Origin of the sequence: Ohtaekwangia sp. (assembly GCF_036786105.1) — a bacterium.
Classification (GTDB): domain Bacteria; phylum Bacteroidota; class Bacteroidia; order Cytophagales; family Cyclobacteriaceae; genus Ohtaekwangia.
In genome coordinates, this window is sequence record NZ_DAIQRQ010000036.1 from 3029 (window position 1) to 51587 (window position 48559).

General features: G+C 44.8%; 27 protein-coding genes. 17 read left to right on the forward strand and 10 right to left on the reverse strand.

Annotated features, from left to right (window positions below; genetic code table 11):
- Positions 1-305 precede the first annotated feature (305 nt).
- Both V7Q33_RS14875 and V7Q33_RS14880 read left to right on the forward strand, forming a co-directional pair.
- Positions 306-1919, forward strand: coding sequence for an alpha-L-fucosidase (locus V7Q33_RS14875; protein WP_333820332.1), 1614 nt, complete (start codon positions 306-308; stop codon positions 1917-1919).
- Between the two features lie 448 nt (positions 1920-2367).
- The gene (locus V7Q33_RS14880) at positions 2368-3939 is read left to right on the forward strand and encodes a GAF domain-containing protein (RefSeq protein WP_333820333.1); all 1572 of its coding nucleotides are present in this window, start codon (positions 2368-2370) and stop codon (positions 3937-3939) included.
- A gap of 71 nt (positions 3940-4010) precedes the next feature.
- On the opposite strand, the gene V7Q33_RS14885 is transcribed toward V7Q33_RS14880, so the two are convergent.
- Entirely contained in the window at positions 4011-7370 is a 3360-nt protein-coding gene (locus V7Q33_RS14885) for a two-component regulator propeller domain-containing protein (RefSeq protein ID WP_333820334.1), read from the reverse strand.
- A 993-nt stretch (positions 7371-8363) separates the two neighbouring features.
- On the opposite strand from V7Q33_RS14885, the gene V7Q33_RS14890 reads away from it, so the two are divergent.
- From V7Q33_RS14890 to V7Q33_RS14910, 5 genes are all read left to right on the forward strand, one after another.
- Positions 8364-9929: a GAF domain-containing protein gene (locus V7Q33_RS14890; protein WP_333820335.1), complete on the forward strand. Its 1566-nt coding sequence runs from the start codon at positions 8364-8366 to the stop codon at positions 9927-9929.
- Positions 9930-10113: 184 nt separating this feature from the next.
- Positions 10114-10338 (forward strand): hypothetical protein, encoded by a 225-nt coding sequence (locus V7Q33_RS14895; RefSeq protein WP_331980455.1) that lies wholly within the window; start codon positions 10114-10116, stop codon positions 10336-10338.
- 171 nt (positions 10339-10509) lie between these two features.
- Positions 10510-13728, forward strand: a complete 3219-nt coding sequence (locus V7Q33_RS14900; protein WP_333820336.1) for a two-component regulator propeller domain-containing protein — start codon at positions 10510-10512, stop codon at positions 13726-13728.
- A gap of 746 nt (positions 13729-14474) precedes the next feature.
- The gene (locus V7Q33_RS14905; RefSeq protein ID WP_333820337.1) at positions 14475-16790 is read left to right on the forward strand and encodes a glycoside hydrolase family 44 protein; all 2316 of its coding nucleotides are present in this window, start codon (positions 14475-14477) and stop codon (positions 16788-16790) included.
- 291 nt (positions 16791-17081) lie between these two features.
- A complete protein-coding gene (locus tag V7Q33_RS14910; RefSeq protein WP_333820338.1) occupies positions 17082-18929 on the forward strand; it encodes a sialate O-acetylesterase in 1848 nt (615 codons plus the stop codon).
- Between the two features lie 177 nt (positions 18930-19106).
- On the opposite strand, the gene ligD is transcribed toward V7Q33_RS14910, so the two are convergent.
- The 3 genes from ligD to V7Q33_RS14925 all read right to left on the reverse strand — a co-directional run bounded on the left by ligD (position 19107) and on the right by V7Q33_RS14925 (position 21990).
- Complete coding sequence (ligD, locus tag V7Q33_RS14915) at positions 19107-20513, reverse strand: non-homologous end-joining DNA ligase LigD (RefSeq protein ID WP_333820340.1); 1407 nt, start codon at positions 20511-20513, stop codon at positions 19107-19109.
- 173 nt (positions 20514-20686) lie between these two features.
- Entirely contained in the window at positions 20687-20857 is a 171-nt protein-coding gene (locus V7Q33_RS14920; RefSeq protein WP_331980465.1) for a hypothetical protein, read from the reverse strand.
- A 551-nt stretch (positions 20858-21408) separates the two neighbouring features.
- Complete coding sequence (locus V7Q33_RS14925) at positions 21409-21990, reverse strand: hypothetical protein (RefSeq protein WP_331980469.1); 582 nt, start codon at positions 21988-21990, stop codon at positions 21409-21411.
- Between the two features lie 312 nt (positions 21991-22302).
- On the opposite strand from V7Q33_RS14925, the gene V7Q33_RS14930 reads away from it, so the two are divergent.
- The 3 genes from V7Q33_RS14930 (at position 22303) to V7Q33_RS14940 (ending at position 24075) form a co-directional block, all read left to right on the forward strand.
- Positions 22303-22749: an Hsp20/alpha crystallin family protein gene (locus V7Q33_RS14930; RefSeq protein WP_331980471.1), complete on the forward strand. Its 447-nt coding sequence runs from the start codon at positions 22303-22305 to the stop codon at positions 22747-22749.
- 140 nt (positions 22750-22889) lie between these two features.
- On the forward strand, positions 22890-23093 hold the full coding sequence (locus tag V7Q33_RS14935) for a hypothetical protein (RefSeq protein ID WP_331980473.1): 204 nt from the start codon (positions 22890-22892) through the stop codon (positions 23091-23093).
- Positions 23094-23640: 547 nt separating this feature from the next.
- Positions 23641-24075, forward strand: coding sequence for a hypothetical protein (locus V7Q33_RS14940; protein WP_331980475.1), 435 nt, complete (start codon positions 23641-23643; stop codon positions 24073-24075).
- 35 nt (positions 24076-24110) lie between these two features.
- On the opposite strand, the gene V7Q33_RS14945 is transcribed toward V7Q33_RS14940, so the two are convergent.
- Positions 24111-27176: a glycosyltransferase family 117 protein gene (locus V7Q33_RS14945; RefSeq protein WP_333820341.1), complete on the reverse strand. Its 3066-nt coding sequence runs from the start codon at positions 27174-27176 to the stop codon at positions 24111-24113.
- Between the two features lie 132 nt (positions 27177-27308).
- On the opposite strand from V7Q33_RS14945, the gene V7Q33_RS14950 reads away from it, so the two are divergent.
- The 7 genes from V7Q33_RS14950 to V7Q33_RS14980 all read left to right on the forward strand — a co-directional run bounded on the left by V7Q33_RS14950 (position 27309) and on the right by V7Q33_RS14980 (position 34544).
- Positions 27309-28532 (forward strand): sensor histidine kinase, encoded by a 1224-nt coding sequence (locus V7Q33_RS14950; RefSeq protein WP_333820342.1) that lies wholly within the window; start codon positions 27309-27311, stop codon positions 28530-28532.
- The gene (locus V7Q33_RS14955; RefSeq protein ID WP_333820343.1) at positions 28529-29230 is read left to right on the forward strand and encodes a response regulator transcription factor; all 702 of its coding nucleotides are present in this window, start codon (positions 28529-28531) and stop codon (positions 29228-29230) included. The genes V7Q33_RS14950 and V7Q33_RS14955 overlap by 4 nt, the downstream gene beginning before the upstream one ends.
- 225 nt (positions 29231-29455) lie before the next feature.
- On the forward strand, positions 29456-30217 hold the full coding sequence (locus tag V7Q33_RS14960) for a cyclase family protein (protein WP_333820344.1): 762 nt from the start codon (positions 29456-29458) through the stop codon (positions 30215-30217).
- A 394-nt stretch (positions 30218-30611) separates the two neighbouring features.
- Complete coding sequence (locus V7Q33_RS14965) at positions 30612-31907, forward strand: erythromycin esterase family protein (protein WP_333820345.1); 1296 nt, start codon at positions 30612-30614, stop codon at positions 31905-31907.
- 140 nt (positions 31908-32047) lie between these two features.
- Positions 32048-32986: an NADP-dependent oxidoreductase gene (locus V7Q33_RS14970; RefSeq protein WP_331980486.1), complete on the forward strand. Its 939-nt coding sequence runs from the start codon at positions 32048-32050 to the stop codon at positions 32984-32986.
- Positions 32987-33357: 371 nt separating this feature from the next.
- Positions 33358-33942 carry a BON domain-containing protein gene (locus V7Q33_RS14975; RefSeq protein ID WP_331980488.1) on the forward strand — a complete coding sequence of 195 codons (585 nt, stop codon included), beginning with the start codon at positions 33358-33360 and terminating at the stop codon, positions 33940-33942.
- 122 nt (positions 33943-34064) lie between these two features.
- Positions 34065-34544, forward strand: a complete 480-nt coding sequence (locus V7Q33_RS14980; RefSeq protein ID WP_333820346.1) for a YHS domain-containing (seleno)protein — start codon at positions 34065-34067, stop codon at positions 34542-34544.
- 248 nt (positions 34545-34792) lie between these two features.
- Here V7Q33_RS14980 and V7Q33_RS14985 read toward each other — a convergent pair whose 3' ends face one another.
- The 5 genes from V7Q33_RS14985 to V7Q33_RS15005 form a co-directional block, all read right to left on the reverse strand.
- Positions 34793-39229: a hypothetical protein gene (locus tag V7Q33_RS14985; RefSeq protein WP_333820347.1), complete on the reverse strand. Its 4437-nt coding sequence runs from the start codon at positions 39227-39229 to the stop codon at positions 34793-34795.
- Between the two features lie 19 nt (positions 39230-39248).
- The gene (locus V7Q33_RS14990) at positions 39249-41303 is read right to left on the reverse strand and encodes a fibronectin type III domain-containing protein (protein ID WP_333820348.1); all 2055 of its coding nucleotides are present in this window, start codon (positions 41301-41303) and stop codon (positions 39249-39251) included.
- Between the two features lie 19 nt (positions 41304-41322).
- Positions 41323-45909, reverse strand: a complete 4587-nt coding sequence (locus V7Q33_RS14995) for a hypothetical protein (protein ID WP_333820349.1) — start codon at positions 45907-45909, stop codon at positions 41323-41325.
- A 40-nt stretch (positions 45910-45949) separates the two neighbouring features.
- Complete coding sequence (locus V7Q33_RS15000; RefSeq protein WP_333820350.1) at positions 45950-46888, reverse strand: hypothetical protein; 939 nt, start codon at positions 46886-46888, stop codon at positions 45950-45952.
- A 20-nt stretch (positions 46889-46908) separates the two neighbouring features.
- The coding region (locus V7Q33_RS15005) for a tetratricopeptide repeat protein (RefSeq protein WP_333820351.1) at positions 46909-48559 on the reverse strand (1651 nt) is incomplete at its 5' end.

A 48559-nucleotide genomic window follows, 5' to 3' on the forward strand; every position in this document is an offset into this window, starting at 1 on the left:
TATATATGCGCTGCAGGTGTATAAAGTAGGCTATCAGCAACGATGCGTATTCCACCTACCTTTCTATGGGAAAGCCAACGCAACTTACCAGGGTACAGGCAGAGCAGATCAAAAAACAAAATGATGGTTCTCCATTTCTGAAGTAAATCGTGCAGGTAAATCCGGAAACATTTTCTCGCACGAATTTGAGATCAGGGAATGATGTATTCTTTATTAACCTTGTGAAACTTTGATTTAACTGAAATATCTTAAATATAGGTGAAGAACAGGTTGGTTATATATACTATATTTTTTTATCACGCATTATGAGAAGAGGACAAATAATTTCTATTGCATTTGTGGTGCTTGCCCTTCAGCAAGTAACCCTTGTTCAGGCCCAGCAGGGCACAGGTACCGCCGGTAAATTCGAGCCAACGTGGCAATCGCTGAAAGAATATCAGGTTCCGGAATGGTTCCGCAACGCGAAGTTTGGAATATGGGCACATTGGGGACCACAGTGTCAGCCCGAGCAAGGCGATTGGTACGGACGATATATGTATCATGAGGGCAGTGAACAGTATAAATGGCACGTTGCTAATTATGGACATCCTTCAAAGGCAGGTTTCAAAGAAGTTATCAATGATTGGAAAGCACAAAACTGGGATCCTGAAAAACTGGTGGCATTGTATAAGCGCGCAGGTGCACAGTATTTTTTCGCTATGGCCAATCATCATGATAACCTGGACTTGTGGGATAGTAAGTATCAACCGTGGAATTCAGTGCGGGTCGGACCAAAGAAAGACATTGTTGCAGGTTGGGCGCGTGCAGCAAAAAATAATAATCTGCCGTTCGGCTTAAGCGTACACGCTTCGCATGCCTGGACGTGGTTTGAAACATCGCAGGGATCTGATAAAAACGGACCACTTGCCGGTGTTCCTTATGATGGCAATATCACGAAAAATGAAGGAACCGGAACATGGTGGGAAGGCCTTGATCCGCAGGACCTCTATGCGCAACGTCATACCTTGAGTAAAGGTAGCGAGGACGTTTATTCCCTATGGGGTCAATGGAATTGGGATAATGGCGCGTCAACCCCTTCGGCTGAGTATTGCGATAAATTTTATAACCGGGTTATTGATCTCGTAGATCGGTTTCATCCTGATCTGCTTTACTTTGATGACAGCGTTCTTCCGCTCTATCCGGCAAGTGATGTAGGATTAAAGATTGCCGCACATTATTACAACCAGAATCAGGCAACACACCAGGGAAAACTGGAGGCTGTGTTATTCGGAAAAGTACTCAATGAAGAGCAAAAGAAATGTATGGTGTGGGATGTTGAGCGAGGTGCTCCTGAACAGATTCAGCCGCTTGCGTGGCAAACCTGTACGTGTATAGGCGACTGGCATTATAAGCGATCAATTTACGAGCAAGGACAGTATAAATCAGCAAAAGATGTTATCCTGATGCTGGTAGATATAGTAAGCAAGAACGGAAACCTGCTTTTGAATATACCTGTGCGCGGCGATGGATCAATAGATGATAAGGAAGTAGCCATATTGGAAGATATTGCGGCCTGGATGAAAGTGAATGGCGAAAGTATATTTGATACTCGCCCCTGGAAAACCTTTGGCGAGGGTCCATCGGTGAATGTTTCCAACCCTGTAAACGTACAAGGCTTTAACGAGGGAAAGATCCGGTTAACTTCCGATGATATACGCTTTAATAGCAAGGGCAATGTTCTTTATGCTACGGTAATGGGTACTCCAGCCGAAAGTATATCTATAAAGTCATTGGGCAAAGGCAAAGCCGTAGTCAAACGAATTGAAGTGCTGGGCAGTAAAGAGAAAGTTTTATGGAAGCAAAGTTCAAACGGGCTGGTGATTGAAAAGCTCAAGTCTGTTCCTAACAATATTGCGGTAGTGTTTAAAATACAGATGTAATGAGAATAGAACTGTAATGCTTCCAGGTATTTAGTAGGAAGATAGGATATCAGATTATTCCGGAAAGAAAAAGGTTGATCTTGACGAGGCGATGCTTCGTCAAGATTCAATGTGTTGCAAATCACTGGTGCCGGATTATGGCGCAATTCGAGCATAATATTAATCACTTACGATACAATCAAGATGCCTGTCAGGTTGTGATGTTTGTTGGTTTGTGGTTATATTTATTTTGATAGAGTCGGGCGCTGGTTGAAACTTTTTTATGTCTGTTAACGAAGTTATTCAATACCGTTTCATAAGCTGCTACCGTAGATTTGGGAATGCGGGATAGAAGACGCTCTTCATTATTCTTATTATGTGTAAACCTATACCCATTTGTGTAGTGGTTTGCATGCGAGAATCCTGGCAGGTGCAAAAAATACCGATTGGCTTTAATTAATTATACATCATGCAATTATTATCATTTATAAAGAAAAGGAGCATTTCAGCTGTAGTCTCCATTGTGTCGCTGCTGCTCATTACCAATGCAGTGCTTATCTATCACAACAAAAACATTATGGTAAGGAACGCTGCGATCATACGTAAATCAGACGAAATCACAGGGAACGTTAACGGACTGGTAGTAGAGTTGTTACATAACCTCGAAATGGGTATACGCGGGTACGGTGTTACCAAAGATGTAAACCTGCTTGGCCCGACCCTGGATGCTATAAAGGTAGTAGACAATAGATTTGATAATATAAAAACCGCACTGGATAGTCAGCAATACGATGTGGTTCCGCTGGAAAATTTACGCAAAGCGTATCATGACTATATGGATTTTGTTTTGGAAATGAAAAAGGCCGCTGATCTGGATAGCATGCAGAGATTTAAGGCAATGATGAAGGAGGACCGGGGCCTACAGGTATTTCTTAAATGGGTTGACACAGGTATAAAGATTATGGATTATGAGAAGGGGATAAAAGCTGAGGCCAACATTGAGTATCAATCTGCTGTAAATAATAACTTATACCTGCAGGCATTTATCCTGCTGATCGGGTTGCCTACATTGGGTTTCGTAATCTACAAGATACAAAACGATGATCGACAGCGACAGTTGCTGCTCATGAAACTGGAAGAGAATAACCGAAAGTATATTTTTGATCCCGGCACCGCCATTGAAGCTACTAACCCCGAAAAAGTTATTGGAAATTCTATTGTGAATCTCCAGCAAGCCAATGAGTTTATTGAAAACATAGCAGAAGGTAAGTATACTGCGGAATGGACAGGACTGAATGATGCCAACGAGGCGCTTAATAAAACCAGTCTTGCCGGGCGACTTACCAACATGCGAGCGCAGCTAAAGCAGATGAAGCGTGAGGAAGAACGCAGGTTATGGACGAATGAAGGTCTCAATGGATTTTCTGAAATCGTTCGTAATAATCAGAGCAATTTGATGGAATTGTCAAATTCGGCAATTCGCTTTCTTACACAATATTTGGGGGCACAACAAGGAGGTTTATTTGTATTGCGCGAAGAAGGCGAAGATTCATACCTGGAACTGGCAGCATGCTATGCTTTTGATCGAAAGAAATTCATGGAGCGCAGAATAGATATAGGAGTAGGCCTTATTGGCCAGGCATATTTGGAAGGAGAAACAACATTGCTCACAAAATTACCGCAGGGATATACCTATATAACATCAGGCATGGGCGAGGCAACACCGGGTTGCCTGGTAATTGTACCCATGAAATATAATGATAAAATAGAAGCTATCATTGAAATAGCAAGCCTTGAAAAATTGGAAGACCACCAGATATCATTTCTTGAAAAGGCCGGTGAATTTATAGCATCTGCTTTGCAAAGTGTGCGTACCACAGAAAAGATGCAACAATTGCTTTCAGTATCGCAAAGACAAACTGAAGAAATGCGCGCCACCGAGGAAGAGTTGCGACAGAATCTGGAAGAGTTGCAGGCAACACAGGAAGCAATGATTCGTAAACAGGAAGAGCTGAACAACATGCGTGGTGAAGATCGATAGACGCGGAAGGCGTGTTGGAAAAAAGCTGAAGACCTGTTGTGCTCGCCAGTGACACAACAGGTCTTCAGCGTTTAAACGGCATGTGCTAGTTTGAAGGCAAGGCGGAAGCAGGTGCCTTCGTTCAGATTACTGGTTACATCAATTTTGCCACCCATAGCCGATACCTGTGTTTTTACCAGGAACAGCCCCATACCTTTTCCTTCTACATGCAAATGGAAACGACTATAGAGCATAAAGAGTTTTTCTTTATATAGATTCAAATCTATACCCAGGCCGTTGTCTTGTATGTTGATGTATAGTTGGTCGTCATGTACCTCCGAGCGTATGGTGATTACCGGATTCCGCCTTGGGTGGCGATACTTGATTGCATTGCTGATAAGATTCATGAATATACTGTCTATATAAGGTTTAACCCCCCATAGCGTATCACCCTTCGAAAAGTCTTCGATAAATATTGTATGTGTATCCTGTATTTCTTTCTCCAGATTTATTTTGATGAGGCGCAGTTCCTCTTCGAGGTTAACCGGGGCAATTACAGAAGTGGAATTTCTGCGTAAATCGAGTACCGTGTTCAGATCTTTTACTACGCGATCAAGTTCCTGTGTAGTGAACACAATTTTATCAATGATGGATCGGGCTTCATTCAGATCGCTGTTAGCGATTTCCAATATGTGACCAAGGCCAAGTATGCGGGCTACAGGAGCACGAAGGTTATGAGCGGAGATGAATGCAAACTGCTCCAGTTGCTGATTGTATTCTACCAGATCACGTGTTCTTTCTTTCACTTCAGTTTCCAGCGTTTCATTTCGCATCACGATCACGTTGTTTTGATCTTCAATGATCTGCCGTGCTTTTTGCAATTCCAGGTTCTGTGCCGAAACAACATCGCGTTGTGCTGATATTTCTTCCTGGCTCTGGATCAGCTCTTCATTTTGTTGAGCCAGTTCCTCGGTTCGCTTCTGTACTTGCATTTCCAACATCTTGTTTCGTCTTTGAATGTTGCGTACCCGTAATGTATATATACAGATAGCGGCACCTGCCAGCAGCAGTATCCCTGCCAGTTTGGCCCACCAGGTGCGCCACCACGGAGGCAGTACATAAATGACCAGTTGCGCCCCTTGCTCATTCCATAAACCATCGTTGTTGCAGGCCTTTACCTTGAAAGTGTACATACCCGGATCAAGGTTCGTAAACATAACCGACCGCTGGTCGCCTACATAATTCCAGTCTTTATGAAAGCCCTCCAGTTTATAAGCATACCGGTTTTTATCGGTAGCCGTAAAGTTGATTGCCACATACTTCAAAGCAAAGAAATTATATTGGGGAGGAAGGGTTATCACCTTCGTCTCACTGATCTGGTTCTTGAGCAGGCCGCCATGATCTCCTGGTTTGACGGGCTCATTAAGAATACGAAGCTCAGTAATGAAGACACCTGGAACAAACGGATTGTCGCGCACACTGTCAGGATTGAAAACACAGATTCCCTTACCTCCAAACAAGAATTGCCCGTTCTTGTTTCGCGCGTATGCATTCGATTTAAAATCGTTCCCCGGGAGGCCATCGGCTATGTCATAGTTCCGGAACACTCCCTTGTCAGGATTGAATCGTGATATTCCTTTGGCGGTACTTAGCCACAGGTTACCAGCGTCATCTTCAAGTATACCTTGTACTATATTGTTGGGTAACCCATCCTGAGTGGTATATCTTTTTTTGAACTTGCCGTCAATGAGAAGATGCAGTCCCTTCCGTGTGCCAACCCAAAGTCGTCCGCGACTGTCTTCCAATATACTATTACACAATCCACCTACTTGTATAGAGTCAGGGTGTGTTGCTGTTTCAAATCGGGTTAATTTTTTTTGAATGGGATCGTAACGCAACAGTTCTTCGAGTGAGCCGGCCCAGAGATTCCCTTTTTTATCTTCATAGATAGTATGAATGTAGTTATTGACTTCAAATTGAGATTCCCGAACATGTTCAAAAGTACCCGCGCGTTCATCGGTAAGCACATTCAGGCCGTTATAAGTTGCTACCAGCAGTTGTTGTGTTGTTGTTGACTGCCTTATTGCAAATACATTGGGATTGGAGAGGCTTCCTTTACGCTTTTCATCCGGCATATAGTGAATGAATCGGTCATGTGCCTCATCATAACGGTTCAGGCCGCCTCCCCAGGTACCTACCCAGATGCGTTGCTGCTTGTCTTCATAAATAGCCAGTACAGGATTGGCCTGCAGGCTTTCTTTGGCAGCCGTGTGTTTGTAGTGTTTTATGCCATGCGCAGATTTCATGATAAGGCCGTCTTCCGTGCCAACCCACAGACGGTTTTTGGAATCCAGTACAATAGCATTTACAACGTCATTCTCCAGTGGTATATCTACTTCTTTGAACTTTTCACCCAACCGGTCTGTAAAAGCTATGCCGTTGGAATAGGTACCAATCCATATTCTCCCCTGGCGGTCTTTGCAAATTGCGTGTATAGAATTGTCAGGCAATGATTTCGGATCATTTTTGATGGATTGAAAGGTTAGCAGTTCGTTGGTAATTGTATTTAATCTGCAAAGCCCGCCATTTTCTGTACCTACCCAAAGATACTTTCCCTCCAATGAAACGTTCAATACATTGTCAACAGGCAGGGCAGGGGTGGTATGTGTATTGTAGACTATAATTTCATTCGTTAGCGTATTATATTTTTGCAAGCCTTCATGCGAAGCAATCCATAGCGTATGGTCCCCGCCTTTTATAGCACGGTTAAGTTTCGATGAGAAGATTTGACGAATATCTTTTTTTCTCGGATCCCAACGGAAAAATCCCGTGTCGCGAATACCAACCCAAAACTCATGATCGGAGGCAGGAACAAGGGTATGTACCGGATGACGTGAATCAAAAAGTATATAGTTTCGACTACGACCTGTTTTCTTGTTGATTTGATCCGCAAAAGCGTTGTGATGATATATACCCGCGACCCACACACTGCTATCGTCCTGGTGGAATTCAGTTACCTCACAATCGAACGAATACCGCGGCAGGCGTCTGAAATTGTCTTGCTCACGATTATACATGTGAAGCCCGCCACTGCTGGTACTTACCCAGAGTACACCGCGACTGTCTTCAAACATTTTCAGAATAACATTTTTTAAAAGGCTGGTGGTATCGTTTGGATCATTACGATATACAGTAACCTCATAGCCATCGAACTTGTTGAGCCCATCTTCTGTGCCCACCCATAGAAAACCTTGCGAGTCCTGTAAAATGCATGAAACACGAGGATTGGATAGTGCTGCCGCTATTCTTGTAAATTTGATTTTTTCTAACGGTGATTGAGCAAAGACCTCACACGCCAGGCAAAATAAAAGCATCACTATATATAGCGAGCGAATCTTGAATATACGGAGGTTTCGGCGTAAGATCGAGTCAATGAATATACGCGTTTTCATAAAGAGTTGAGGTTTTTTTATTTATAAGGGATATTCTTACAGCAGGCAGTGGCTTATTGATAGAAATTTATAATGACAGAGTATGATACTCGGGGCTTGATCGCACAGCCAGAAGCGGATAGCCGGCCAGTTTCCAATGCAATGCCATAGTTGCGGCAGCTCCATCTCGGGTAGTGGAGGCATGTTCCTGTTCATAGACGTTGGCATTTAAATCGGTTTATTGTTGATAGTTGGTATTGACAATGATGTGCCTTATCAGACTTTGCTTCCACTTCGGCACCAAACTTATATCGAAGATAGATACAGAAAAGGGATTCCAGTATCCGTAATAATACTTAAATACTGTTTGTGTTTATACTCATACTTGCGCCCCAACGTGTTATACACACATAAAGGCTTAGCGTAATCTTTTTGAAGTGAGACGATATGGGCATCCTTTTGAGACGCCTGTATAACGGGAGCAGCTGTACGTACAAAGTAGTCCTCCCTGAAAATAAGACGAAAGGTAAGTGGAGAAGAATTTAGAAAAACCTATTCAACCCCGTTAGTGGAGGGACGCCACCTCCTTCAGCAGTAGCTCATATTGCAGGTGTTTCCAGGATGATGTAATAAAAGTCTGCATATTTTTTTTACAAGCACTCACTACTGACAGCTATAAATCGGCAAGCAAACCACGTATACTTTTTTGAGACGATTGTGTATCAGAGGACTTGTTTGACTACACAACATATATGGAGTGCCGGTTATAAACGGTTCGTTGTTTTGTAATGACCACTATTTTGTCGGTGTGATGTTTAGAGCTTGATGCATGGAGGCTTGGTATACTTGCCGAAATTTTCGCGCATAAAAAGAATTCATCACTTAATCATAGTACACATATTTTGATTAGTTGATTTTTTTTAATAGCGGTCGGTTGAAGTTATAGGTGCTGACAGATGTTGATAATACAACGGTTTAGATTCTAATACATTCTTTAATATATAGGCAATAGTCATGAAGTTAATACCATTTATAAAAAAACGAAGCATAGCAACACTTGTCTTTATTGTATCACTGCTGATCATTTTCAATGCGTTACTGATCTATCATTACAAAAACATCATTGTAAAGAACAATGCTATCATACTTAAATCGGACGAAATTTCGGAGAACGTTAACGGCCTGGTAGTAGAGTTGCTGCATAACCTTGAAATGGGAATACGAGGATACAGTGTTACAAAAGATGTAAACCTGCTTAGCCCTGCCATGGAAGCTACAATGAAAGTAGACAAAAGATTCGATAAGATCAAAGTGGCATTGGATAGTCAGCAATATGATGTAACCCAGCTTGAAAGTTTGCGCAAAACATATCATGACTATATCGATTTTGTTTTGGAAATGAAAAAATCTGTTGATCTGGATAGCATGCAGAGGGTTAAGGCAATGATGAAAGAAGACCGGGGCTTGCAGGTATTTCTCAAATGGATTGATGTAGGTATGAAGATCATTAACTATGAAAAGGTACTCAAAGCTGAGGCCAACATTGAGTACCAGTCTGCTGTTAATAATAACTTATACCTGCAGGCATTTATACTGCTGATCGGTTTGCCTACGCTCGGTTTTGTAATCTACAAAATGCGAAATGATGAAAGACAGCGACAATCACTGCTTATGAAGCTGGAAGAGAATAACCGGCGGTATATTTTTGATCCGGGCACGGCTATTGAAGCTTCCAATGCTGAGGAAATTATAGGGAACTCCATTGTAAATCTTCAGCAAGCCAGTGAGTTTATTGAGAATATAGCGGAAGGTAAATATACTACCGAATGGGCGGGACTGAATGATGCCAATGAATCACGTAATAAAACCAGCCTTGCCGGACGACTCACCAATATGCGCGAGCAGTTAAAGCAGTTGAAGCGTGAGGAAGAACGCAGGTTGTGGACCAACGAAGGACTCACCAGATTTTCAGAGATTGTCCGTAATCATCAAAATAATCTAACAGAATTATCAAATGAGGTAATTCGATTTCTGACGCGATATTTTGGTGCCCAACAGGGCGGCTTGTTTGTATTGCGTGAAGAGGACACTGGTTCATATCTGGAGCTCGCGGCCTGCTATGCGTATGACCGAAAGAAATTCATAGAACGCAGAGTAGATATCGGTATAGGGCTTATTGGCCAGGCATACCTGGAAGGTGAAACAACCTTGCTTACCAAGTTACCACAGGGATATACTTATATAACATCAGGCATGGGCGAGGCAACACCGGGTTGTCTGGTAATAGTTCCGATGAAATATAATGATAAGATAGAAGCCATCATTGAACTGGCAAGCCTCGAAAAGTTTGAAGACTACCAGATAATATTTCTTGAGAAGGCCGGTGAGTTTGTAGCGTCTGCATTGCAAAGTGTGCGCACTACTGAAAGAATGCAGCAATTGCTTACAATCTCCCAGCGACAGACTGAGGAGATGCGCGCCACAGAGGAAGAGTTGCGTCAGAATCTGGAAGAATTGCAGGCAACACAAGAAGCAATGTTTCGCAAACAGGAAGAACTGGATCGTATGTTGCAAGACTAAATTACCTGGTACAGTTAGGTTAATTTATAATTCTGACTAAAAAGTTAAGAGGGGATGTGAGAACAGCGAGTGTAGCACCGTTATATAATGGATGCTTAGACAATATTTTCCCTTATCAAGAGTTTATAACTCGATTTTGGGGATAAATTGGTAAAAGTTATTCCCTAATTTGAGGTAATCTCAAATGAAAGATGCCATTGTTTTTATTAGCCTTGAACAGCCTGTGCTGGCAAGGCTGGCTGCAGATGAATTGAGTAAGCAGTATATATTTAGTACGAAATTGTTTAAAAATGACAGGAATCACCCTCAAGAAAATAGCACACTATGGTGGCAGGTTTGCTGGCAGCCCCAAAGCATTTATGCCATTATGGGCCAGGATTTCGAAAGAACGCCCTCGAAGGGTATGTGAGCATAGGGATTTTTTTTAAATTGGTAAGTGCCTTCTCGTATACTTTCATTCCAACTGTTTGTACTGTTTCTGCAAATCGTTGTATCTGTATCCCCGCATTACGGATATGGCCAGAAGCAAATAATCGCACCTATTATTGCTTATAATCATACTTTAACCACCGAAGATGGATTGTCAGAAAACAATGTTTCGTGTGTAGTTAAGGATGGTAACGGCTTTATGTGGATGGGTACCGGCAATGGTCTTAACAGATTTGACGGGTATTCCTTTGTACAATTCCACCATTCTGATAAGGATTCTTCCAGCCTGAGTAACAATTCCATTCGAAATATGTTGCTTGACAGTAAAGGAAGGCTATGGGTAGGAACATACCATGGATTGAATCTCTACGATAGCAAAACCGAAACATTTCGAAAATTTCTGATGGAGCCACCGTGGCGTAACGGCCGTCATAGTACGACACTTGACCTGTTAGAAGACAGCCACCATCAACTTTGGGTTGCCACGTACGGCTTTATTTATAAGATTGATATTGAGACCTTTAAAGTTACAAAATACGATCACAAAAACGACAATACCGGGCTGGGCGCGGTGGACGCATTCATGGAAGACAGAAACGGAGACATCTGGGCTTCTACCAATAAAGGTATTTGTATTATGGGTTCAACTGGCATAAAACGCACCATAAACCATAATGAAGCTCCGGGCGGTTTACCTTCAGATCTTATTATCAGTATGGTTCAGGACGGGACAGGCGCGCTATATTTTGGTACGAATGGTAATGGCGTGCTTCGATTGGATAACGAGAATGACCAAACATTTGAACGCTTTACATCAATACCCGATAAACCATTTTTTAACAGTGAAATCATGGGCTCACTTGCCGTTGACAGAGACGGAAAACTTCTGGTGGGCACGGATGGCGCAGGTATATATAAACAGGATGATACAGGAAATTTCAGGCAGATTCTGGGTAGCCAAAGCAGGCATCTTCACAACGGAAATATAGTAAACATATTTGTGGATGAGCGGAATACATATTGGCTAAGTATGTTTGGCGGAGGTGTACAGGTTGTATATGCAGGCAGCAAACGCTTTGAACATTACCGGTATTTCGACCTCGATATGGAACGCATCGGAAAGAATTCGGTTTTGGCAATTGCTGAGGATAAGAATCATAAAATCTGGATTGGAACGGATGGAGCCGGGCTATATAAATTCGATCCTGAAACAAAATCCTTCACATCTTACCGGCACGCTTCTGCCAGTAAGAACAGTATAAACACCAACGTTATAAAATCACTGGTGGTTGATGAAAAGAATAATATATATGCAGGTACATACGGTGGTGGACTTAATTACCTGGATACAAAAACAGGGAGCTTTTCACACTATATGCATGTGCCCGGAAATAAAGCAACCATAACCACCAACCATGTATGGTCACTTCTCCAAGATCGCAAGCATAGAGTTTATGCAGGCCAGCTGGCAGGATTAGATGAGTTCTTTCCGGATCGAAAAGTATTTCAACAGCTTCATGTAACAGGGCCGAAATATACCCCGGCAGTGTATAGCCTGGCGGAAGATCGTGCAGGAAATGTTTGGATAGGAACGAGACTGGATGGGCTTCATCGCTACGAGCCTGCAACAAAAACATTCAAGTCGTTTCTAAATATACCCGGAGACTCTGCAAGCCTGCCCACCAATGAAATAGTAGTAATCAGGTTGAGCTCGCAAGGAAAACTTTGGATATGTACCGGGAATAAAGGGTTGATTTTGTTCGATCCTGAAACATTTAACTTTAAAACAGTTGTCGCTGCCTTTAAAGAAAAATTCATTACAAACGTACTCGAAGATGATTCGCACAATGTATGGTTTACATCGGTTGATGGCGTACACAAGTGGAATTCTTCCACCTCAAAACTATATGATTACACAATAGCAGATGGTTTGCAAGGCATACAATTTAACGATGGTGCCGGATTGAAAAGCTTCGATGGTACATATTACCTGGGAGGTACCAATGGCTTAAATGTTTTTCGCACAGAGAACATAATAGACGACACAACCAAGGCAAAGGTTGTGTTTACCCAACTTAGCCTTTTTAGTAAACCCGTAAAAGTTAATGACAAGTCCGGCCTTTTAACCGGAAGTATTTCTCAAACCGAATCAATCACGCTGCAGGCAGATCAAAATGTTTTCTCACTTGAGTTTGCATGTCTTGAATTCAACTTCCCCAAGAAAAACCAGTACCGGTACTATCTGGTGGGATTCGATAAAGAATGGAATGATGCGAATACCAGCCGCACAGCCACTTACACCGATCTGCCACCGGGTGAATATACTTTGAAAATAAGCGCTTCGAACAGAAGCGGACAATGGAATGAAAATGCTGCGAGCATCAAAATTATAATTATCCCCAGGTGGTACGAAAGATTAGAGACGAAGTTTGGAGCTGCTATATTTCTGATTATACTCACGGCATTCATTATTCACTTCCGCACAAAATTGCTATTCAAACAAAAGATAAAGCTCGAACAGGTCGTTAAGGCCCGCACCAATCTGGTGGAAACACAAAAGATAGAGATTAACGAGAAGAACAGGAGGCTGGAACAGGCCTATGAAGAAGTAAACTCTACAAATGAAGAGCTGCAACGGGTTAATTCAAACCTTGAAAAACTCGTTCAGGACAGAACTGCCGAGCTAACCCATACGATTAAAAAGCTTACCGAAACGGATAAAGGCCTCGATACATTTCTATACCGGTCCAGCCACGATTTAAGAGGCCCTATTGCCACTATACTTGGCCTCGCTCGCCTGGGAAAAACCCAGCAGACTGTGAGTGAATTGAATCTATACTTCGCAAATATTGAAAAGACTTCAACACGCATGTTAAGACTTCTCAAGCGGTTAGATGAAACGAGCTCGCTGTTTCGGGCACAACGTACGTTAGAATTAATCAGCGTTGATAACCTGATTCACGCCATCAAAACTTCTATTGAAGAACTGAATGCCAATAACGTTGTAAAAATTGAATTCGAAAATAGAATAGGCCAGGTCTTTACGGGTGATGCAGCGTTGCTTAGATGCATTATTGCCAATCTCATGGAGAACAGTATCGTATTCAGAGGCAACAATGATCCTTATGCTAAATGCGTACTGAGCATGGAGCAAAATCAGCTTGTTATACGTGTGATCGACAATGGAACGGGCATCCCTTCATCGGCTATCGATCGAATATCAAATATGTTTTATCGGGGCTCAGAAAAATCGATTGGTAATGGGTTGGGACTCTTCATGGTAAAAAAAGCGTTGGAAATACTTGGAGGCACTATGGAAATTAATAGCGAGCCCAATGTAATGACAACCATTACCGTTAAAATTCCATAGCGTTCAGGATAGCGTCTAAGTAACCGTGTAAAAATGATAGGGTCGCTATATTCGGGGAGTTTACCCGGATTTAACGTTGCGATAATTGACCAGGCTGAGCTTATGGAGTTCTATATCTTACCGTAGCGCCTCATTAATATCAGTTACATTTAGTCCCCAGCTTCCCAAGAAGAGGTTGAGATCCTCTGGCAATTTTTCTCTCAACAGCAGGTATACTTGTTTGCATAATGAGCGTAACCGACAGGCGGGAATATATGTTGCGTCATCCGCTCAGTGTTCAATTTGCGTTGCCTCAGTCTTACAGAAGGATTTGTTAGTAGACAGATTCAAAATATCACACAGTCTTAGTGATGTCTCCAAAAAAGTCCTGCAAACGATTTAAATACCAATCGAAAACGTTAGCGAATTGTACTTTCGATAGACAACTCTGAGATTTTTTGATACCGCTAACGATTTCGGTATCCTTTACTTTTAGGCATACTAAATCTAAAACGTATGCAACAACAAATTAAACCCCGTTTATCGATTGCTGCTACAGTGTTTCTATGCTGTAGCACTCCAGACAATATAGTTCCCGAAAAACCTCCTTCCGGGCGAGTCGAGTAAACATCTCCTCGTTGGCAAGAATGTTCCGCAAGTTACCCGACTTACATATAAAAGGAACCGTTGTGATCTGCTCCGTGAATCGTTATTAGCGACCAGCGCAGATTAATAATCAATGATAATCACAACTTAAACCTTTACGAATGAAAAAATCGATACTTCGCGATGCAAGCTTATACCTGATATGGGCTTTGCTTTTTTTTACAACCCACACAGCGCTTGCGCAAGCTGTTACAGTAACAGTGAATGCAGCCCAGAACAAACGCCTGATTTCTCCAAACATCTATGGAAAAAATGACTTCTTCGACAAGTCCACGCAATTTTATAAAGATGCAGGATTGCGCTTTGCACGGGTGAACGGAGGTAATAATGCAACCGGTTATAACTGGCGAAAGAAAATTACGGTTCATCCCGATTGGTATAACAATGTTTATACTACCGATTGGGATGCAACGGCACAAAATATTAACAACAACTTCTCTAACATGCAGGGCATGTTTGCCTTTCAATTGCTCGGAAGAGTTGCTTCCAATACAAATAACAACTTCGATGACTGGGCTTATAACCAGGCGCAGTATTGGTCTGGTGTATTGCAGAATTTAGCCGGTGGCGGTAAACCCGATCCGAATGGCGGAGGCAAAGCCTTGGTGGACGGGAACATCAACCTGTTCACACAACCTTGGCCAGCAGATTCTTCCGTGGCAATTCTTAATCACTGGTTTGGATCTAATGGCATAAAACTTAACAAGAACAAGTTCGTGTACTGGAATATGGACAACGAGGTGGACGTATGGAACGGTACGCACGACTATGCAATGCCAACGCAAATATCAGCGTCTGCATTTATGGACCGCTATATAGAATTGGCCAAGAAAGCAAAAGCATTATATCCGGGCATTAAGCTTTGCGGACCTGTTGCAACTTCAGAATGGCAATGGTATAAATGGTCTAACGAAAGTATTTATGTTGATGGTACATATTATCCCTGGATCGAATATTTTATAAAGCGCCTGGCCGATGAGTATAAGGCAACCGGTGTCAAACTGGTTGATGTTGTCGATATTCACAACTATCCTTCTTATAATAAAGACGATGCAGCAGCCTTGCAAGGACACCGGATTTATTACGATGAAACCTACGACTACCCAGGCTCAAACGGTATCAGAACAAGCACGGGCGGATGGGATACATCACTAACAAAGCAGTATATTTTCAAGCGCATAGACGGCTGGTTAACGAAGCACTTTGGAGCAAACCATGGCATTACTACCGGGCTGAGTGAATGGGGTACTATGTCCAGCAGCAACCCAAGTCTTGAATCTGTTATTTATGCCTCTCATCTTGGTACGTTTGCAAATAATGGCGTTGAATTGTTTTCACCCTGGAACTGGTCTGTGGGTATGTGGGAAACCTTGCATCTCTTTAGCAGGAATGCAAAGAAATATAGTATATCCAGCACTTCTTCACTCGAAAATACAGTATCGGCCTATTCTTCTATAAATGAAAACGCTGACTCCCTGACGGTGATCGTTGTGAACCGCGACATGAGCTCTTCACGCAGTGTAACCATTAATCTGAATAATTTTAATGTTGCCAATGGAAGCTACCAAACGTTGCAGTTAGCATCGTTGCCAGCGACCGAAACGTTTGTATCGCACACGCAAAATGCATTAAAGTCAAGTACAGTACAGGTAAATTCAAATTCATTTACAATCTCTGCACCATCGCTCTCAACAACAGCCATTTTGCTGGTGAAGGCTCCCACAGTTACTTACGTTTCTTTGGCCAACAGAGCCACGGGATTGCGCATCGATGGTATGTATAGATCTGACAATGGATCTAATGCAGGGCAGTGGAGTAACAGTGGCAGCACCGCACAACAATGGTCAATAGAAACTGTTGGAAATTATGTAATGCTGAAAAACCGTGCTACAGGGTTATACCTTGACGGTATGTCGAGAACTACGAATGGTTCTGTGGCCGGGCAGTGGCCATACAGTGGCAGCAACGCACAACAATGGACAAAAGAAACTGCCGGAGGCTATGTTAAATTCAAAAACAGAGCTACCGGACTATATCTTGATGGAATCGGGCGCACCACCAATGGTTCTGACCTAGGCCAGTGGAGCCAAAGCACTCATCCAAATCAGCAGTGGACTATGACTACGATTGGAACTGCAAGAGAAAGTGCTCCGGAGGAGAGCCCAAACACAACGGAGGAATTTGCGGTTAGTATATATCCTAATCCATTTGCAAAAACGATAACACTTGACGTACTGGGTAGTGATGAGCAATTGAAAGTTTCAATACTGGATGCCACCGGCAAGGTGGTAGAAGCTATGATTCATTCCGGAGGTGCAGGCAAATTATCATTGGGTGCCGCGCTTAAACCAGGTTTGTATATCATTCGCGTGAACGGCGTTAAGACTTCACGGTCTTTTAAAGTTTTGAAAGAGTAATTGTAATTATTTAAACAGCAATCAAAGTCATCTCATTATAGCGCATATTCGTTACGTTGCTAAGGTGTTGTGGATTCCAGACATCTTTGCCCGCATGAGTTTGCCTATAGGAGATGACTTTATTTCTGATCAGTTCAAAATTTAAAGAGATACCTACTTATTTTTGATAGTTAAAAAGACAAATGAATGAGACCCCGTAAACGAACATTGCTTGCGTTACTAACAGTTCTACTTTCAATAGCCTCTCACGCTCAGATCAGGTTGCCCAAAGTATTTGGTGATAATATGGTGATGCAAAGAGGTATCCAAATTCCGGTGTGGGGAAATTCAACGCCGGGGGCACAGATCATAGCAAAACTTGGAGATATACAGACAACAACAAGAGCAGACAAAGAAGGTAAATGGAAAGTTAAGTTCCCGGTATTTAAAGCAGGAGGGCCTTATGAACTTGAGATTGCAGAATCGGGTAAGGCCAATTCTAAAATCCGTCTGAACGGAATTCTCATTGGCGATGTTTGGCTCGCCTCGGGGCAGTCAAATATGGAATGGCAGATACAGCAGGCAAATGATGCACGGATGGAAATTGCAAATGCCAATTTTCCGCAAATCCGTTTTCTCGTTGTTGAACACGATAAGCAAATTAAACCTCAAGCCGACATTCATGCCGGTAAATGGAAAGTTTGTGACTCTGCAAATGTGAAGGAGTGGTCAGCAGTTGCTTATTACTTTGCCCGTAAAATTCACGTTGATGAGAAAGTTCCGGTTGGAATTATTCAAAGTACCTGGGGCGGAACACCGGTAGAAGCCTGGACGAGCCGCGAGATGTTGCTTGCCTCGCCCATTACCAAGGAAAAAACACTGAGTAATGATACCCTTCGCTTTGATAAGAACGATCTTCTCACCGATAGCTTGAACTGGATACGCATTTGGGATATTGTTAACAATCCCCAGAACAATACAGTTAAGACTGTTACGGCCATTGATTACAATGATACCGGTTGGACTCCCGTTGAAATGCCTAAGTTGATAAAAAATTTCGGAATAGATTACCACGAAGGAATTATGTGGCTAAGGAGAAAAATCACATTGCCGGATTCATTTAATCAAAAAGATTTAACGATTGACCTTGGCCATCCGGAGAGTAATTATTCACTATATTTTAACGGAGAGGAGATTTGTAAAGGTATCTGGGGTGCCAATACCTCTCATTCGTATACTATACCGGCACGTCTGGTACAGCATGGCGAAAATACTATCGCGGTGAGGATAGCGGTGCTATGGGGTGGTGGCGGTTTAAATCCTCCGGCAGAAGATATATATATTACTGATGGTGCTTCTAAAATTTCCTTGGCGGGAAAATGGCTATATAAGAAAGACATTGAACCTGCTTTTCCGAAAATACTCAACTATCAGTATTATCCAACCGTGTTGTTTAATGCTATGATTAACCCGGTGATTCCTTATGGCGTCAAGGGATTTATCTGGTATCAGGGCGAAGCAAATGCACAGGCAGCGTACGACTATAGGAAATTATTTCCAATGTTAATCACAGACTGGCGGCAACGGTGGCAACAGGGAAATATTCCGTTCTTATTTGTTCAGTTGGCCAACTACATGAGAACAAAACCACTTCCATCGGAAAGCGAGTGGGCCGAATTGAGAGAAGCACAAACGCTTACACTTTCGCTGCCCAATACAGGCATGGCCTGTGCCATTGATATTGGAGAAGCGAATGATATTCATCCGAAAAATAAACAGGAAGTAGGACGCAGGTTAGCTTTAATTGCCAATAAGATTGTATATAACCAGAACGTTGTTGCATGCGGTCCTATCTATAAAAGTTATAAAAAGGAAGGCAATCGCATTCGTATCACGTTCTCCAATATAGCTTCAGGTCTCTCTACAAAAGATGGTAAAGAAGTAACGGGTTTAGCGATAGCTGGCCAGGACAAACAGTTTTATTGGGCAAAAGCAATTATTGAAGGAAATGAACTTGTTGTTTATTCTGATAAAGTTGCCGATCCTGTAGCTGTGCGATATGCCTGGGCAGATAACCCTGAATGCAATCTTATAAATTCAGAACGTTTACCAGCTATTCCTTTCAGAACAGATGAATGGAAAGGAATTACGGAAAGATAAACTCATGAATCAGGGCAATGTAATTTGAGCCTGCATATTGAAAACAGGATTATACTTCAGATCCTGGAAAGCCTCGGAGGTAGTATATATTCGAGGCTTTTTTTATTTCACAGGGTGAATATTCAGGTCAATATCTAATCAAAACCTGTTAAGGATTGTTTACAATGGCAATGAATTTTAAGAAATAAGAAAAGAGTAATTCTCACGAAGCCTTTTTAATAGTGCATCTGCATTCTGCTTTTTCCTGAGCATCGATTCAAACGGATCGCCTTCCTGCCTGAGTCTTTTAAAAATTGTTTCAGGAGTATAGTCTTCACTGCGAAGGCCTTCTTTTACTTCTTCCCAGCGAAGTGGTGTCGCGATGATCGCAGACTCGCCGGATACAAGTGAGTAGGGTGCGATAATCTTGCAATTTTCTGCATTCATCAAGTGATCGATTGTAACCTTGCCATAACTATGATCATCCGTTCCCTGAAGCGAAGTCAGATCAGGTATCTTCAGGCGTATAAGCTTCGCTATAATTTCCGCTATGGCGCTGCTGGTTTGGAAATTGTTGGGTGTGTTAAGGGAAATGTAAATATGAAAACCTGACTTACCATCGGTCTTGATAAATGATGGTAAATCCAATCCGTTTAAGATCTCGTAAGCAGCATGTGCTGCATCAATGGCTTTGGTAAGTTCATGTTCAGGCGAGTCAATGCCAATAACAATATAATCGGGTGAGTCCGGAGACTTAACGTTTGCATGCGATACATTGAATTGAAGGCATCCCAGCTCAACGTTCCATAACAGATGCTCTTTGTCGTTGCAGACGAATGCTTCTTTTTTCGTTTTCTTTGAATCAATTGTTTGCAGCCACTCCGGTTTGTTGTCTTCATCCCGGTTTATAAATTCTTCCGCATTGATTACTGTTGTTCGTGCTGCGCCGGAGTAAACGTTTACTGAATAAGGACGGTCTTTCAGATAAGGCAGTATATATTCAGCTATATGATTGTAATAGGCGAGAACATCGCGCTTTGTAAGCTTAGGCTGATGTATAATTACCTTTTCCAGGTCTGTAAAATAAATTTTTCGCTTGAGTTTAAAGTCAGGCTGCCTCGGTCCCTTTTCAACTGCCTTGCTCTCTTTTCTGGCCGTTGTTTTTACTTTTTGCCGGGGTTGGAGTGGCGCTTTGTGCTGTTTGGCTACCGGTATAGTATATTTCTCTGCCTTTTCTTTTTTTCTAGTTACCGGCAGTTCAGGCAAGTTTGCAAATTCTTTTTTAACAGCATCATCAAACTCAAACGGTGTTTCATCCCACGCTTTATTGGATGTGGTATGAAAGAAATATATACCGGGAATTTCATCACTCACCTGCAACTGATGATTGGGCGATTGCAGGTTGCTTAACACAGCTTCGTAATTCATATCGTATAACAGCCCGGCATTTCCTTCCACACCTTCAATATTGATACGATCCTCAATAGTATGACCTGCCTTCGTTATGTATAAACGGATGAATTTCTCCCGGTCTGCACGCGGATGGCAGGCTTCTATAATCTCCAAAATGGTTTTGAATGCTTTTGTATTCCTGCGAATTAACATGAATAATATTCGTTGGATGTCAAGATCAAATATAAGATTATTGACCTTTCTATTCAGGCGTGATCAACACAACAAACTGAGGTTGTCAATTATAAGAGCAGGCCCGGGCTGCAGGGCCTGCATTAATTTGTAAATACATACAAAGACTACCACGGAAGAATCTGAACAAGCCACTAGGGAAGATGTTGTTCGCGTTCTTTTTTTACCCGATCATTCAAAGTCTTTTCCGAATTGCTGTTTTTCCGGGATGGTTTTGGAATGGCCATCGGATTTTCATCCTGAGGAGCCTGATAGTCCTGCAGAGTTTCAGGCTGCTGTAATTTTTTATTTTCTTCTTCAACCATGACTGAAATGTGTTTAAACCAGTCTGTTGATAAATTTCTGTGCCTTACATAAAACGGAGCTTATTTTAAAACCCGGAAGCCTTCACAAAGCTAAACTATCCTAGACTCCGAATACAGGTCATAAGCGGCTACGAGCCGTTCCCGATTCGCCGATGAACGGTGCGTCTCGTATTGGCCAATATCATCGCGCTGCTCAATATACACAGGTCGATACGCAGATTCATATTCGTCCCAAACAATCAGCAAATAGTTATATCCGATTTTGCTTTGTCTGCCCTTTTCAAGCCAATCATTAAAAACTTCTTCATCCAGTGATTTTGGAAAATCCGGCCCTTCAAACATAAATACTCTATTTGTATGGCCGGAAAGTTAGGTATACTTTTTCTGATGGTGAAATAAATCATACGATCAAAAAAGCACTCATATTTCAAAATGCCTACCCGATTTACGCGCGTATTTCATCAGCATGTTGTTAGTATGGAAACTAAAAAATCCGCTTCAAAATGAAAGCGGATTTCAGACACGCCATACTATAGTTGGGATAAAATATTCTATGTATCTTTTTTAGACGATGACTTCTTTTTCTCTTTTTGAGTTTCTTTCAAGGATTTACTTTGCTCACGGTAGAACTGGTTTTTTATTGAATCCATACGCTGCATCATGTTGCGCATATAGGCATCGTTCAGTTCATAACGTTTCAGGAAAAAATCATTGTGAAAGAAGTCTGGATACCGCAATGAATCATTAAAAAACAGCGGGTTAAACTCATTGCGAAAGAATGAAGAGTGTTGTTGATTGAAGTACCGGTCGAACCCGTGCATAAGGCTATCCATTCGGGCCGTGTCGCCCGGTATATTTGAATAGTAGGACGAATATGTTGAGTCGAACCCGATCACGTTTCCTTTATCGTCATAGTGCCGGTTTACTTGGATGTTTACTTTGGGTTTTATACTGTCTTTCGCTGTGGTGTGATTTTCCGATACCTGACCGTTACTTTTTTCGTGACAGGATGATAACATCAGTACTACCAGGAAAAATGAGATCCACCAGGCGCTGATACGTACAATCTGTTTTACAGGATGGATGGCTTTCTGCCTTGCAGAAACACCATCATGGATTAGAAATGATTTCATGATATTTATGTGTTTCTCAGTTTTCTTTTTTTCGCCAAGCAATATGTGTGCAAAAGCGTACGACTTAACTTTTTGGCAGACAATAAACCAACCTGACATATTCTATGAAAGAAATTCTGTCAGGTTGGTATAGTACTTCATTATTATATATAATCGAATATATAGCATCCAGGAATTTTTATTATTTACTGCCATGGTAAGTAGCAGCAGAACTGGCAGCTTTTCATCCGGCACAAAACTTGTTAGCCGTTTTTTTGTGAGGCCTCTACTGTTTACATAATTAATGTTTAACTCAGAAAGGAGAACTGTACTATGAAAACCATCATGAGAGCCAATGGAAATTTATTTCCATCTATTCCGGCATTGCTTGAGAATTTCTTTTCGAATGAATTAACTGATTCCGTACTGGCTACGGGCCAGAATGCAGCTACATTGCCTGCTGTTAATATCATTGAAACGAACGATGATTATCGTATTGAAATGGCAGCTCCGGGTATGAAACGCGATGATTTTCGTGTTGAACTTGACAACAACCAGTTAACAATCTCTTCGGTTACTGAGAATGCTTCTGATTCTAAAGATCAGTATTTGCGGAGAGAATATAATTATGGAGCGTTTCAACGCAGCTTTACACTTCCGGAAAATGAAGTAGAGGGCGAGCAGATTGCAGCCCGATACGAAGATGGCATACTACACATTGTAGTGCCCAAAAAAGAAGAAGCAAAAATAAAACCTGTCCGGCAGATTGCTGTTGCCTGATACTGGCAAACGTCTACCCTGTGTTTGATTATTTCATTGTTATGATAAGGAATGCAGGCTGAATATATGTGCAATTACGGAACACCATAAGAGAAGAGCACGTTTCAGCCAGTGCATTCCTTTATATTTTTACACGGAACATGAAGACTACATATCTGGATTATTATAAAATGATTTTAGATAAAGTAAGCTTTGATCACAACCTTTTTAGAAAAGAATATCAAAAAGCCTTGCGCACGTTGCATGCACAGGAGGTGAGCGAACTTAATCATTGGCTTCAATCAAAAGGATTGCTTTCTGCATCCCATAGCGCCTCTGCAGCTCCGGTCTCACGTGCTGCGTAACGGTGCAATAGGTAATATATACCTTAGGAATGATTACCGAAGTTCCGTCCTTCATGAAATATCTTTCCACTACATCTTTAGTACTGGTGAAGAATGGAAAGGTGATTTCATGAGGTCGTGTGAACGGTTTTACAGAAATATCTTCGCGCGGAGGAGTGGTGAGCCGCTGAAGCAGTTGCTATATTATAGCAGCGCTTCACAGGGCACGGCAATCACTTCACCCTCGCGGAACAGCGTGCCCTCAACAGTGGATAATTGGATTGAATAATTTCCTTGCGGTATGGGTTGAATAATTTTAGAAAACTACCAGACTGGCTGTGCCGGTTCCATCTTCAACGGTAATAACAAATGCCGCTGGGCCCACGCTTCCGTTGAAGCATGCTGTAACATATAGTGAAAATAATGAAGTGAATTTTTTGCGTTATGTTCTATCCGGAAATGTATTCACGATGACATCTGTGGATTTATATATTTTAATCGCGGAAATACCCATCATGCAGGTTAATAGAACTATTCTTTTTAGATTCAGGCAAAATTTAAAGAGAAGATGATTATTGATGGTTTGTGGAAAGGAGAGTATGTATATGATGAATATTGTAAAGTCCCGTTTAAACAGACAACAGTTCCTTTTACATTAAGCATACGGCAATCCGGGCTCATGGCTATGAGTGGTGGTTTTGAAGGTCTCTGGCAAGACGATTCGTCCATCAGCAACATTACGGCTTCTGGCAATGTATACGGTGTACTGAAAGAGACAGACTTGTACTTTGTAAAGTTGTATCCGCGCACCTACGGCTATGCGATGGATCGCAGCTTTTTTATAGGCGATGAACCGCATCCTGAAATTCATTATACCGGCAGGTTTTGGAAAGAAGATATATTCGAAGGCACCTGGCGTATCGAACGTACTTTCCGGAAGGTGAACGGACGTTTGTGCGAGATCAGTGAAAGCTCCGGCCTGTGGTGGATCAAGCGAATGTGAGCTGGTATTGGTATATTCTGCCAGCGTTATACAGATTACGGTGTTTGTTTTGCAAGCCCTTCAATCCGGGAGAGGTAATCGCTTTTTCCTAATTGATCCAGTATACGGGCTGACATCCGAAGCAGGTATACGTTGGTTTCGTTGCTCGCGGCAATACCGTGTTGTGTCTGAGCATAATAGTAGTCAAACATATTTTTGGAGAGATCTTCCGCAAGTTCATTTCGCCCCAGTGCCAGCAGCATTTGTGACGCCTGCAGCGTAGGGTAAGAGGGTATGAGGTTGTCTGGATATACTTTGTCAACGGCTGTTGCCAGTACTTGTTCGGCCATTGCAGCATTGCCCTGCTCGTAAAACGCGTGTGCCAGTGCATTGAATGTTTGTTGTAGCGGGTATATCATGCGCAGGTGGTAATCTTCGTAATTAAAATATACCGCGCTGTCAGAAAGATTGGTATAGTCCGATTGCTCCACGAGATTTTTATACATCAGTGCGGTATTCATCATGCCATCTTTATGCGGCAGCGTGGGCAGCAGGCGATATAGAGTACCTTCCTGCACCATATACGGTTTAATGTCAATGTCGAACGTGTTCAGGGATGTAAAGTTGAAATACAGGGGACGTTGCCAGTGGTTGCTGATGAGCAGATCGAGAAAGGCCAGTGTGTTTTTGGTAAGATAATTTTGTATCACCCGGAACGTGAGTTCTTCGCTAATGGAATCCCCGGGCAAAAGATTACCCTGTGCGCTCGCTTCAAATTGTTTTTTATCAACCCGTACTTTCAGGAGCCTGGATGGCAGTATGCTATACGTTTCGCCACTGCGCGCCTTCATGTGCAGCGCAGGATGTTCAGCCTTTAATAACGCCAGGTATTTTTCGGTATCAATCCCTTCACGAATACTCTCCTGTAAATATAGTACATCGTTCGGGCCGTATTGACGATAGGCTTTTTCTGACAGCGATAGCTGGAATGGTTTTGATTGATAGTACTGTTTTTCCAACTGGTGGATATACCAGTCGGTGTTGAAGTAACTAAGCACTACCACCCGCACATCGGTGCGGTATCCTTCTACTTCCTGCAGGTACCAGAAGGGAAAGGTATCGTTGTCGCCACCCGTGAAGAGAATGGCGTTGGCAGCACAGCTCCTTAACGTGTTGCGTGCCTGATCTATCTGGAATGTGCGACCGCTTCGGTTGTGGTCATCATAGTTCTGATAAAACATCCAGGCAGGAACGAGTATGCAGATACAACCGGTAATAATGCGTGCTGCCATACCACGCCTGAGCAGATTATATACGGCATAGATTCCCATTCCAATCCAGATACAAAAAGCTATATAGGAGCCTACAAAAATGTAGTCGCGCTCGCGCGGTTCATGGGGCGTTGCGTTAAGGTATAGCACAAGAATTAATCCCGTCAGCAGAAAGAAGATACTAATGGAGACAAAATCCTTTCGGTTGTAGCGAAAATGAAATATAGATCCTATCATACCAAGTAATAACGGTATAGCCCAGTATTGATTTCGGGCACGTTGTGCATGTGAAGACATTCCCGCATCCCAGGGTGCGAGCCACGAACTATCCTGTACATCGCCTGCACGGCCCGCAAAATTCCAGAGCACATAACGCAGGTACATATGCCCGACCTGGTACTGAAGGGTGAACACTATATTGTCTTTGAACCCGGGCTTTTCCCCCGGCTTCAGCCCCGTCCATTGCTGATAGCCGGCTATGTGTGCCGGATCATTGCTATACATGCGCGGCAGAACGGTTTGTCGTTCCGGGGTGTAGGTATATTCAGACAATGTGCCCGCTAATTCATAACTACTTTTTCCCTGGTGATAGATGCGTTTACCGGCGGTAACATCTTCTATGGCTGCATCAAAATACGGTCCGTATAGCAAAGGTCTGGTGGGGTACGACTCGCGGTTCATATAGGCTTTGAACAACGAAAGGTTTTCAGGGTTTCCCTCATCAATCGGTGGGTTGAACCCGGAACGAATAATGATTATGCCATACGGTAGAAATCCTGCAATGAGAAATACTGCACACCAGGTATAGGCCTGATAAGTTTTATATCTCCTGATGAGAAGAATAAAGGCCACGATAAATCCTGTTAACATCAGCACCGCCCCGGTATAGAAGGGCATGCCGAGTTGATTCACCACAAAGAGGTCGGTATAAAAAGCGAGCTCCGGTATACCCACGGCAATAAAGCGATTAATGAACAGTACAATCAATGCCCCGGCAACGGCAGGCATAAGCAGGCGCCAGAAGGAGAGGTTGCGATGGCGGGTATACCAGGCAAAAGGAAGCACCGGCAATGCGAGCAAGCTCATGGGATGAATGCAATAGGAGAGGCCCGCTATATAAAAGATCAACACCCGCCAGCGGGAGCGCCTCGGTTCTGCAAAATCTTTTCCTTTCAGGATCATCCACATCAGCAGCACCATAAAGAAACAGGAGGCCCCGTATGTTTCTGCTTCCACGGCCGAGAACCAGAACGTATCGGAGAATGCAAGGCAAAGGCTGCCTCCCACGGCAGACAGGATCAATCCGGGATGATTGCGTGCTGTATGGGGAGCTGTGTTTCCCAGCATCAGAATAATATAGTATACCAGCATAACCGTTAACGCTGAGAAACATGCACTCATGGCATTTATCGTAATGGCTACACGGGTTACATCTCCGAAGGAAAATAGAGTAAATATCCTTCCAATCACCAGCAATAACGGTGTGCCCGGTGTATGCGGCACTTGTAATTTATAGGCGGTAGCAATAAATTCAGAACAGTCCCATAAACTTGCAGTAGGTTCAAGTGTAAGGAGGTATGTGCCCAGCGCTGCTGCGAACACAAACAATCCCGCGAGATTTTCACGAAGGTGGGATTGCAGAGAAGATAACCATTGACTGGGTGTTGATGAATGGAAGCCGATGATGGCCGGTACCGGAAGCAACAACCCGATGAGCAGAATAACTGGTGCAATGCTGCGCGTAAGTATACCAAAGCCATTTTCAGAAGGATCGTACGTCATGCAGGCAAATGCAAGAATAACCAGGAGTATGGATGCTATAAAAAATAGATATTCCTTTCGGGAGAACATGTTTGTAAAGTTTTTACAATGCTACCGCGCGGCCGGGCAGTAAAAGGTTAACAACTGTAAAGAAGTGTTAATGGAGTGTTAAAAAGCAGAAAGTGCTAACCCGGCAGTTGTTAATGCGTTAATTTTAGTAGCATGAAAGCAAAGCACCTTCGAGGTATTATTCTGTTGGGCACGGTGGTGCTTACAGGTTTGCTGGTGATTCAGCTATACTGGTTTAACAAAGCATTTGATGTCGCCGAAAGGCAATTTGATCACACCGTGCAGATAGCTTTGCGCAAGGTGGCAGATTCTGTTGCCAAAGATGCAGAGATCAGGAAGATGTCATCCAATTTCTTTTTTGTAGCCACGAACAGCCCGTTGAATGATGTACAGTTGGACAGCCTGCTTCGAAAAGAATTTTCACGCCGAAGTCTCTCGATCGACTATGAGCTTGGTGTTTATGATGCTGCAGACGATACGCTGGTATACGGGCATTATGTAGAAGCCACACGAAGGCTGGAAGCAGAGAAGGCAGCGTATAGTCGAAGTATGGCCGAGAAGAATTTCGCGGTATATTTCCCGAAGAAGCAAAGTTATGTAGTGGCCCGGTTGGATGTGTGGATTTTCTCAACGATCATCCTGTTGTTGATGATGGGATTTTTTGCGTATGCTATTGCTTCGCTATTGCGTGAGCGAAAGTTTGCTGAGCTGAAAAACGATTTCATCAACAACATGACGCATGAATTTAAAACTCCGGTAACCAACATCCGCATTGCCGGTGAGATACTGCAGCATAAAATTCCTGATGCAGCTACACAGGTATATGTTAACATACTGCTCAGGGAAAACGAGCGCCTGCGACAGAAGATCGACCAGGTATTGAGTGGTGCCTCGCTTGAATATATGAGGCGCCCCGTACTTGAAGCGATGGATGTGCACCGGCTCATTGAAGATTGTGCCGAAGCTTTTCAGTTGAAGGTGCGCGAACGGCAGGGAACGCTTCGCCTGGATTTTCTTGCCAGCCAGGCATCTATACTGGGCGATAAAGATCTGTTGCTGCAGGCAATAACAAACGTAATTGACAACGCTGAGAAATATTCGCTGGAATGTCCGCATATACTGGTGCGCACCAGGGATCTGGGCGATCATATAGAAATTGATGTGATCGATCATGGCGTTGGCATTGCACCGCAGCATCGTGCCAAAGTATTTGAAAAATTTTTCCGCGTCAGCTCGGGAAATATTCATACTGTGAAAGGTTTTGGCCTGGGATTGAGCTTTGTAAAGCATGTGGTGCAGGTACACCGCGGCCGGATACAATTGCTGAGTGAGCTGAACAGAGGAACAGAAGTACAAATTATACTTCCGAAAGCATGAGCAAAGGTGCACAAATAATGCTGGTAGAAGATGACGAGAGCCTGGGCTTTCTCATCAAGGATACACTCGATGCGCATGGCTGGCAGGTGCATTTATATGTGAGCGGTGAGAAAGGATTAACAGCCTTTCACAATCATCCCTTCGATCTGTGCATACTCGACATTATGCTGCCGGAGAAAGATGGTTTTGATCTGGCGATGGAAGTGCGCAAGTATAATCAGCAGATTCCCATTGTTTTTCTTACGGCCAGAAATCAACTTGAAGATCGCATACGCGGTTTCCGGATCGGTGCCGATGATTATGTGTGCAAGCCATTCAGTATACAGGAATTTAAATACCGCATCGAGGCTATTCTGAAACGCACCGCTGATGTTCATGCTCCAGTCGATCGTTCTGCAGTATTAAAAGCCGGTAATTCTACGCTCGATGTGCACAATTTACTGCTTCATGCGAACGGCGAGACTACGCGGCTTACCTATAAAGAATGCAAGTTGTTACTGCTCTTTTTTCGACACTGCGGTAAACTGATTGAGCGTGATGTGTTCCTGAAGGCGATCTGGGAAGATGATGGTTTCTTTGTTGCCCGCAGCATGGATGTATTCGTTTCGCGCCTGCGCAAGTATTTGCGGAGTGATGGCTCGCTCAAGATTGAAAATATACGGGGCATCGGGTATATTTTGAAAGATGCAACGGGTTGAGCCAAATGCAGCTGCCGTTCTGACGGTTGCCTCTTTATATATATAGCGAACCGCGTATATACTTCGTCAGTTGTTTGTATGCATGGAATTTACACAGCAGCATGGCTTGCTTTGAAGCTATGGTTTTATCACTAACTTTGTGCGCGATAAAAAGCGTTAACCGCCACAAGCATCCCTGGTAAAAAACGTTGCGGGGAGTCAGTAGTAACCAACTCAATATATAGCATGCGCATTGTTGACCTGTCAAAACCGATCCGGTATAATGAGACCGATCCATGGTTCATGAAAGTAAAGATCAGGCACAAGCCTCACCGGAAAGCAAAGTGGCTGATCCGTTTGCTGGGATTGCCGTTTCGTTTATTCCCCAAACATTTTGAAGGCTGGGCAGATGATACCATTCAGAAAATGGGCGTGCATGCTACCACGCACATGGATGCACCGTGGCACTATTCACCTACCTGTGGTGGAGCGCGCTCGAAGACTATCGATGAGATTCCGCTCGACTGGTGCTATGGCCCGGGCGTTGTGATCGATATGAAACACAAAGCAGATTTTGAATTGATCACGGTGGAAGATATAGAGCAGTTTTTGCAGCAGGAGAAGATCGATTTGCTGCCCGGCATGATCGTGCTGATCAAAACCGGCCGCGATAAATTCAATGGCACCAAAGCGTTTCCATATATAGGCCCCGGCATGAGCCCGGAAGCAACTTCGTGGCTGATCGATAAAGGTATAAAAGTGATGGGTATAGATTCGTGGGGGTGGGATGTGCCACTGCCTTACCAGATAAAGAAAGCAAAGGAAACATCCAATTCAGAATTGTTCTGGCAGGCACACCTTGTAGGAAGAGACAAGGAGTATTGCCACATGGAACAATTGGTAAACCTGGATGCACTGCCCTATAGCGGATTTACCGTGGCCGCATTTCCCTTAAAGATTGTAGGGGCATCAGCTGGCCCTGCCAGAGTAGTGGCCCTGTTCGCCTAAAAAGAGAATCGGGCAAAGTATAGCGATCCTACTTTGCCCCATTTAATTCCTGATTGTATTTCTGTTAGCGGATAACCATCGCCATTGCATATCATGCCGTGTATGGCAATCATGTTTCAGCCCACCGTCAGTCATCATCTTTGTCCGTTCGGGAAATTGAATTAGAAGATCAGGAATTGGAAAATTAGAAGACTACAAAATTATTGTTAAAGATAATATTGGTACATTCTTTCTACACCACGGTGGTATATATGGTATCGTTGTTAGGCCGTGTATTTATTGGGCTGTTTACCGGTTTTCTCAAGGCATGCTTTTTTCTTTTTCAATATCTACAATCTCATCTCTGGCTGCCCCGGCTTTGAACTTTGGTGTTAAACTTTAAGCTGCGCGATTCATGGTTGCTTCAATAAGAAATATCAATCGTAAAAATCAATATCCGCTTCGTTCATCAGCGGATCTTGATCCTTTGCTAACAGCTATAGGCGATGCACGCTATGTACTGCTGGGCGAAGCTACACATGGCACGCATGAGTACTATACCTGGCGCACAGCCGTCAGCAAGCGACTGATACAGGAAAAAGGTTTTTCATTTATAGCAGTGGAAGGTGACTGGCCGGATTGCTATCGCATCAACCGGTTTGTAAAAGGTTATGCAGATGCAGGAGAAAGCGCTGCCGATGTGTTGAAATCTTTCAGACGCTGGCCCACCTGGATGTGGGCCAACTGGGAGATAGCGGCACTAATGGAATGGATGCGGGAATATAACCGGAACCGGCCGGTTCATGAGAAAGTCGGCTTTTATGGATTGGATGTATATAGCCTCTGGGAATCCATGGAAGTGATAGTTCATTATCTGCGCAGGGAAGATCCCCAGGCGGCACGATATGCTATGGAAGCGATCCGTTGCTTCGAACCGTATAAAGAAGAACAACATTATGCACGGGCCATGCTTACGCTTTCAACCCACTGTGCCAACGAAGTAGTAAAGCTGTTGCAGGTAGTACGAAAGCGATCGCGAAATTATGATCATGATCCGGAAGCGGCCCTCAACGCAGAGATGAACGCACAGGTTATTGCGAACGCAGAACATTACTACCGGGCCATGATATCATTTCAGCATGAATCGTGGAATATACGCGATTCCCACATGGTGGCAGCCTTGGATTCCATTATGAGGTTTTATGGAAGGCGTGCAAAAGGCATCGTATGGGAGCACAACACCCATGTGGGAGATGCGCGCTATACCGATATGAAAGACCAGGGCATGTGGAATGTCGGGCAGCTTGTTCGGGAGAAGCACAGGGAAAGCTCGGGAGTATATATTGCGGGGTTTGCTTCATGGGCGGGAACCGTTATGGCGGGATCGGCCTGGGGAGGTGTGATGGAGAAAATGACCATTCCTCCGGCTCCTGAAGGTACGCTGGAGTATATATTGCATGAAGATTCTGCAGAAGATAAACTGATCTTGTTGAACAATGAATACTGGAACAAGCGGTTTCACGACTACATCGGTCATCGTGCTATAGGAGTAGTGTATCAGCCGCAATACGATAGAGCACAGTTTGTACCGACCATCCTTCCTTCGCGATACGATGCACTGCTATACCTTGACAGGACGCGCGCACTGCACCCGTTGTATTTCGAGCCTGATGGCGGGCAGCTGCCGGAGACGTATCCGTTTGGTGTGTAATGGAGTATGAAGCTTAAAGCTTAAAGCTTAAAGCATAAAGTGTAAAGTATAAAGCGTAAAGCATAAAGTGTAAGGTATAAAGCGTAACGTGAGAAGTATAAAGCAAAAGGTGTAAAGTAAATTTTTATAAATATATCGCTATGAAAGCAGTGACAGTTCATGAATTTGGAGGAGCGGAAGTGTTGCATCTGGAAGAGGTTGCCAAGCCCGTTCCGGCAGCAAACGAGGTGTTGATAGAAGTACATGCTTCGAGCCTCAATCCCATCGATACGAAATCGATCAGTAAAGATTCGCACTATAAATCCGCTATACATTTTCCGATTACTCCCGGGTTGGATGTGGCTGGTGTAATTGAAATGGTAGGAGCGGATATAAAGAACCTACAGGTTGGCGATCGCGTTTTTGGACAGGCCAGTGTACTGCACGATGGTTCGGGAGCCTTTGCCGAATATGCAGTTACTCCCGAGGATTGCATTGCACAGATGCCGGCCAACATCAGCTTTACAGAAGCTGCAGCGTTGCCTTTGGCAGCCTGCAGCGCATATCAGGCCATTCATCACTATATGCAATTGAAGACTGGACAAAAAATAATGATACACGGGGGCTCCGGTGGTATAGGTTCTATTGCCATTCAGCTGGCCAAAAATGAAGGCGCGAAGGTATATGCCACGGCATCCGGAGAAGGTATAGGGTTTGTAAAATCATTGGGTGCCGATCATGTGATCGATTATACCCGCGAGACGTTTGATAAAAAAGTAAAGGACTGCGATGCAGTGCTGGATACCATTGGCGGGGAGACCTATCGCAGGTCGTTTCGGGTGTTGAAGCCTGGCGGCATTGTAGTATCCATGCTTTCGCAGCCAGACGAAGCACTCATGGAACAATATGGTGTTCGGGCTGTATTGGAAATGACAAGGATCGACCGCAAAACGCTCTCGCAGATTGCAAGCCTGATTGAAGAGGGTGCACTGCAGATACACATCGCGCGAACCTATTCACTTGCCGATACACCAAGAGCCTATCGCGCGAAGGAAGAAGAGAAGATACTCGGTAAAATTGCCATTGAAGTGCGGCCCTGACAAGTGTCTATATTCCGGCACGCCTGGGGCGTGAATAGGACAAATAAAGATGGTCGACTGCTCATGTTGCATGGAATCGATGTACTGCCTGCGCAGGCACGATATTAGACTCTCACAGCATGTCGGTCTCGGCAAAAATGGTAATGATTGAAGAAAACGCATATTCCAATCAAAACCGGAAACCACATGAAAAGAGAACGACTGGGAGGCTGTTTTATTTAAAATAGGACAGCCTCTTATCTTTTATAACCCTGTAAAGAGTATGAAGAGCGCTTTCTGTTATAGGTATATAAGTGGTGGTATTTAACCTATTTTTCTACCTGCCAGCGGAGATTTGTGCTTTAACCTTTCGGACTTTAATATACTATACTATGAAAAACTACAAAAGAACCCCAAGAAATATATACCCTGCTAATCCTCCCGGTCAGCACCATTACACCCATATCATTCCGAATTACGGACCGCGCGATTATCACTACGATGATCGTGAGCAGGAAGATTTCAGTAATTACGGTCGTGGCGGGTATTCCGGCAATACGTATAACCAGGAAGAGTATAACCGCAGCGTACGTCAGTCACAGCGAAACGATCTGTATAACACGCGGCCGTGGGGTGATGAGTACTCCGGCTGGCATAACGATCCTGACAATCATGATTGGTCTTCGTGGCAGCAGTATCTGCGCAACGAACGCATGGAACAAGACGGCATGCATCGCGGCAAAGGACCTAAAAATTATCAGCGATCAGACGAACGCATTCACGATGATATATATAGTCGCTTATCCGAAGACCCTTTCCTGGATGCCACCGATATAGAGATCGAAGTACACGCCGGCGAAGTAATTCTGGGCGGCACCGTAGAAGACCGCGATGCCAGGAGATATGCCGAAGACCTTGTTGAATCCATAGCAGGTGTTAAAAATGTAGAGAACCGCATCCGCGCACGCGGCCGTTAGCCATTGACTGTTAATTTTTACAGGGTTAACCCGTAGCGGTTCACTTGGAACGAAGGCAATGTCACGTCTGCGACAATTTATCCCGGGCAAAAACTTATTTTTGCACGAGATAAAATTCTTTTATGAAGATCATGAGATTGGTTTGTGTGATGCTGCTCGCGGTTTGGTCAGTAACTGCAGGTGCACAGGTAGAGCCGGTAGGAAAGGACCGCGTTGCCATTGGAGGATACGATGTGGTAGCTTATTTCAAGAATGAAAAGGCGGTCAAAGGTTCTCCCGGAATTACAGCAACCTATAACCAGGTAATCTATTATTTTGCAACCCCGGCAAACCGCGATGAATTTGTGAAACAGCCACAAAATTATTTGCCACAATACGATGGCTATTGCGCCCTGGCGGTAGGAGCGCAGAACAAAAAAGTATCCATCAATCCCGAGACATTCAAAGTGACGGATGGAAAGTTATATCTTTTTTATAATGGCAAACTTCCCTTTAGCGGTGCACAGTTCAATTCGCTGGAGCCGTGGAGTAAGGATGAAGATAATCTCATCAAAAAAGCAAACGCTAACTGGCCCGCATTGAAGGCATCGAAGAGACGATAGTTGGCGTTAATCGTAACCGGTTAATCAGTAGTCATTAATAGCTCAATTGCATGGCGTGCGGAGTTCGGGCGAAGCGCGGACAATAACAGCATTTGATCAGATTGGAAGGGATAGTAAAAGGGGCAGGAAATTCTTCCTGCCCCAAAATGTTTAAAGGCTAACTGTGACGACAAGTATATAGCTTTATTTATTCTAAAACATACCTGAAAAATAAGGTATCACGATAATTTATAGCGCTTGGCTCACTTTTAATCCACCACGAACCGTATATATCGTTTCCCTTTTTCAAAATCCAGCCTCAGCACGTAGGTTCCGGAAGTCAGCGGTCTAAGGTCAAAGTATAGTTCGTATTGTTTGCCTCCGCTCTTTTGAACCTGCGTGATTAATATTCCGGTAGGGGCGTGCCATACACTCACCGTAACCGGCATTACTTCAGCAAGCTCCACACCTACGTGAAATGCTCCGTTGTTGGGATTGGGATACAGCGTAAACTGTTTTACATATTCTTCATAGCCCAGTCTTCCGCCACCGGAGCCACCGGCTCCTTCAATAATCGTAATGGTTTTGGCGAGCTTGTCATAACACTCACCCAGGTGTGCACCGAGTGTAACTTCGTAAACACCTGCGTTCCTGTATTGACCGTATACTACATCGCCGTTGTCGAGGAGCCTGGTCATTTCAGGCGGATAATTCCATTCGATGCGTTCCGGTAACGGCCATGATATATCAATCATTACTACCGTATCACCAACGGCTGCCTGGCTTTGCATCAGGAATGCCGCCTTCAACAGGTCGTATGAGGTTTGCAGCAGAAACGTATCCTGCGACATGCATCCTTTGTCATTATATACTTCTACCCAATAACGTCCCGCTTCACTCACCGTTACCTTCTGGTCTGCGCTGTTCAAACCGGTATTGCTTCCCCAGGCTATACTTTTCCAGCCTGCACCGGCATCCAACGTATATTTCTGACCGACACACAATGTAACGCCACCACCCAGGTCAAGCGGCAGGGCAGGTGTGTTGCTAAGGGTAACCGTGCTCTCACCTTTACATCCTTTTACATCGGTTACAGCCACGGTGTAATCTCCGGGACATATATTGTTTTTGATGTTTGAATTTCCACCCGTTGCCCAGGTATAGGTGTAGCCACCGTTACCACCCTGGGCTGTTACTTCCAGGGCTCCGTCACAACCGTCTTTGCAGGTTGGCAGTGTGGTATTGACTACCGTTAGCTGGATCGGGTCAGGATGTTTCAATTCTACATCCTGCCGGAGTGTACAGCCGTTGGCATCTTTCAATATTACCGGGTATACAGCCGCACACAGTTGCGTTTGGGTTGCGCTTGTCTGGTTATTCCATTGGTAGATATAGCCGCCGGCACCACCGGTTGCTTCCAGCGTTAACTGTCCATCGCATACGCCGTTACAGGTCGGTATGGTTTCACTTTTAACAGCCAGTTGAAGTGCATCCGGAGCCGGTATATCCACTGCTTGTACTACCGTACAGTTGTGGCTATCGGTAATGAGTACATTGTAAGTTCCTTTTTTCAGATTTATACCTTGCAATGTACTTTGACCATCCGGCCACTCGATCACAAACGGTCCATCGCCCTCTGTGATCGTGATGGCAGCATTGCCGTCAGCGGAGTCGAAGCATTTTGCGGCTGTAGCGGTGTATGTCGATTTCGCTCCATCGTTGCTTGTTATCGCAACCGAGTTTGTCATGGAGCAGGCGTTCTTGTCTTGCACGAGCAGTGTATAAATGCCGCTCTTTACATTCGATAGCACTGCATCCATATCCACCACGTTGGATTTTGAATCCTGCCAGCGATAGGCATAGCCGCTCACACCACCGGATACTACGGCTGTAGCTGTTCCCGTTGGATTGCTGCAAAACGCAGGCTGAATATTGGTAAAGGATATAGCAATCTGTGAGGGTTGCGTTAACGTAGCAGCTATATTTTTCTCACAGCCATTGGCATCGTGCAAATAAAGGGTATAGCTTCCCTGTGCCAGGTTGTCAAATATATTTCCCGATTGCCAGGTTGCTTTGCTGTCATCCGAGTAAGTATAGCTTCCTGCACCACCGGAGGGTTGCAATTGTATACTTCCGTCATTACCACCAAAGCATGATATATTTTTCTGATTGGCAATTGCCAGAGACAATGCAGTAGGGGAAGTAATCTCCTGGCTGATGCTTTGTTTGCAACCGTTGTTATCCGAAACAGTCACCGTATAATTACCGGTTGCAAGGCTATTGATGACCGCGGATGTTTTTCCGTTCGACCATGAATACGTATACACCCCTGTGCCTCCTGTACCCGCTGCTGTGATCGATCCATCGCTTGCGTTGTAGCACGATATACCATAGCCTGCATAATCCGATACATTCGCGATCAGCGCCTGTACAGGATCAGGATTTTGAATGTCCATTACTTCCGTACCGATACACCCGTTTACATCTTTGGCAGTAACGGTATACGAACCGGCTCCAACATTGGTGAGTAAAGAACCTGTTGCTCCTGTATTCCAGGAATACGACAGTGCACCCGTGCCACCTGAAGCAATAGCGTGTAATTTTCCATCGGTCATATTGTAGCAACTGATGGCCTGACCATTGTAGTTACTGGCCAGAGATACAGTTACGGCAACGGCTTCCGGATCGGGCAAAAAGAACGATGCTTCGGCCTTGCACTGACTGCGATAGGTTATAACCACTTTATATTGTCCTTCATTGAGATTATTAATGGTTGACAGTGTTGCGCCTTCGCCTACTGTTGAACTGCCCACCGTCCACAGGTAATCCTGTGCGGTTACCGTATTGTTGTTCTCGTCTTTTACAATGGCTGCCAGTGAACCGTTGCTGTCGCCGTTGCATTTGATATAGCTTCCGTTATAGTTGGATAAAGGCGAGATAGAGACCGTATAGGGGAGCGGATCGGTAAGCGTTTTGGATTTGGTTGTGCTGCATCCCTGATCATCGGATACGGTTACCGAATATGTACCGGCTCCTTTATCCTGGATGGTAGATACGGTTTCACCGGAAGCCCAGTTATAGTACGCTGAACCAATGATAGTCGAAGCTACCGGTTTAGCTTCCAGTATAGCTGTCTGATCACCGGGACAGGTAAGCGATGCAAGCTCGTTGATAGCAAAATCTATTTTAACAGGTGCCGTAAGTGTTTTTGATGCCTGCGCAGTACAGTTGTTGCCATCTTTTACAGTAGCGATATAATTGCCTACCGGAAGTGCAGCGATCGAATTGCCGGTTGCTCCGGTTGACCATGTATAGATATAACCCGATACACCCCCGCTTCCTGTCGCGAGCAACGCACCATCGCTCTTGTCCCAGCAGCTTACATCATAACCACCTTTGCCTCCTGTAGACGTTAATGCCACGGTTAACTTGGTTGGTTCAATGAGCGTCAACGAACTGCTGGCAGTACATCCTTTATAGTCTGTTGCCGTGAAGGTATAGCTTCCTGCCTTGAGTCCCGTTGCAGAGGCAGAAGCCAGCGTTGCGTCCTGCGACCACGAATAGGTATAGTTGCCATTTCCTCCGGCTGCGCTGCCGGTAATTTCGCCATCCGCGCTTCCATTGCAGGTTATATCAAAGCCGTTATACTTTTTTGGTGTTAAAGAAGTGGTAAGTGGCAGAGAAGGTTCGTTTGCAGTGTGGTTAATCGTTTCAGAGGCCGAACCATAGTCACTGGCATTTACCGAGTTATTGTTCTCAATGATGAACTGCCAGTTTCCGGCACGTAATCCGGAAACAACATTGTCGCCTCGGTACGCTGCCGGTATCTGAAAATCATAGGCGGAGTTATCCAGATTCTTACAGGTGATAACAAACCTGTCTACATCCGGATGCTGTATATTGAGTGTAGCTGTTCCGTTTGATTCGCCTTTACACCTGACGTCTTCAGAAGAAGTTATTGTAACCGTTGGCTTGAGCGCGAAAACAAAAGGACTGGTCCTAGGGTCAGAAGTAGAAGTAAAGCAGACATTCGTATAAGCTGAGCGAAAATATATAGGCTTGCCATAAAATGTAGAGCCTAATACATTTCGAAGCATGTCGCGATCTACCTGAAAATAAGTGCCCACCGATTGGGTTTCAGGAACATACCCACCCTTTGCAGGCGGCATCGTAAATGATTTCCAGGTAATAGCATCCATACTCACCTGCCACGTTGGTGCCGGACTTGTATGCTCGATCTTTGAGATGGTCAGATAGTCGCCATAATCACCACCGGTTATAGAGAATGACTGCTTTGTTACAGGCTCCGAGCAATACGTAAAATTAAAGTAGTTATTGGGATCGGTATACAAGGTGCCAACAATTGCTGACGTAGATGAAATGGTATGGGAGTCACAGGTAGTTGTCCAATTAATACCATCCGGAGCGATTTGATTTTGATATGCAATCTTATAGCCATTTAGTGGGCCCGGTAACATTACTTTCTTTTGAAAAGAGTGATCAAAAGTAGATACACTAAAATTCACAGGACTACTTCCATTGAAATTACTGATCGTTCCTGCAATCCTTGAAGGAAGAGTGTAATAGTTATTACCGCATGTGGTATTTCCATGTGGAGTAAACGTAATCACTACATAATAGGATTGTGAGTAGGCAGAGAAGCTTACAAGTGCAAGCATCACGGGCAACCAATATCTTATCTTCATAACCTGCATTTTCAATTTCCTAATAAACTATTTTTACTTCCTTACTTAACTTCGACTGGCTGCCATCGTTGAAAATCACCATGACTGCATAGCTATAGTTGTTGTTCACAATCACACCGGTATCATTGAACTGTTTTTCCTTTACGGTGCGGTATAGCATCATTTGTCCATTGTTCATCTTCCTGTAGATCCGATAGGAAACAGCATTGGCGTCATCATACGACCAGCGGAGTATAATTTTATTACCCACGCGATCGATAACAGCGTTTACCGCTGCAGCCGCTTTAAGCGAAGGCAACTTGAACCCGGATACTACCGGTGTGGGAGGTGATTCCAGCGAAGCTTCATCCACAGCAATCACGGTATAGTATTGGGTTGCGTTGCTGTTGAGGTTCTGGTCGGTATAGGTATATACTGAATCTTTCCCCGCTGCCTTGGTGGTCAGTCGTATCCACTGCCCGCCATCGCCTTTGCGGTATACTTCATATTTTACAACATCCTGGCTTCCGCTGGGTTGCCAGCTGAGCTCTACGCCTTCCTTTGTTGATTTGACCGGGAGCCACACCGGCGGCATGGGAGGAACTTTATCAGGTAAAGCAAGACTCAGTACAGCCGATAAGGCAGAGTGGTTCTGATTGCGGTCGATCGCCATGATCTGATAGTGTATCTTTTCGTTGAGGCTTTTTAATTCTACGCGATCCGTAAACGTAGTGTCTTTCAAGGGTTCACCCGTCATGAGGGCAAACTCTTCGCTTTGGTAGTACGCGCGGTAAACTCTGTAGCCGTATATATCGGCATCGGTATTACGTTTCCAGCTGATGCGAACATTGCCAAACTCATCAACCTTGCCTTGCATGCCTATCGGCACAGCCGGTGGTATACTGTCCACTAGCATCGCGAGGTAGGGCATGGAGATAATCTCCGTTCCATCAAGTGTTTTTGCTTTGATCTTGTAGTAGTTGGATTGCTGCGGATTGGTATCTTTAAAGGCACGGGCTGTTATGGGAAGTATATCTTTATGAATCGTCTTGTATGGCCCGGATGCTTTTGCAGCACGTGTTACTTCGAAGCCCTTCAGCGCATCATTCTCAGCCACAGGAAATTCCCATTGCACATCGATGCTCTTGTTGTCCAGACTTAGTGCCGAAGTAATGAACACACTGGATACCGTGGTCTTGTTTGCTCTTACATCAACAACATTTGATGCCGGCCCGTATTCACCGAAAGGCGTAATACCGCGTACACGATATGTATACGGTTTATCCACGGCAGCGAGCGTGTCTACAGCATATTGATATTTACTTTCCTGTCCTGTCTTGCTCAGGGTAACACCGGGTATGTCCGTAACCTGTACGTACGGTTTGCCGCCTTCCGATCGCTCTACTATATACGTGGTATAGAAGCTTTCAAAGTCTGCCTGCTTCCAGCGAAGCGTTACTACGTTGCCTTTACTCTGTGCCGTAACATCCGTAACCGCAGGCAGGGTATATTTGTCAGCCGTGTTTACAAATACACTGCCTTTCAGTGTATCGGTGCCGTTGTAAACACTGATCCGGTAGAGATATTTTACATTCTTTTCCACCGGTGTGTCTTTCCAGTATAAAGCCAGTGCTTTGGCTACAGCAGGCGACATATCGGCACAAAACATGGCGATGGAATAGCGCTGTTCATTTTCCTTTGCTTTATTGACAATCTGCATCACATCGCCCGGATCAATGTTCATTTCAAACGTCTCTCCATAGAGCGCCTGTGCTGCTACCAGTCCATACTTGTTGCCGATAAACTTCTGCCATTGCTCTTCCGGTAAAGGTTTCACAGGCGATGTAGTTAATTGCTTTCGCTCTACCGGCTGCACTACTTTATTATTGCGTACCAGTGTAAACCGCTCGATGGTATAGCCAGCACGGTTGGCTTTAAGCCACTGGTCCGTGCCAATCGGAGCCCAGCGTAAAACAACCGAATCGGCAGAAGGTCGCGCAATTACCTGAATCGCTTCTGACTTCTTTGCAGTTTGCTGTGCGTATCCTGCAACAGCCACAAATCCGGCTATCGCTATCAATAGTATCTTTTTCATTGTGTTTCTTCTCACTTCGCTAGTCCGGTATAGGGTTGAACATTTCCAGGTCGTATGTACTGCTTACCTTGTTTACGCCCGGTATAACATATTTGAACCGCAGACTATATTTTCCATATTTATATACCGGGAAGCCGCTCGTGAGCAGCGTGCTGAATCGTGGCGTTACACGTTCGGGATGATCGACTACATAGTTCGCTACCTGGTGTTGAATATCCCGGTAGTCGGCAAACATCGGCTGCATCAGGTCATACTTCAGATCGCCTGTTATAGTGATCGCCGGTATATCCGTAGCCTTTTCGGTCAGCACCGGATAGTAAGCTGCCTGTTCAATGTATACCGAACGAACCGGAGGAACACCCAATACCAGTGCATCGCGGTTAGTAATGCTCATATTGCCATTGAGCGGATAGCCCTCATAAACAAGGGGGTATATATTCTTATTATACCAGTTGTTGTCGTCCAGTATGGCTTCGCCTTGTACAAGTTTCTCAAAGCCATTACCACCGGTTACTTCATATTCATCCAGCCACTCGGGTGTACTTAAATGAGAAATCAACTGGAATATATTTGGTTCGGGTAACTGCATACGCATGGCCTGCGCCTGCTGTATACCTGCCATCTTTTCCTTGAATGTATTGTACTGACTGGTGCGTAAGGTCAATGTATAAATTGTCTTGGCATCGCGTAGCGTAAGATCGCCTTCCAGTGTTTTGGTAGTCACCGTGGATTGTCCATTGCTTCCGGCAACCTCGGTCTCCACTTTCGTTACGTTGGCATCCAGTACCTGTTTTTGCAGCGGTATGTTCAGGATTTCCAGGTGGTATAGTTTGCCGGTTTGTATACCATCGGGGATTGTGAAATATACCTTCCTGTCAGAATCATTATACTTTATATCAGTCTCCGCATAGCGTTGAGCATTCACATCGGTGAAGTGTAGTTTCTGCGACCATTCAGCACCCGGTGTAAACAGGTACGGTTGTCCTTTCTTGAGTTGTATAAAGCCCTGGTTGTATTCTTTCGGATAGAAGTTGTACTGGCCGGGCAGAGGATAGGATATACTTACGTTGGAGGCCGGTATATAATCCGGGGCTTCGCCGGTAGTAAATGTAGTCTCTGCATTTTCTTCCACATCCTTTCCTTCAAACTGAACCGTTTTCCACACGCCATTTACTTTCTCTTCGAAGGTGATCTTTACCACTACTTTCAGTTCTTTCTTGCCGGGCAGAACATCGTCAGGGTCGAGTACCACTACATCGTGATCTTCATTCCAGCGCGTGGTGCCGGTAATGGCGTTAACACCATCCTTCACGGAGAACTCTACCAGTTTACCGCGGAACGTACGATGACGGTTCTCCAAATCAGTTACTTCAAACTCGTCTTCTATCGGTATGTTGAAAGCCGCCTGTGGTGCATTGAATACATCTACGTCCTTTTCATCTTTGGCCGGTGTTACGCCTGCAATGATGTGTACATCTTCCAGCGGATTGCTGTTGCCCACCACGGTACATTCTTTACCAAGGGTTACTTCAAACTTGCAACTACCTTTTATAAGTCCGTGCAGGATTCGATATTTACCTCCGACTATACCGCGCATCCAGAAAGGATTCGGGCCTTTGGCTTGCAGTATAGCGGCTGCACCAATACTCAATATCTCATAATTACCCTTGTAAAATCTAAGATGTACTCTGATACCGATCTTGCCCTGTATATAGGCATACGCCTGACCATTGGCAAACCAGCCGTTTATACCGATCGTTTCATCGGAGCCCACACAGTGATATTCCTTCGCATACTTCTTGATCATGAAGTCGGTTCCTATACCCGCGCTGAAACGTCCGTAGAACATCAGGAAATGCAGATCACCGGTATCAAAACTGAAGTCCATGCCGAAGGCAAACCCGAAGCCCGATGCGGCTGCATTCAGGTCGCGCATATAGTCAAGATCGGAAGCATCGATACCGAGTATCTCCGATACCTGGTGTGGTGGTGGCGGACTGCCCGGAATATTTTTGCCCATCATAAAGTAACTCTTCATCTTGAGCATCCAGAGCAGTTCTATACCTACCGGGTCGTTTGGCGTACCCACCAGCATATACCAGTCATCGCGGGCAAAGTGAGCCACCGCCCAGCCCGCACGGTTGTTCTGGCCTATACCTTTGATTACACCGCCCACTACGTTGATATACATCTCCATGTTGGCGTGCAATACATCGTTCTCATTATCAAAAAGGATCTTTACATTGGCCGACACCTGTCCCTGCACCAGCGCGAGAAGCTTGGCGGCTGCCTTGCTATCGCCGGCAACGGCCATAGCCTGCTCTTTCATGCGGTCAAGCCCGCCCGGTAATGCCGGTGACATCACCACTATATTTCCGGTAAAGGTTACCGAGTTTATACCTCCGTGTGTGTTCAGCGCTACTTCCAGCGACACATCGCCATTGTACGGCGCCTGACTTGGTGTGGCTCCAAACTTTACCAGCGCTTTTATACCCATCGTGTTTGCATCGGGCACATACGTGATACCGGATTGTGTGGTGCCAATCGTGCTGCCACTGCCTGATGTGCTCTGCTTCATCTTCGAATAGAAACCGCCACCAAAGCCATACGCGGAGAAGCCGGGGAACAGTGGTAAACCCTGTGTAAATTCTACGAGTGCATCAGCATACCAGTAACGGAAGTCGGGTGTGCGGCCAAAGAGTGCATCTACTTTCAGGGAGATCATCTGAATCTTTCCGGAAACTGAACCTTTGAAGCCATCGCCATATACCGGGTCGTTTTCATAAAAGCGGATCATACCGGCTATTTCAATCACACCTGCTTTTTTGAAGTTTACTCCTATACCGCTGATCTCCACTTTATCAAACTTCCAGTCGCCTGTGGAGGTGCCGGTAACAGCGCCTTCTGTGTTGGTAACATTTACCGTCTCACGCTTGCCCCACACTACGAGTGCTGCTGTACCACCAAACCCACCTTCGGATGAGCTTCCCCCGATGTTGATCGTTACATCCAGCCCCAGACCGATCTTGTCAGATCCATCTTTGCGCACGCCAATGTTGTTGATGACGAGCGGATATTTGGAAGCCGATTGCTGCTCACCTTCTTTACCGAAGCTTACCGACTGTATATCAAAGTACGGTGCTTCTGTGCTGATGCGCAGACCTTCGAAAGCTATACCTTTGAAACTCGCCTTCGGGCCGCTGCTTACCGTTGTTATACCGAGTTGCCCATTGAGTATAGCGGTAGGATAAAATTGGTTGTCTTTCTCTTTTACAATGATCGATGACCCCGGATTCAGTGTAAGGTCGGCCATCAGCAGCGGCAACTTCAGGTCTTCTTTTAGCGCAACGGAAAATATATAGTTACCATCGGCACTTCGTGTCGCGCTATATCCGAAACTGGTAGCACTGTTATCTTTTTTCTTTTTCAGATTGGGCACCGAAATCGTGCCGGCCAGTGTAAAGCCCTGTACCTGGTTTGTTACCAGGAAAAGTTCCGCATGGTCAAGTGAGTAAGACCATCCGTTCATATTACCGGCGCTGAGTACGTTATCGGCAAACAGCCCGCCTGTAAATCCCTGGTTATCGATGATCATTTTCTCTGCTCCGATAACAATGCGCGAGTTGTCGCCTTTCTGTTTGGCAAAGGCAGCAGGGAAGCGAACTTCAAGCCGTTGTAAATAAAAACCCTGCCATAGCAACGGGTGTTCGTTCTCTACCGGATAGTCTTTCGGAAAACTTATACCGGGTGGATTGGCCAGATCACTCCAGTCTATAAATGCCTGTGTTACTTTGAATCCAAAACCACTCAAGCCTTTGATCTGGAAAGCAGGCATACTGATGCCTACCATCAAATCGTTCAGGCTTTGTGCGTACGTAGTGAAATTTACTTTGACACGATCATTTATATTCGGACTGGCGTTGCCTTTGTCATCTTCCGGAATAATGAGGTCGCGTGAAAACTGAACCTCGGCTTCTATACTCACGCCCTTGAAACCGTTGCAGTCAAATTCCACATAAGTGTTGGGAGTGCTCCTGATGGTGAGCAACGTAGAACCATTGAACTTTACAGGATGATCGCCGATGAGATATACTTTGGCACTTCCGGCTATACCGCCCTTTGCCGACAGTGGAACTTTTCCGTGAAACGCTATGCGATCACCCGTCTGTGGTAATGCCAGCGATACATATACATCCAGGATTGCACCTTGCGTGTTTGCCGTCAAACGATCAACAAGTATACTATAGTCAACGCCTCCTCCTGCCTTTACCACACCGGCGGGTAAATCTATTTCCGAAAGCTCATCCAGCGATTGAATGAAACGCTGGCTCGCCTGCACTTTTTCAAGCAATGCATTGGCATACGCGCGCTGTTCTTGCAGTGAATCAGCCAGCACAACCTGCGGCACCATGATCGGATCGTAAGCAGCCTGTGCCAATGGTATAGCATTCAGGTTATTGAAGGTGCGATAAAGTTCTGACTGTACGGAAGGCGGCAAGTCCTTTGCCCGCATCACCTTGGTAGAGTCGGTGTACGCGAAGCCGTTGAAGGCCAGGAGTTGAATGGTAAAAAGCAGGGCAGCTGCTACCGGTAAATGTATTCTCATATCGTAAAACTATACCTGTACTATATTTTTCTTCAATCACTCAAAACCGATCCCGCAGCACTGTATAGTTCCTGTGTTTCGAAAACCATTCACGTACTTTCTTCAGGGCAGCCTGATAATCGTTTGTCTTTATATCGCCCGACTCATCCAGGGGTAGGGGATAACCGTCTATAATGGGAGCCAGTTGTTCCATAATGCGGTAAGCGCATGGAATAGGTTCTTCCCGCTCGGCATCGGCAGACAGGCAGTTCTTCTCATCACTATATAAAACTTCCACCATATAGCGAATGGCTTCCGTATGCCGGGTATATACCAGGTCAGGAAATATTTTGTAGATCACATCATCGTTTACCGGGAGCTTGCGCACGCGCCTCATCACTTCGTTGATGGCCGGCAGATCGTTCATGCGCGCCAGCGACACAAGCGCAGCCCAACGCACGGCCTGCGGGTTTCCGGCAAGCGTATAGGGACGAATGGTTTCCTTCACATCCGCAAGTTCGAGGAAGCCGATAAGTTTGAATACCTGGTCGATGTGTGCCGGGTTGGTGCGAAGTATATTTCGCAGGCTGTCTTTCGATGCCGCGGTGAAATCGTCTTTACCAAAAGTGGTCAGGTAATCCAAAGCAAGCCCGGCATTGCCGCTGTCTTTGTCCCTGGCACCTTGCACCAGTTTATCAACGGCCACCTGGCGAACAGCGCCCTGTTTTGATTCATGGCCCAGCCGGTGTTCAATCGTATATACTTTCAATCGCACGCTGGCCAGCGTATCGGATTGGTATGTCGCTAATGCTGTCAGCACAGCTTTGGCATGGTCGGCCTTCAATACCTCGTTGGGTATAGCAGGATTCTTGCCCGCCCGCACTTCCGAGAAATATAGCGTTAACCGGTCGCTGGTCTGCTGACCGAGCAACGATTCCGGAAATGCCACCGCTAGAAACAGCAACATCGTTGCGCTTCGCCTTGTAAATACCTGCTTCATCTTACCTATACTGTATACCATTATCCCTTCGACTTATTCTTCGCCCACGCGTTATACTCTTCTATAATCTTTACAAAATCTTCGCGCTGGAAAGCTCCGTTCTTCACGCGCTCCGATAGTTCTGCATAATCGGCTACCAGCTTGGATACGCCCCGGTTAAAATTCAGGAACATAACCTCCAGCAATTGATCGCCTTTCCTATAGTACATACGGGTGGCTACAATCTGTTTGGTGCGATTTTGCATGCTCGTGGTAACATAGTAGTATTTATATACCGGTATAGCACCACTCACCAGCCGCCGGCAGAATTTGTTTTCGTACGTCCACGGGCTGGTGTTCATGTCTTTTACCCATCGCAGCGATTCTTTATACACACCTTTATAGCTATACCCGTGTATCTCCTGCGGGTATATTTCCACGCGCTTGTTGTCTTTCAGTACGATGATCTGGTCTTCCATCCATACCGAATCGCCAAAAGGCATACTATCGTGCGAGGGCATGACGAAGCGAACATCCATGGTATCGCCCGGGGTGAGCACGATATAGTCACGAAAGCCGCTGCCGGCAATCGGGTCAATTGCCATCGTCTGCGGGGCTCCGCCTTTTACTGATGCAGGTCTGGCAAAACCGCGATCCGTCAGGTCGGGCTGCACACCGTTTACAAAACCGTTGGCAGCAAAACGCGCGCGTTTGTCGGCTACCACTTGTTTCAGGGTATAGGTAAGATGCTCCGTACTGGAACTCGCTTCTTTACCGATCTTCTGCAGCCACTCTTCTGCTTTGTCAAAATTATTCAGACCATAATACGCCAGCCCGAGGTTATAGTATATCATAGCGGTAACTTTGCGATTGATGCGTGCACTTTTCTCTTCGCCTGATTCCTTCAATGCGGCCTCCCATATACCAATCGCTTCGTTTACCCGGGCTTTAAAATCATCGTTCAGGTAGTCTATCTTTTTATCGGCGCCTGCAAAGGCTCCGTATAGCAGCGAGAATGCTTTTTGCAGATCGCTATATTCGTCTTTCCTGTCTTTTACATAGCCCACTTCAATGCGGTCGCCATACAGGCCGTAGCCATAGTTGCTGAAGAGCCATTCGCGTACTTCGCGCTGGCGCTGCTCGGTGCGCTCATAATGCAGGCGATCTTTAAAGCTATAGTCACGCTCGTATTCCTGCTGTAAACTGCTGAGTGAAGAGTTATCCTGCGGATAGTACTTCGCAGTAAAGAAACCTTCCAGGTCCTGCTCGGTAATGACCTGGCCTTTGGCTACCACGCGGATCTTCATAGGGAAAGTATACATAATGTCGTACCAGTACTGGTGCATCACCGACTTCTTTCCGTTCTTCTCCACATCGATAGGCTTGTCCATCGCTTCTTTCTTCGTAACCGTAAGCGGACTCACCACAAGCTCAAGCTGCACATCGCCGTTTTCACGCACGCGCTGAAAGCCCGGTATGTGCAAAGCACTCGCCAGCGAATCGCGCTGCCACGGTGTGAGATCATTACCCAGATCTTCCAATCGATAGGAGTATGTTTTTGCCGATTTATCCAGCGGCTTCATCGGGTACCGGTAATAGTATATATCTTTCGCTTCGAACTTGATGTTTTGTGAAAAAGATATTCCTGTAGCCAGGAGTAATAAGAAGGTAGTGAAGGTTAATCGCATGTAT

Bases quoted from the DNA above. Each gene is read 5' to 3' on its own strand.
- V7Q33_RS15000 (WP_333820350.1), bottom strand. From the start codon at position 46,888: ATGAAGCAGGTATTTACAAGGCGAAGCGCAACGATGTTGCTGTTTCTA.
- V7Q33_RS14875 (WP_333820332.1), top strand. From the start codon at position 306: ATGAGAAGAGGACAAATAATTTCTATTGCATTTGTGGTGCTTGCCCTT.
- ligD (WP_333820340.1), bottom strand. From the start codon at position 20,513: ATGTTAATTCGCAGGAATACAAAAGCATTCAAAACCATTTTGGAGATT.
- V7Q33_RS14880 (WP_333820333.1), top strand. From the start codon at position 2,368: ATGCAATTATTATCATTTATAAAGAAAAGGAGCATTTCAGCTGTAGTC.
- V7Q33_RS14965 (WP_333820345.1), top strand. From the start codon at position 30,612: ATGGTTGCTTCAATAAGAAATATCAATCGTAAAAATCAATATCCGCTT.
- V7Q33_RS14930 (WP_331980471.1), top strand. From the start codon at position 22,303: ATGAAAACCATCATGAGAGCCAATGGAAATTTATTTCCATCTATTCCG.
- V7Q33_RS14975 (WP_331980488.1), top strand. From the start codon at position 33,358: ATGAAAAACTACAAAAGAACCCCAAGAAATATATACCCTGCTAATCCT.
- V7Q33_RS14940 (WP_331980475.1), top strand. From the start codon at position 23,641: ATGATTATTGATGGTTTGTGGAAAGGAGAGTATGTATATGATGAATAT.
- V7Q33_RS14905 (WP_333820337.1), top strand. From the start codon at position 14,475: ATGAAAAAATCGATACTTCGCGATGCAAGCTTATACCTGATATGGGCT.
- V7Q33_RS14935 (WP_331980473.1), top strand. From the start codon at position 22,890: ATGAAGACTACATATCTGGATTATTATAAAATGATTTTAGATAAAGTA.
- V7Q33_RS14895 (WP_331980455.1), top strand. From the start codon at position 10,114: ATGAAAGATGCCATTGTTTTTATTAGCCTTGAACAGCCTGTGCTGGCA.
- V7Q33_RS14995 (WP_333820349.1), bottom strand. From the start codon at position 45,909: ATGAGAATACATTTACCGGTAGCAGCTGCCCTGCTTTTTACCATTCAA.
- V7Q33_RS14890 (WP_333820335.1), top strand. From the start codon at position 8,364: ATGAAGTTAATACCATTTATAAAAAAACGAAGCATAGCAACACTTGTC.
- V7Q33_RS14970 (WP_331980486.1), top strand. From the start codon at position 32,048: ATGAAAGCAGTGACAGTTCATGAATTTGGAGGAGCGGAAGTGTTGCAT.
- V7Q33_RS14920 (WP_331980465.1), bottom strand. From the start codon at position 20,857: ATGGTTGAAGAAGAAAATAAAAAATTACAGCAGCCTGAAACTCTGCAG.
- V7Q33_RS14945 (WP_333820341.1), bottom strand. From the start codon at position 27,176: ATGTTCTCCCGAAAGGAATATCTATTTTTTATAGCATCCATACTCCTG.
- V7Q33_RS14925 (WP_331980469.1), bottom strand. From the start codon at position 21,990: ATGAAATCATTTCTAATCCATGATGGTGTTTCTGCAAGGCAGAAAGCC.
- V7Q33_RS14885 (WP_333820334.1), bottom strand. From the start codon at position 7,370: ATGAAAACGCGTATATTCATTGACTCGATCTTACGCCGAAACCTCCGT.
- V7Q33_RS14960 (WP_333820344.1), top strand. From the start codon at position 29,456: ATGCGCATTGTTGACCTGTCAAAACCGATCCGGTATAATGAGACCGAT.
- V7Q33_RS14980 (WP_333820346.1), top strand. From the start codon at position 34,065: ATGAAGATCATGAGATTGGTTTGTGTGATGCTGCTCGCGGTTTGGTCA.
- V7Q33_RS14985 (WP_333820347.1), bottom strand. From the start codon at position 39,229: ATGAAGATAAGATATTGGTTGCCCGTGATGCTTGCACTTGTAAGCTTC.
- V7Q33_RS14955 (WP_333820343.1), top strand. From the start codon at position 28,529: ATGAGCAAAGGTGCACAAATAATGCTGGTAGAAGATGACGAGAGCCTG.
- V7Q33_RS14910 (WP_333820338.1), top strand. From the start codon at position 17,082: ATGCAAAGAGGTATCCAAATTCCGGTGTGGGGAAATTCAACGCCGGGG.
- V7Q33_RS14950 (WP_333820342.1), top strand. From the start codon at position 27,309: ATGAAAGCAAAGCACCTTCGAGGTATTATTCTGTTGGGCACGGTGGTG.
- V7Q33_RS14990 (WP_333820348.1), bottom strand. From the start codon at position 41,303: ATGAAAAAGATACTATTGATAGCGATAGCCGGATTTGTGGCTGTTGCA.